The 57,671-nt window shown below is 69.6% G+C and carries 44 protein-coding genes, 1 tRNA gene, 3 rRNA genes and 1 pseudogene (2 of these 49 cut by a window edge); 16 read left to right on the top strand and 33 right to left on the bottom strand.

Annotated features, from left to right (window positions below; translation table 11 throughout):
* Together OOJ98_RS22730 and miaB are read right to left on the bottom strand one after the other, a co-directional pair.
* Positions 1–469: the 5' portion of a class III extradiol dioxygenase subunit B-like domain-containing protein gene (locus tag OOJ98_RS22730; protein ID WP_267056776.1), read on the bottom strand. It extends 239 nt beyond the left edge of the window; the window shows 469 of its 708 coding nt (coding positions 1–469); its start codon is at positions 467–469; its stop codon lies beyond the left edge, outside the window.
* A gap of 111 nt (positions 470–580) precedes the next feature.
* Entirely contained in the window at positions 581–2,068 is a 1,488-nt protein-coding gene (gene miaB / locus OOJ98_RS22725; RefSeq protein WP_267056775.1) for a tRNA (N6-isopentenyl adenosine(37)-C2)-methylthiotransferase MiaB, read from the bottom strand.
* Between the two features lie 69 nt (positions 2,069–2,137).
* Here miaB and OOJ98_RS22720 point away from each other — a divergent pair, with 69 nt between their 5' ends.
* Complete coding sequence (locus tag OOJ98_RS22720) at positions 2,138–3,133, top strand: TAXI family TRAP transporter solute-binding subunit (protein ID WP_267056774.1); 996 nt, start codon at positions 2,138–2,140, stop codon at positions 3,131–3,133.
* Between the two features lie 39 nt (positions 3,134–3,172).
* Here the strand turns inward: OOJ98_RS22720 and OOJ98_RS22715 are convergent, their stop codons facing one another.
* Positions 3,173–4,576 (bottom strand): HAMP domain-containing sensor histidine kinase, encoded by a 1,404-nt coding sequence (locus tag OOJ98_RS22715; RefSeq protein ID WP_267056773.1) that lies wholly within the window; start codon positions 4,574–4,576, stop codon positions 3,173–3,175.
* Between the two features lie 15 nt (positions 4,577–4,591).
* Entirely contained in the window at positions 4,592–5,293 is a 702-nt protein-coding gene (locus OOJ98_RS22710) for a response regulator transcription factor (protein WP_267056772.1), read from the bottom strand.
* 339 nt (positions 5,294–5,632) lie between these two features.
* On the opposite strand from OOJ98_RS22710, the gene OOJ98_RS22705 reads away from it, so the two are divergent.
* The 8 genes from OOJ98_RS22705 (at position 5,633) to OOJ98_RS22675 (ending at position 12,187) form a co-directional block, all read left to right on the top strand.
* Positions 5,633–6,418 (top strand): amino acid ABC transporter ATP-binding protein, encoded by a 786-nt coding sequence (locus OOJ98_RS22705; protein ID WP_267056771.1) that lies wholly within the window; start codon positions 5,633–5,635, stop codon positions 6,416–6,418.
* Positions 6,419–6,607: 189 nt separating this feature from the next.
* The gene (locus OOJ98_RS22700) at positions 6,608–7,528 is read left to right on the top strand and encodes a glutamate ABC transporter substrate-binding protein (protein WP_267056770.1); all 921 of its coding nucleotides are present in this window, start codon (positions 6,608–6,610) and stop codon (positions 7,526–7,528) included.
* A gap of 97 nt (positions 7,529–7,625) precedes the next feature.
* The gene (locus OOJ98_RS22695) at positions 7,626–8,273 is read left to right on the top strand and encodes an amino acid ABC transporter permease (RefSeq protein ID WP_267056769.1); all 648 of its coding nucleotides are present in this window, start codon (positions 7,626–7,628) and stop codon (positions 8,271–8,273) included.
* Positions 8,270–9,184, top strand: coding sequence for an amino acid ABC transporter permease (locus OOJ98_RS22690; RefSeq protein ID WP_267056768.1), 915 nt, complete (start codon positions 8,270–8,272; stop codon positions 9,182–9,184). Before OOJ98_RS22695 ends, OOJ98_RS22690 begins: the two co-directional genes overlap by 4 nt.
* Positions 9,185–9,327: 143 nt before the next feature.
* Positions 9,328–11,010, top strand: a complete 1,683-nt coding sequence (locus OOJ98_RS22685; RefSeq protein ID WP_267056767.1) for an FAD-dependent monooxygenase — start codon at positions 9,328–9,330, stop codon at positions 11,008–11,010.
* Between the two features lie 60 nt (positions 11,011–11,070).
* Positions 11,071–11,157: a putative leader peptide gene (locus tag OOJ98_RS34900; protein WP_311605579.1), complete on the top strand. Its 87-nt coding sequence runs from the start codon at positions 11,071–11,073 to the stop codon at positions 11,155–11,157.
* Positions 11,158–11,246: 89 nt separating this feature from the next.
* Complete coding sequence (locus OOJ98_RS22680) at positions 11,247–11,780, top strand: cysteine dioxygenase (RefSeq protein WP_267056766.1); 534 nt, start codon at positions 11,247–11,249, stop codon at positions 11,778–11,780.
* Complete coding sequence (locus OOJ98_RS22675) at positions 11,777–12,187, top strand: rhodanese-like domain-containing protein (protein ID WP_267056765.1); 411 nt, start codon at positions 11,777–11,779, stop codon at positions 12,185–12,187. The genes OOJ98_RS22680 and OOJ98_RS22675 overlap by 4 nt, the downstream gene beginning before the upstream one ends.
* 375 nt (positions 12,188–12,562) lie before the next feature.
* On the opposite strand, the pseudogene recX reads toward OOJ98_RS22675, so the two are convergent.
* The 5 genes and pseudogenes from recX to OOJ98_RS22650 all read right to left on the bottom strand — a co-directional run.
* Positions 12,563–13,264: pseudogene (gene recX, locus OOJ98_RS22670) on the bottom strand (recombination regulator RecX); the annotation flags it as partial.
* Positions 13,186–14,310: a recombinase RecA gene (gene recA, locus OOJ98_RS22665; protein WP_267056764.1), complete on the bottom strand. Its 1,125-nt coding sequence runs from the start codon at positions 14,308–14,310 to the stop codon at positions 13,186–13,188. The gene recA and the pseudogene recX, both read right to left, overlap by 79 nt.
* Positions 14,311–14,590: 280 nt before the next feature.
* Positions 14,591–15,025 carry a VOC family protein gene (locus OOJ98_RS22660; RefSeq protein WP_267056763.1) on the bottom strand — a complete coding sequence of 145 codons (435 nt, stop codon included), beginning with the start codon at positions 15,023–15,025 and terminating at the stop codon, positions 14,591–14,593.
* 41 nt (positions 15,026–15,066) lie between these two features.
* Entirely contained in the window at positions 15,067–16,170 is a 1,104-nt protein-coding gene (locus OOJ98_RS22655) for an AI-2E family transporter (protein WP_323177929.1), read from the bottom strand.
* A 296-nt stretch (positions 16,171–16,466) separates the two neighbouring features.
* Entirely contained in the window at positions 16,467–16,661 is a 195-nt protein-coding gene (locus OOJ98_RS22650) for a DUF3046 domain-containing protein (protein ID WP_267056761.1), read from the bottom strand.
* A gap of 79 nt (positions 16,662–16,740) precedes the next feature.
* Here OOJ98_RS22650 and OOJ98_RS22645 point away from each other — a divergent pair, with 79 nt between their 5' ends.
* The gene (locus OOJ98_RS22645) at positions 16,741–17,673 is read left to right on the top strand and encodes a hypothetical protein (protein ID WP_267056760.1); all 933 of its coding nucleotides are present in this window, start codon (positions 16,741–16,743) and stop codon (positions 17,671–17,673) included.
* A 16-nt stretch (positions 17,674–17,689) separates the two neighbouring features.
* Here OOJ98_RS22645 and OOJ98_RS22640 read toward each other — a convergent pair whose 3' ends face one another.
* From OOJ98_RS22640 to OOJ98_RS22630, 3 genes are read right to left on the bottom strand one after another with little or no spacing between them, the layout of a single operon-like run.
* Complete coding sequence (locus OOJ98_RS22640; protein WP_267056759.1) at positions 17,690–17,998, bottom strand: AzlD domain-containing protein; 309 nt, start codon at positions 17,996–17,998, stop codon at positions 17,690–17,692.
* Positions 17,995–18,819, bottom strand: a complete 825-nt coding sequence (locus OOJ98_RS22635) for an AzlC family ABC transporter permease (protein ID WP_267057060.1) — start codon at positions 18,817–18,819, stop codon at positions 17,995–17,997. Before OOJ98_RS22635 ends, OOJ98_RS22640 begins: the two co-directional genes overlap by 4 nt.
* 58 nt (positions 18,820–18,877) lie before the next feature.
* Positions 18,878–19,747, bottom strand: coding sequence for an AraC family transcriptional regulator (locus tag OOJ98_RS22630; RefSeq protein WP_267056758.1), 870 nt, complete (start codon positions 19,745–19,747; stop codon positions 18,878–18,880).
* A 56-nt stretch (positions 19,748–19,803) separates the two neighbouring features.
* Between OOJ98_RS22630 and OOJ98_RS22625 the strand changes: the two genes are divergently transcribed.
* The 3 genes from OOJ98_RS22625 (at position 19,804) to OOJ98_RS22615 (ending at position 26,261) form a co-directional block, all read left to right on the top strand.
* Positions 19,804–24,429, top strand: coding sequence for an ATP-dependent helicase (locus tag OOJ98_RS22625; RefSeq protein ID WP_267056757.1), 4,626 nt, complete (start codon positions 19,804–19,806; stop codon positions 24,427–24,429).
* A 220-nt stretch (positions 24,430–24,649) separates the two neighbouring features.
* Positions 24,650–25,417, top strand: a complete 768-nt coding sequence (locus OOJ98_RS22620) for an Fpg/Nei family DNA glycosylase (protein ID WP_267056756.1) — start codon at positions 24,650–24,652, stop codon at positions 25,415–25,417.
* A gap of 79 nt (positions 25,418–25,496) precedes the next feature.
* The gene (locus tag OOJ98_RS22615) at positions 25,497–26,261 is read left to right on the top strand and encodes an SDR family NAD(P)-dependent oxidoreductase (RefSeq protein ID WP_267056755.1); all 765 of its coding nucleotides are present in this window, start codon (positions 25,497–25,499) and stop codon (positions 26,259–26,261) included.
* On the opposite strand, the gene OOJ98_RS22610 is transcribed toward OOJ98_RS22615, so the two are convergent.
* From OOJ98_RS22610 to OOJ98_RS22565, 10 genes are all read right to left on the bottom strand, one after another.
* Positions 26,209–26,466 carry a hypothetical protein gene (locus OOJ98_RS22610; RefSeq protein WP_267057059.1) on the bottom strand — a complete coding sequence of 86 codons (258 nt, stop codon included), beginning with the start codon at positions 26,464–26,466 and terminating at the stop codon, positions 26,209–26,211. The genes OOJ98_RS22615 and OOJ98_RS22610 overlap by 53 nt on opposite strands.
* Before the next feature lie 207 nt (positions 26,467–26,673).
* Positions 26,674–27,144 (bottom strand): Dps family protein, encoded by a 471-nt coding sequence (locus tag OOJ98_RS22605; RefSeq protein WP_267056754.1) that lies wholly within the window; start codon positions 27,142–27,144, stop codon positions 26,674–26,676.
* Positions 27,145–27,370: 226 nt separating this feature from the next.
* Positions 27,371–27,760, bottom strand: a complete 390-nt coding sequence (locus OOJ98_RS22600) for a helix-turn-helix domain-containing protein (RefSeq protein ID WP_053726410.1) — start codon at positions 27,758–27,760, stop codon at positions 27,371–27,373.
* A 109-nt stretch (positions 27,761–27,869) separates the two neighbouring features.
* Positions 27,870–28,379 (bottom strand): CinA family protein, encoded by a 510-nt coding sequence (locus OOJ98_RS22595; protein ID WP_267056753.1) that lies wholly within the window; start codon positions 28,377–28,379, stop codon positions 27,870–27,872.
* On the bottom strand, positions 28,376–29,044 hold the full coding sequence (pgsA, locus tag OOJ98_RS22590; protein ID WP_267056752.1) for a CDP-diacylglycerol--glycerol-3-phosphate 3-phosphatidyltransferase: 669 nt from the start codon (positions 29,042–29,044) through the stop codon (positions 28,376–28,378). The genes OOJ98_RS22595 and pgsA overlap by 4 nt, the downstream gene beginning before the upstream one ends.
* Entirely contained in the window at positions 29,041–30,510 is a 1,470-nt protein-coding gene (gene rimO / locus OOJ98_RS22585; protein WP_267056751.1) for a 30S ribosomal protein S12 methylthiotransferase RimO, read from the bottom strand. The genes pgsA and rimO overlap by 4 nt, the downstream gene beginning before the upstream one ends.
* An 82-nt stretch (positions 30,511–30,592) precedes the next feature.
* Positions 30,593–31,408, bottom strand: coding sequence for a helix-turn-helix domain-containing protein (locus OOJ98_RS22580; protein ID WP_267057058.1), 816 nt, complete (start codon positions 31,406–31,408; stop codon positions 30,593–30,595).
* A gap of 348 nt (positions 31,409–31,756) precedes the next feature.
* Positions 31,757–34,522, bottom strand: coding sequence for a DNA translocase FtsK (locus OOJ98_RS22575; RefSeq protein ID WP_267056750.1), 2,766 nt, complete (start codon positions 34,520–34,522; stop codon positions 31,757–31,759).
* A 121-nt stretch (positions 34,523–34,643) separates the two neighbouring features.
* Positions 34,644–35,318, bottom strand: a complete 675-nt coding sequence (locus OOJ98_RS22570) for a two-component system response regulator (protein WP_267056749.1) — start codon at positions 35,316–35,318, stop codon at positions 34,644–34,646.
* Between the two features lie 246 nt (positions 35,319–35,564).
* The gene (locus OOJ98_RS22565) at positions 35,565–41,063 is read right to left on the bottom strand and encodes a HAMP domain-containing protein (RefSeq protein WP_267056748.1); all 5,499 of its coding nucleotides are present in this window, start codon (positions 41,061–41,063) and stop codon (positions 35,565–35,567) included.
* 384 nt (positions 41,064–41,447) lie between these two features.
* Here OOJ98_RS22565 and OOJ98_RS22560 point away from each other — a divergent pair, with 384 nt between their 5' ends.
* Positions 41,448–44,069, top strand: coding sequence for a SpoIIE family protein phosphatase (locus OOJ98_RS22560; protein ID WP_323177921.1), 2,622 nt, complete (start codon positions 41,448–41,450; stop codon positions 44,067–44,069).
* Positions 44,070–44,150: 81 nt separating this feature from the next.
* Here the strand turns inward: OOJ98_RS22560 and OOJ98_RS22555 are convergent.
* The 8 genes from OOJ98_RS22555 to thyX form a co-directional block, all read right to left on the bottom strand.
* Positions 44,151–44,223, bottom strand: a tRNA-Thr gene (locus OOJ98_RS22555).
* A gap of 89 nt (positions 44,224–44,312) precedes the next feature.
* A complete protein-coding gene (locus OOJ98_RS22550; protein ID WP_267056747.1) occupies positions 44,313–44,990 on the bottom strand; it encodes a DegT/DnrJ/EryC1/StrS family aminotransferase in 678 nt (225 codons plus the stop codon).
* Between the two features lie 98 nt (positions 44,991–45,088).
* A 5S ribosomal RNA gene (gene rrf, locus OOJ98_RS22545) occupies positions 45,089–45,205 on the bottom strand.
* 89 nt (positions 45,206–45,294) lie between these two features.
* A 23S ribosomal RNA gene (locus tag OOJ98_RS22540) occupies positions 45,295–48,418 on the bottom strand.
* A 284-nt stretch (positions 48,419–48,702) separates the two neighbouring features.
* A 16S ribosomal RNA gene (locus OOJ98_RS22535) occupies positions 48,703–50,228 on the bottom strand.
* Together the 16S, 23S and 5S rRNA genes form the textbook arrangement of a ribosomal RNA operon.
* Positions 50,229–50,759: 531 nt before the next feature.
* Complete coding sequence (locus OOJ98_RS22530) at positions 50,760–52,445, bottom strand: ribonuclease J (RefSeq protein ID WP_267056746.1); 1,686 nt, start codon at positions 52,443–52,445, stop codon at positions 50,760–50,762.
* Positions 52,446–52,569: 124 nt separating this feature from the next.
* Complete coding sequence (gene dapA / locus OOJ98_RS22525) at positions 52,570–53,469, bottom strand: 4-hydroxy-tetrahydrodipicolinate synthase (protein WP_267056745.1); 900 nt, start codon at positions 53,467–53,469, stop codon at positions 52,570–52,572.
* A 211-nt stretch (positions 53,470–53,680) separates the two neighbouring features.
* A complete protein-coding gene (gene thyX / locus OOJ98_RS22520) occupies positions 53,681–54,421 on the bottom strand; it encodes an FAD-dependent thymidylate synthase (RefSeq protein WP_267056744.1) in 741 nt (246 codons plus the stop codon).
* 199 nt (positions 54,422–54,620) lie between these two features.
* On the opposite strand from thyX, the gene OOJ98_RS22515 reads away from it, so the two are divergent.
* Together OOJ98_RS22515 and OOJ98_RS22510 are read left to right on the top strand one after the other, a co-directional pair.
* Positions 54,621–54,860, top strand: a complete 240-nt coding sequence (locus OOJ98_RS22515) for a hypothetical protein (protein WP_267056743.1) — start codon at positions 54,621–54,623, stop codon at positions 54,858–54,860.
* 147 nt (positions 54,861–55,007) lie between these two features.
* Positions 55,008–55,568 carry a hypothetical protein gene (locus OOJ98_RS22510; RefSeq protein WP_267056742.1) on the top strand — a complete coding sequence of 187 codons (561 nt, stop codon included), beginning with the start codon at positions 55,008–55,010 and terminating at the stop codon, positions 55,566–55,568.
* A gap of 61 nt (positions 55,569–55,629) precedes the next feature.
* Here OOJ98_RS22510 and OOJ98_RS22505 read toward each other — a convergent pair whose 3' ends face one another.
* The 3 genes in view from OOJ98_RS22505 to OOJ98_RS22495 are tightly spaced (at most 19 nt apart) and all read right to left on the bottom strand, a layout consistent with a single transcriptional unit that may run on beyond the window.
* Positions 55,630–56,082 carry a hypothetical protein gene (locus tag OOJ98_RS22505; protein WP_267056741.1) on the bottom strand — a complete coding sequence of 151 codons (453 nt, stop codon included), beginning with the start codon at positions 56,080–56,082 and terminating at the stop codon, positions 55,630–55,632.
* 17 nt (positions 56,083–56,099) lie between these two features.
* The gene (dapB, locus tag OOJ98_RS22500) at positions 56,100–56,852 is read right to left on the bottom strand and encodes a 4-hydroxy-tetrahydrodipicolinate reductase (protein ID WP_267056740.1); all 753 of its coding nucleotides are present in this window, start codon (positions 56,850–56,852) and stop codon (positions 56,100–56,102) included.
* A gap of 19 nt (positions 56,853–56,871) precedes the next feature.
* Positions 56,872–57,671 carry the 3' portion of a pitrilysin family protein gene (locus OOJ98_RS22495; protein WP_267056739.1) on the bottom strand. The gene runs 580 nt beyond the window's last position, so only the last 800 of its 1,380 coding nucleotides appear in the window; its start codon lies beyond the right edge, outside the window — the gene reads right to left on this strand; the stop codon is at positions 56,872–56,874.

The following is a 57,671-nucleotide window of genomic DNA, read 5'->3' as shown; positions in this document are numbered from 1 at the left end:
GCGCCTTGAGGGTGCGGCAGGCGCTGCCGTCGCCCATCACGAGCAGCGCGACCCGGTCCGCCCTGGCGGCGAGTTCCCCGCCGAGGCCGACGCACTGCCTGGGCTCCAGCCGTTCGGCGACGGCGAGCCCCTGGACGGGCGCGTCGGCCCAGCCGGACCGCTCCAGGAGCCAGGCGCCGACCGTGAGCGGGAGCGGAAGCCGCTGCGCCCCGGCCTCACCCGCACCCGCACCCAGGCGCACGGAGAGGTCCACACCGACCCCGGCGAACGTGCCCACCGTGCCCTGCCGGAACGTGCCGCCCTCCGGCGCGGGGCCCACCACGACGAGCAGGTCGGGCCGGGACGCGGCGAGCACGCCGAGCGCGTCGGCGCAGGCGTCGCGGGCCGCGTCGAGCTCCGGCGCGGCGCCGGCGGCGACCTCGGGCACGAGCAGGGGCGGGCAGGGGCAGACAGCGGCGGCTACGAGCATGATCCGCAGCCTAGCCCCGTCCGTGCGCGCCCCGGGCCGCTCCCCCTCGGGAAGCCGCCGGGCCCGCGGGCCGCTCCTCTGGCACGCCGCCGGGCCCGCGCCCGGCCGGCCTCACACGACCGAGCAGCCCCCCGTGGGCTCCGGCAGCGGGGCCGGGGCGCCGATCTGGGGCAGGCCCAGCATCACGCCGGCGGCCTTGGCGGCGGGGGCGGCCGTGCGCTTCTCCCAGGCGTCGCCCGCGCGGGTGCGGCGCACCGACTCCGTCGGGCCTTCGGCGAGGAGGTGGTGCGGGGCGGCGTAGGTGATCTCGACGGTCACCACGTCGCCGGGGCGCACGTCCTGGTCCGGCTTGGTGAAGTGGACCAGGCGGTTGTCGGCGGCGCGGCCCGACAGGCGCTGCGTGGAGCCGTCCTTGCGGCCCTCTCCCTCGGCGACCATGACGTCGAGGACGCGGCCGACCTGCTTCTTGTTCTCCTCCCAGGAGATCTCCTCCTGGAGCGCCGAGAGACGCATGTAGCGCTCCTGCACGACCTCCTTGGGGATCTGCCCCTCCATGGTCGCGGCCGGCGTGCCGGGACGCTTGGAGTACTGGAAGGTGAAGGCGTTGGCGAAGCGGGCCTCGCGGACCGTGTGCATGGTCTGCTCGAAGTCCTCCTCGGTCTCGCCGGGGAAGCCCACGATGATGTCGGTGGAGATCGCGGCGTGCGGAATGGCCGCGCGCACCTTCTCGATGATCCCGAGGAAACGCTCCTGCCGGTAGGAACGGCGCATCGCCTTGAGGACGGTGTCCGAACCGGACTGCAGCGGCATGTGCAGCTGCGGCATCACGTTGGGCGTCTCGGCCATCGCGGCGATCACGTCGTCCGTGAAGTCGCGCGGGTGGGGCGAGGTGAAGCGGACCCGCTCCAGGCCCTCGATGCTCCCGCAGGCGCGCAGCAGCTTGCTGAACGCCTCACGGTCGCCGATGTCCGAACCGTAGGCGTTGACGTTCTGCCCGAGCAGGGTGATCTCCGAGACGCCCTCACCGACCAGCGCCTCGATCTCGGCGAGGATGTCGCCGGGACGGCGGTCCTTCTCCTTGCCGCGCAGCGCCGGGACGATGCAGAACGTGCACGTGTTGTTGCAGCCCACCGAGATCGACACCCACGCCGCGTACGCCGACTCGCGCCGCGTCGGCAGCGTGGAGGGGAAGGCCTCCAGGGACTCGGCGATCTCGACCTGCGCCTCCTCCTGGATGCGGGCGCGCTCCAGGAGCACCGGCAGCTTGCCGATGTTGTGCGTGCCGAAGACGACATCGACCCAGGGGGCCCGCTCCACGATGGTGTCGCGGTCCTTCTGGGCGAGGCAGCCGCCGACGGCGATCTGCATGCCGGGCCGCTTCGTCTTCATCGGGGCGAGCCTACCGAGGTTGCCGTACAGCTTGTTGTCAGCGTTCTCCCGCACCGCGCAGGTGTTGAAGACGACGACGTCGGCATCCCCGTCGGCGCCCTCGGGCGCGCGGACGTAGCCGGCTCCCTCAAGGAGGCCCGACAGCCGCTCGGAGTCGTGGACGTTCATCTGGCACCCGTAGGTGCGCACCTCGTAGGTCTTCGCACTCATCTCGCACACCAGGGTACGGGGCCCGCCGACCCCTGGTCCTCGCGGGCGATCAACTGGCAGGATCCAGCCATGCTCCCCGTCCTGTCCCGGCTCTCCCGCAAGCGCGCCCTGCAAGGGGCGGCGGCCTCCGTCGTGGCGCTCGGGCTGCTCGTGTGGTGGCTCGTGCCGTTCGGCAGCCCGTCGCCGTCCGGCACGATCGACATCAGTACGGGCGTGCGCACCGGGGTGTACCAGCGGTACGGCGAGCTGCTGCGCCAGGCCCTCGCCACCGATCTGCCCGACGTCCAGGTGGAGCTGCGCACCAGCGAGGGCTCGCAGCAGAACCTCCAGCGGGTCGCCGACGGCGTCTCCGACTTCACCATCGCCACGGCGGACTCCGTCGACAAGTTCCGCAAGGACGGCAAGCCGGGCGCGGACGAGCTGCGCGGCTGCGCGCGGCTGTACGACGACTACGTACAGCTGGTGGTGCCGAGGGACTCCCCCGTGCGGTCGGTCGCGGATCTGCGCGGCAAGCGGGTCGCCGTCGGCCAGGACGGCTCGGGCGTGCGGCTGCTCGCCGACCGGCTGCTGCCGGCCGCCGGCCTGGATCCGCAGAAGGACATCACGCCCGTCCCGGCCGGCATCGACACCATGCCGGAGCTGCTGCGCGGCCACCGCATCGACGCGTTCTTCTGGTCCGGCGGCCTGCCGACGACGGCCGTCCTCAAACTGTCCCAGGCGTACCCGATCCGTCTGGTGCCGCTCGCCGACCTGGTGTCCGCGCTGCACAAGGCGGACGGCAGCACCGGCTACTACCGGGCGGCGACCATGCCGGCCGATGCCTATCCGCAGGCCCAGCGGGGTGTACCCGTGCCGACGATCGCCGTCGCGAACCTCCTGGTGACCACGGACCGCACCGGCGCCGCACTGACCGAGGGCTTCACCCGCACGGTGATAAACAGCCGTGACCGCATCGGCCGTGAGGTCCACGCGGCGCAGCTGGTGGACCTGCGGACCGCGATCTACACCAATCCGCTGCCGCTGCACGACGGGGCCCGCGACTACTACCGCTCGGTCAAGCCCTGAACACGGCCCCACGGCCCCCGGACACAGCCCCGGCCGCGCTCACGCGTCGGACTGCGTACGCGGCACGCTGACCGTGACGCGCAGGCCGTGCGGCTCGTGGTGGGCGTAGGCGAGGGTGCCGCCGCCCGCGGCCAGCAGGGCGCGGGAGATGGACAGGCCGAGGCCCGAGCCCTTGACGTTCTGGTGGCGGCCCGCGCGCCAGAACCGGTCGCCGATCCGGCCGAGTTCCTCGTCGGACAGGCCCGGACCCCGGTCGCTGACGGTGACGGTGGCCAGCGGGCCCTCGACCGCGACGGTGACGCGTACCTCCTCGCCGGCGGGGGTGAACTTCAGGGCGTTGTCGATGACGGCGTCCAGGGCGCTGGAGAGGGCCACCGAGTCGGCCCAGGCGGTGGCCGCGGCCGAGCCGTCCGCAGACAGCCGTACGCCCTTGTCCTCGGCGAGCGGACGCCAGGCGGCCACCCGCTCCCCCACGAGCGCCCCGACGTCGGTGAGCTGGAGGTCGGCCGCCGCGTGCTCGGCGAGCGCCAGGCCGAGCAGGTCGTCGAGGACCTGCGCGAGACGCTTGCCCTCGGTGCGCACCGAGGCGATCTCCTCGTTGCCGTCGGGGAGTTCGAGGGCGAGGAGCTCGATGCGCAGGAGCAGCGCGGAGAGCGGGTTGCGCAGCTGGTGCGAGGCGTCGGCGACGAACGCCCGCTGCTGTTCGAGGACTTCCTCGACGTTGTCGGCCATCTCGTTGAACGAGTGGGCGAGCCGTCTGAGTTCCGGGGGCCCGCCGGCGGCGGCGACCCGCGAGTTCATGCGTCCGGTGGCGATGTCGTGGGTGACGGCGTCCAGGACCCGTACGGGCCGCAGCACCCAGCCGGTCAGGCGGAACGCGGCGCCGACCGCGACGAGCATGGCCGCCAGCTCGCCCGCCGCGATGAGGAGCCAGCCGTGCAGCGTGCCGGAACGCATGCTTCCGGTGGGTGAGTCGGTGACGACGACCGCGATGACGTCGCCTTCGCGCACCACCGGCGAGGCCACCACGAGGCGGCCCTCCTGCCAGGGCCACACCTGCGCCGGGTCGTGGCTGCGGCGCCCCGCGAGGGCCTCGTGGAAGGCGACGTACCCCTGGCCCTTGGCGGGCACCTGCCAGCCGGTGGGGGCGCTCGCCATGGCGCTGCCGTTGCGGAAGAAGACGCCCGCCTTGATGCCGTACAGGGTCGAGTAGCGGGTCAGTTCCTCCTCCAGCGTGGTGAGGCGTTCCGCGCTGTTGGTGTCGTTGCCGTCGGGGGCGGTGACGAACTGCGCGAGCGCGGCGAAGCGCGCGGTGTCGTCGATCCGGTCGACGACCACCTTCTGCTGCGCCGCGTGCGCCACGCTCAGGGCGAGCGGGAAGCCGAACGCGACCAGGACGAGCGCGAGCAGGAAGATGAGGAGCGGAAGGAGGCGTGTGCGCACCGGGCTGCTCGGGTCTCAGAGCGCGGCCGGCGCGACGAGCCGGTAGCCCACGCCGCGCACCGTCTCGATCAGCGCCGGCATGCGCAGTTTGGAGCGCAGGGAGGCGACGTGCACTTCGAGGGTGCGGCCGGTCCCTTCCCAGCTGGTGCGCCACACCTCGCTGATGATCTGCTCCCGGCGGAAGACGACACCGGGGCGCTGGGCCAGCAGCGCCAGCAGGTCGAACTCCTTGCGGGTCAGCTGCACGCTCTCGCCGTCGACGCTGACGCGGCGGGTCGGCAGCTCGATCTGGACGCGGCCCAGGGACAGTTCGCCGTCGTCGGGCCCGGTGGGTGTGCCCGGCGGGGGGCGCCTGATGACCGCGTGGATACGGGCGATGAGCTCGCCGGTGTCGTACGGCTTGACCACGTAGTCGTCGGCGCCCAGGTTGAGGCCGTGGATGCGGGAGCGGACGTCGGCGCGGGCCGTCACCATGATCACCGGGATGGAGGTGCGCTTGCGGATCTTGCCGCAGACCTCGTAGCCGTCCTGGTCGGGCAGGCCCAGGTCGAGCAGGACCACGCCGAAGGGCGGCCGGGCGCTGCGCTCGTCCGGAAGGAGCGCCTGCAGCGCCTCCTCGCCGTTGCGCGCGTGCTTCACCTCGAAGCCGTGCTTGGCGAGCACCGCGGCCAGGGCGGCGGCGACGTGGTCGTCGTCCTCGACGAGCAGCAGTCTCATGGCCCCCCTCACCGGTCTCTCCGGGTCTCTCCGACCCCTGGACGCGCGCCGGACCCGCAGCTGCGCCGGCGCCGTTCTCCGCTTCGTCTGCGCGTGTTCACCGACCGCGCCTCGACATGTACTCCCGAATCCATGCTCATGGTCGCCGCTCCGGTCAAGGGGGCGCCCGCCCGTTCGCACCATCCGTTACGGAGCCGGTACTCCCCGGGGGTGTCCGCTCACCCTGAGTGCCGCCACGCGACCGGATCGTTATCCTCAAGTTCCGCTCAGATGTAATGACGCTGGTCACAACTCACCACTACGTTCCTCCCCAACCGAGGAGGACGGAGCAAGAAGCCGATGAGCGGAGTATCAGTGGCCAAGGGGACCGAGGACGCCGTACCCGCGTCGGGTGACCTGGTCGTGCTGAACAACGTCAACAAGCACTTCGGCGCGCTGCATGTGCTCCAGGACATCGACCTGACCATCGCCCGTGGCGAGGTCGTCGTCGTCATCGGGCCTTCGGGGTCCGGGAAGTCCACGCTGTGCCGCACGATCAACCGCCTGGAGACGATCGATTCCGGGGCGATCTCCATCGACGGCAAGCCGCTGCCCCAGGAGGGCAAGGAGCTGGCGCGGTTGCGTGCCGATGTCGGCATGGTCTTCCAGTCGTTCAACCTCTTCGCGCACAAGACGGTGCTGGAGAACGTGATGCTGGGCCAGGTCAAGGTCCGCAGGACCGACAAGGCGGCGGCCGAGAAGAAGGCGCGCGCCCTGCTCGACCGGGTCGGCGTCGGCACCCAGGCCGACAAGTACCCGGCGCAGCTCTCCGGTGGACAGCAGCAACGCGTCGCCATCGCGCGGGCGTTGGCGATGGACCCGAAGGTCATGCTCTTCGACGAGCCCACCTCGGCGCTGGACCCGGAGATGATCAACGAGGTCCTCGAAGTGATGCAGCAGCTGGCGCGGGACGGAATGACGATGGTCGTCGTCACCCACGAGATGGGCTTCGCCCGCTCCGCCGCCAACCGGGTCGTCTTCATGGCCGACGGGAAGATCGTCGAAGAGGCCGTTCCCGACCAGTTCTTCAGCAATCCGCGCAGCGACCGGGCCAAGGACTTCCTGTCGAAGATCCTGCACCACTGACGCACGCACCACTGACGCACGCGCCACCGGGCGCACGCACTACCGGTGGCTGTCGGCCGCAAGACCGGCCACAAGCAGGTGACGACAGATAACAGATGACAGAGATCCACTGTCAACTGTCCATCGTCGCGGCACACTTGACGGCTGCCCGATGACGATCAACGACCAACGACGCAAGGAATGTTCGCCATGATGCTCCGCAAGTACGCCGCCGTCGCGGCGATCGCCGCGCTCGCTCTGACCGCGACCGCCTGTGGTGGGAAGTCCGGCTCCGCCGGCGACAAGGAGTCCGCCCAGCCGGGCGCCAGCGACGCGCCGAAGCTTCCGACGTACACCGTGGCGTCCAACGTCACCCTCGACTCGCCGACGTTCAAGGCGGCCAAGGCCCGCGGCAAGCTCGTCATCGGCTCCAAGGCCGACCAGCCCTACCTCGGCTTCGAGGACCAGTCGACGCGTGTGCGGTCCGGCTTCGACGTCGAGATCGCCAAGATGATCGCCGCCGACCTGGGCTTCAAGGACGACCAGATCGAGTGGAAGACCGTCGACTCCGGTGTCCGCGAGACCGCGATCTCCAAGGGCCAGGTCGACTACTACGTCGGCACCTACACGATCAACGACAAGCGCAAGCAGCAGGTCGGCTTCGCCGGCCCGTACTACAAGGCCGGCGCCGACCTGCTCGTCCGCAAGGACGACACGTCCATCACCGGCAAGGACTCCGTCAAGGGCAAGAAGGTCTGCTCGATCGTCGGCTCCACGCCGCTGCAGGAGATCAAGAAGCCCCAGTACGGCGCGTCCGTCGTCGAGCTCTCCAAGTACTCGGACTGTGTGCAGCAGCTCCTGACCAAGCAGGTCGACGCGGTCACCACCGATGACGCGATCCTCAAGGGCTACGCCGCGAAGAACACGGGCAAGCTCCACGTGGTCGGCAAGCCGTTCACCGAGGAGCCGTACGGCATCGGCATGAACAAGGACGACAAGGCGCTGCGCGACTTCGTGAACTCCTCGATCGAGAAGCACGAGCAGGACGGCACGTACAAGAAGATCTACGACGCCACGCTCGGCCTGTCCGGCTCCACCTACCAGGCCCCGCCCGCCGTCGTCCGTTACTGACGGCCCCAGCTCAGCCGTGTGACGCGCCCCGTACCCAGTACGGGGCGCGTCGGCCCTGCCCGACGATCCAGCCGCTGCCCGCCGACGCGGAGACCTCATGAACGTACTGCTCGACCATTTCGCGGAATTCCGTGACGGCTTCATAGGCACGGTGGAGATCACCGTCGTCAGCTCGGTCATCGCGCTGGTGCTCGGACTGCTGCTCGCGGGTTTCCGGGTGTCGCCCGTGCCGCCGTTGCGGTTCTTCGGCACCGCCTGGGTGACGCTGTTGCGCAACACTCCGCTGACGCTGCTCTTCCTGGTCTCCTTCTTCGTCGTGCCGGAGATCTTCTTCCCCGGGATGAGCCCGTTCCTGCTGGGTTCGCTGGCGCTCGGTTTCTACACGGCGTCGTTCGTCTGCGAGGCCGTCAGGTCGGGCATCAGCACGGTGCCGCTGGGGCAGGCCGAGGCGGCCCGTTCGCTCGGTATGAGCTTTCCGCAGACGTTGAGTCTGATCGTGCTGCCGCAGGCGACGCGGACGGTGATCCCGCCGCTGAGTTCCATCTTCATCGCGCTGACCAAGAACTCGGCGATCGCCGGTGCCTTCAGCGTCGCGGAGCTGTTCGGCTGGCAGAAGCTGATGAGCGAGGACGGGTATGACATCGTGCCGGTCTTCCTCTGGGTCGCCCTCGGCTATCTGATCGTCACCTTCGCGATCAGTGGCCTCTTCCGTCTCCTTGAGCGCCGCATGGAGGTCGCCCGATGAGTGCCAGCGTTCTCTTCGACGCCCCCGGTCCCAGGGCCGTCGTCCGCAACCGGATCTATGCCGTGGTCGGTACGGTCGTGCTGGTCGGCCTGGCCGCCGTCGCGATCGTCCGGCTGTCGGACAAGGGCGACCTCGCCTACGGCATGTGGGACATCTTCAACTACGCGGGGATCCGGCAGAACATCGCCGACGCGATCCTGGCCACGCTGAAGGCGTTCGGCCTGGCGGCGGTGGGCTCTCTCGTGCTCGGTGTGGCGCTCGCGGTGGCGCGGATGTCGGAGCACAAGCCGGTCCGGTGGGTGGCGACGGCGTTCATCGAGCTGTTCCGTTCGATTCCGCTGCTCATCACGATCTACGGCGTGTGGGTGGGGTTCCTCACCGACTATTCGATGTGGGCGCTGGCGCTGGGTCTGTCGATCTACAACGGCTGTGTCCAGGCGGAGGTGCTGCGGGCCGGGGTGAACGCGGTGCCGAAGGGGCAGCGCGAGGCGGCGTACGCCCTGGGGATGAGCAAGACGCAGGTGATGGCGAGTGTCCTGCTGCCGCAGGCGGTGCGGTCGATGCTGCCGACGATCATCAGTCAGCTCGTCGTCACGCTGAAGGACACGTCGCTCGGCTTCATCATCCTGTACCCGGAGCTGCTGCAGACGGCCCGTCTGATCGCGAGCAACACGCAGGTCAACGGCCAGTACCCGTATGTGTCGACCATTGTGGTGATCGGCACGATCTATGTGGCGATGTGTCTGCTGCTCTCGGCGCTCGCGACGTGGATCGAGAAGCGCGGGAGGCGGGCGAAGACGGGGATCTCGGTGGGTGCGGCGGCTGCTCCGGTCACCGCGGCGGGTCCGGCTCCGGTCATGGCGGCCGAGGGGGCCATGGGGGCTGATGGGGCGCCTGACGCGACGAACTGACGGCATATGAGGCAGTGACGCTCGCGTCGCTGCCTCCGTCACTTGACGCAAGCACGCGCAGTGGGTTGCATACGTTCTGTGATCGTGCACCGGGTTCCCCGCGCCACCTGCAAGCCGTCCCGACGTTCTTCGGGGGCCACGCCGTGGACCCGGTGATCATCGTTGGCGCCGGTCCGGTGGGACTGGTGCTCGCGCTGTCCCTGGCCGCGCAGGGTGTGCCGTCCGTGGTGCTGGACGAGGGGGCGGGCCCGGAGGAGCCGCGTCCGGTCCGTACGGCCGTGCTGCGCCCCGACATCGCCGCGTTCGTGGCGGGGCTGGGGTGCGGGGCGGTGGCGGACGAGGGTGCCCGCTGGGTGGCGTGGCGGTCGATGCGCCGCGGTCAGCTGCTGCGGCGTGTCGAGTTCGGCGCGGGCCGGGACGGCGGGCCTTCGCCGGTGCATGTGCCGCAGCACGCTCTCGTACGGGGGCTGCGTGCGGCTCTTGCCGCGTCCGGGCTGGTGCGTCTGGTCACGCACAGCCGTCTCGACCGGCTGGAGCAGGACGCGCGGGGGGTGTCCGCGCATACGTCGGGGCCGGGTGCGACGTGGTGGCGCGGCAGCTATGTGGTGGGTTGTGACGGTGCCCGGTCGACGGTGCGCAAGCTGCTCGATGTGCGGTTCGCCGGGCGTACGGCGGTGGAGCGTCAGGCGGTGGTGGCGTTGCGGGCCGAACTGCCGTGGCCGGGTGAGGCGTTGCTGCACCGGTTGCCGCCGTGGCGGGCGGGTGGCGACGAGGTGACGGCGCGTCCGCTGGCGGGTGGGGTGTGGCGGTTGGACTGGTTGTTGCCGCCGCGTGCCGAGCTGGTCACTCCGGACGCTTTGGTGGGGCGGGTCCGGGACACGCTGGGTGGCTGGTGTGGCGGGACGCCGGAGTACGACCTCCTCGACACGGGTGTGCATACGGTGCATCACCGGCTGGCCCGGCGGTGGCGGGTGCGGCGGGCGTTCTTGGCCGGGGACGCGGCTCATCTGCTGGGGGCGTTGGGGACGCAGGTCCTGGACGAGGGTGTGAGGGACGCGCAGAACTTGGCGTGGAAGCTCGCTCGGGCGTGGCATGACGGCCCGAGTGAGGCGCTTCTGGACAGTTATCAGGCGGAGCGGCGGACGGCGGTGGCGGCGCGGCTGCGGGCGGCCGATCAGTCGTTGCCGGTGGTGCGGGGCGGGGCGGGGCTGCGCGGGTGGGTTCCGGGCACGGCGCGGGCCCATGATTCGCTGGTGGCGGAGGGGCAGGTGGGGCGTGGTCCGTTGGGGGCGCCTCCCGGCTATCCGGATTCGCCGCTCGCGCCGGAGCCGGCCGATGTGCACATCGTGGTGGGGACGCCGGTGGGTGCGCCGGTCGTGGATGTGCGGGTGACGGCGCCGGACGGTTCGGTGGTGGCGTTGCGGGAGCGGTTGGGCAGGGGGCGGCTCGTGGTGGTTCTGGTCGCGCCGGGTACGGCGGTGTGGGACCGGCGTCATTGGCTGACGGCGGGGGTGATGCCGCGTCTGACCGGGGCGGTGGCCGAACTGCCGCTGGATGCGGAGCTGTTGGTGGCGGAGGAGTATCCGGGCGCGCCGGCCCATGCCGTTCTTCTCGTTCGTCCCGACGGCCACTTGGCGGCGGCCTTCAACGGCGTGCACCCGGCGGAGCTGTTGGCCGCCGCGGAGGCGGTACGGGGTGGGGCGGGGCGGGGTGAGGCCGGGGGTGCCGGGGGTGGGCCTCGTGCGGGTGCGGGTGAGGGTGGGGGTGGGGCTGACGGTGCCGGGGGCGCGCAGGTGGGAGAGGTGGTGGGGCGTAGGGCGGAGTGATGGCATCCGTCATCTGAACGCCGATTGACCGATACCGCCGCTCATGGTCTACTCCGGAGCGTGACCGACACCGATGTGCGCCTGTGGCGGAGGGTCCATATGGACCTCGTCCGCTATGCGGGCTGCGTGTGTCGTCCGTCCTGCTGATTCGCCTTTCCTTCGCGCCGTGCCGCAGCGCCCTTGTGTCGCTGCCGGCCTCTCGCGCGCCTTCGCGAACTCCTTCAGGACGGTCTGCTGTGTCGCACCCCGTAACCACATCTGTCAGTTCACCTGTGTCCGCCCCCACCGAGGCGGATCTTCTCGAATTCGCCCAACGTACCGCCGCGGACGCCGCGTTGGTGGCGTCGTTGCCGCTCGACGACGAGGGGCGTACCTGGATCCGGCTCGATGGCCCCGGTGGCAGTGAGGCGTGGCTGATCGGCTGGCCGCCCGGTACCGGTACGGGCTGGCACGATCACGGTGGTTCGCACGGTGCGTTCGCCACGGCGGCGGGTGCGCTGCGTGAGGACTCGCTGGCGGCCCGGCTGCCCACGGAGGGCTGGAAGACGTTGGAGGTCGCCGAAGGGATCGACCGGTCGAGGGAGTTGGGGGCGGGGAGGGGCCGGGCGTTCGGGCCGCACCATGTGCACCAGGTGCGCAACGAGTCGGGGGCCGGGCATGCGATCTCGGTGCACGCCTACTATCCGCCGCTGCCGTTGATCCGGCGGTACAGCCGGACGGGCGCGGTGCTGAGGGTCGAGCAGGTCGAGCGTCCGGAGGACTGGCAGTGAGTGCTGAGCGTGTGCGACCGGTGGGGATCGATGAGCTTCTTGCCCGGGTGCGGTCGGGGCTCGACCGGCTGTCGCCGAGGGAGGCGTTCGCGGAGGCGGCGGGTGGGGCTTTGCTGGTGGACATCCGGTATGCGGCGCTGCGGGATCGGGACGGTCTGATTCCGGGGGCTCTGGTCGTGGAGCGCAATGAGCTGGAGTGGCGGCTCGATCCGCAGGGCAGCCATCGTGCTGCCGAGGCCACGGGTCATGGGGTGCGGGTGGTGGTGGTCTGCAATGAGGGGTACGCCTCGTCTCTCGCGGCGGTGTCGCTGCGGCAGTTGGGGTTGTACCGGGCGACGGATCTGATCGGCGGGTTCCAGGCGTGGCGCGCGGAGGGACTGCCCGTCACTGACCCGGCCACCGGCTGAGGGACGGCCGGTTGACGGACGGCCGGTTTGACGGACGGCCGGTTTGACGGACGGCCGGTTGACGGACGGCCGGTTGACGGGGTCGATGGCTCGGTGGCCCGGTGGTGATTCGGTGAGCGCGGCGCGGCGAGGGCTCCGTGCGGGCTCCGCGGTGGCGCAGTAGCTCGGCTGGGGCTCTGCGGCGGCCCCGCGGGCGGCTCTGCGGCGGCTCGGGGTGTGGTTCGGGGGCGGCTTCCGGTCGGGTGGCACCGCGTCGCGTCGGTGGTCCGCGGCGTCCCTGGCCGGGTGAGTGGCCAGGGACGGGACCGCCGGGTCTGCGGCGGTCGGGCTGCCGGTTCGGTGGCGGCGGGGCCGGGGGCCCGGCCGGTAGCCGGGTCAGGGTTCGTACAGGTCGTCCGCGGCGTCGCCTTCTTCCTGGAGCGCCTGTCTGACGACGCGCAGGGCCATGCCTTCCGGGTAGCCCTTGCGGGCGAGCATGCCGGCGAGGCGGCGCAGGCGGCGGTCGCGGTCGAGGCCGCGGGTGGAGCGGAGTTTGCGGGCGACGAGGGCGCGGGCCGTCTCTTCCTCGCGGTCGGCGTCGAGTTGGGCCACGGCTTCGTCGACGACTGTGGCGTCCACGCCCTTGGTGCGTAGTTCGCGGGCGAGGGCGCGGCGGGCGAGCCCGCGGCCGTGGTGGCGGGATTCCACCCAGGCGTCGGCGAAGGCGGCGTCGTTGATGAGGCCGACTTCTTCGAAGCGGGAGAGGACTTCTTCGGAGATCTCGTCGGGGATTTCCCGTTTCTTCAGGGCGTCGGCGAGTTGTTTGCGGGTGCGGGGGGTCCCGGTGAGCAGGCGCAGGCAGATGGCGCGCGCCCGCTCAGCGGGGTCCTGTGGCGGCGGTTCCCTGTCGGTTTTCGACGTGGTGCCGTCGCCGGTGCCGTCCGGGCCGCCCCGTCGGGAGCGGGCCCGCTGGGGGCCCGGTTCCTGGGGGTCGGCCCACTCGGTCCTGCGGGTCACCGCTAGCTCTTGGCAGCGGCGGCCTTGGCCGTCTTGGCCTTGGCGGCGGGGGCGGGCACGGCGGCCGTGTCCGTCGTGGGGGCGGTGTCGGCGGTGGTGTCCTTGGTGGTTTCGGCGGCCGGGGTTTCCGGTCGGACTCCGACGCCGAGCTTTTCGAGGATCTTCTTCTCGATCTCGTTGGCGAGGTCCGGGTTGTCCTTGAGGAAGTTGCGGGCGTTCTCCTTGCCCTGGCCGAGCTGGTCGCCTTCGTAGGTGTACCAGGCGCCGGCCTTGCGGACGAAGCCGTGTTCGACGCCCATGTCGATCAGGCCGCCTTCGCGGCTGATGCCCTGGCCGTAGAGGATGTCGAATTCGGCCTGCTTGAAGGGGGGTGCGACCTTGTTCTTGACGACCTTGACGCGGGTGCGGTTGCCGACCGCGTCGGTGCCGTCCTTGAGCGTCTCGATGCGGCGGATGTCGAGGCGGACGGAGGCGTAGAACTTCAGGGCCCGGCCACCGGTGGTGGTTTCCGGGGAGCCGAACATGACGCCGATCTTCTCGCGGAGCTGGTTGATGAAGATGGCGGTGGTCTTCGACTGGTTGAGGGCGCTGGTGATCTTGCGGAGCGCCTGGCTCATGAGGCGGGCCTGGAGGCCGACGTGGGAGTCGCCCATTTCGCCTTCGATTTCGGCGCGCGGCACCAGGGCGGCGACGGAGTCGATGACGATCAGGTCGAGGGCGCCGGAGCGGACCAGCATGTCGACGATTTCCAGGGCCTGCTCGCCGTTGTCGGGCTGCGAGAGGATGAGGTTGTCGATGTCGACGCCGAGCTTCTTGGCGTATTCGGGGTCGAGGGCGTGTTCGGCGTCGATGAAGGCCACCGAGCCGCCGAGCTTCTGTGCGTTGGCCACGGCGTGCAGGGTCAGGGTCGTCTTGCCGGAGGATTCCGGGCCGTAGACCTCGACGACGCGGCCGCGCGGCAGGCCGCCGACGCCGAGTGCCACGTCGAGCGCGGTCGATCCGGTGGGGATGACCTCGATGGGCTCGTTCGGCCGCTCGCCCAGGCGCATGACCGCGCCCTTGCCGAATTGCCGTTCAATCTGTGCGAGCGCGGCGTCGAGCGCCTTCTCGCGGTCGGTTCCTGCCATGGGTTCCACCCGATTTGCTTGAGTCGATCGCTTCACGTCAGAGACGCTAACCCCTGCCACTGACAATGGGCTCCGGCGTCCTTCCAGCCTGTGGATAACTCCACCGGAAACGCGGTGGAACCCGTGTGAACACAGGGCCGGAACCCCATGAGAATGGATGTTCGATTTCCATGTCAAGCGCACCACGCGGGACGGAGCGCCTCGCTCCGCCCCGCACGATGCCGCTCTCCCCATCATGACAAACCGGGCTTTTCAGACGGCGCCGGAGCTCCCGAGCGCGTCAGTCGATGCAGAACTCGTTGCCCTCGATGTCCCGCATCCCGATGCAGGACTCGTTCTCCTCGTCGGCGTACAGGGTCCGCTCGTGCACCGCGCCGAGCGCGACCAGCCGGTCGCATTCGGCCTGGAGGGCCGCCAGGCGCTCGTCGCCCACGAGCCCGGTGCCGACCCGCACGTCGAGATGGACCCGGTTCTTGGCGGTCTTGCCCTCGGGGACGCGCTGGAAGTACAGGCGCGGGCCGACGCCCGAGGGGTCGCTGCAGGCGAACCAGGCGTCCCGCTGTCCGGGAGCCAGCGAGAGGTTGTACGCGTCCCACGTCGCGAACCCCTCCGGCGCGGGAGGTGCCACGTACCCGAGCACCTCGCACCAGAAGCGGGCGACGCGCTCGGGCTGCGCGCAGTCGAAGGTCACCTGGAACTGCTTGATCACGCTCATCGCGTCACCCTAATGGCGTCTTCCGCACGCCGGGACGGCGGTCAGGACGATTCCGCGTCGGGCCGCGCCGTGGCGCCCCGGCCGCGCGGCTGGTGTCGGCCGTGGACCCGCGGGTCGTCCGTGACGTCGTACCGCCGCACGTAGGCGCCGAGGAACGCCTGGAGGGTCGCGACCGCGGGGATCGCGATGAGGGCGCCGACCGCCCCCATGAGCGCGGTGCCCGCGATCACCGAGCCGAAGGCGACGGCGGGGTGGATATCCACGGTCTTCGCGGTGAGTTTGGGCTGCAGCACGTAGTTCTCGAACTGCTGGTAGATCACGACGAATCCGAGCACCCACACCGCGTACCAGGGGTTCACGGTGAAGGCGAGCAGCATGGGCAGGGCGCCGGCCAGGTAGGTGCCGATGGTGGGGATGAACTGGGAGACCAGGCCCACCCAGACGGCGAGGGCGGGGGCGTAGGGGACGCCCAGGATCTGCAGCAGGATGTAGTGCGCGATGCCGGAGATGAGCGCCATGAGGCTTCGCGAGTAGAGGTAGCCGCCGGTCTTGTCGACCGCGATCTCCCAGGCGCGCAGTACCTCGGCCTGGCGGGCCGGGGGCAGGACGGAGCAGATCGTGCGGCGCAGCCGGGGTCCGTCGGCGGCGAAGTAGAACGAGAACAGGAAGATCGTCAGGAGCCGGAAGAGGCCGCCCAGGACGGTGGCGGAGACGTCGAGGACGCCGGTGGCGCTGTTCTGGACGTACTTCTGCAGCCAGTCGGAGTGCAGGAGGCTGTCCTGGACCTCGACGCGCGAGAGTTCGGTGTGGAAGGTGTGGTTGACCCAGTTGATCACCGAGTCGAGGTACTTGGGGAACTGCTCGACCATGTCGACGATCTGGCCCGCCAGCATCGAGCCGAGCAGCACGACGAAGCCGACGGTGGCGATCGTCAGGGCGAGGAAGACCAGGAAGGTCGCCAGGCCGCGGCGCATGCCGCGGGCGGCCATCCGGCCGACGGCGGGTTCCATGGCGAGGGCGAGGAAGAACGCGATCAGGATGTTGATCAGCAGGCCGATGAGCTGGTGGAAGGCCCAGCTGCCGAGTTGGAAGCAGGCGTAGAGGGCGAGGACGAGGACGACGGCGCGCGGCAGCCAGCGGGGCATGCGTGCGGCGCCGGCGGGTCCGAGGAGTCCGCGCGGGGGTTCGCCGGGGGCGGGGGTGTCGTGGTCGGGGCCCTGCGCGCGGTGCGTCCCGGGGTCGGCGCCGGCGTCGGCTTCGCGGTCGTCAGTGTTGATCTCGTCAGTCGGTGCCACGGGGCAAGTCTCGCGCATACGTCCGACAGCGGGTCACCACATCCGGCGCTGTCCGGGGCCGGGGGGCCGTGGCGGGGGCCGGTGGCGGGGGCCCGGGGGCGGGTTCGTCAGCCGGGGTGGCGTCCGTCACCCGAAGGCGTCCGGCTTCACCGGTTCTCCGCGGGCACGTCCATCGCGGCGCAGACCGCGCGCCACACGTCCTTGGCTTCCCAGCCGGCGTCGAGGGCCTCGTGCACGGTGCGTCCGCCCAGTTCCGTCATCACATGGTCGTGCGCGAAGGAGTCCGCGTATCCGGCGCCGAAGTGGTCGGCCATCCGCTCCCAGAAAATCGTCAACCGCATGACATCAGTATCCCGCCCCTGGGAGTGCGGCCCGGCGCTGGGGCTTGTCCGCCGCTCTGCGGGCCCTACCGTCTGAACCATGGCTGGTTCCGGAGCATCCCCCCACTCCCCCGACTCTGCGACGGCGCGCGCCGAGCACTTCATCTGGCTGACGGCCAGGGTGCTCGAACAGCGCCGGTTCGCCTTCCACTTCCTCGGCGGGGACGCCGACGCGGTGGAAAGGGCGCTGGGCGCCTATGAGGGCGACGACGGCGGCTATGGTCACGCCCTCGAACCCGATCTGCGCGGTCCCGTCAGCCAGCCCCTGCACACGGCGCACGCGCTGCGGGTCCTGGACTCGGTGGGACGGCTCGGCGGGCGGCGTGTGGAGCGGGTGTGCCGCTACCTGACGGACGTCTCCACCAGGGACGGCGCGCTGCCGGCGCTGCATCCGTCGCAGCGCGGCTATCCGGCGGCGCCGTTCGTGCCCGTCGTCGACGATACGCCGAGCGCGCTGCTGACCACGGGGCCCGTGGTGGGGCTGCTCCACCGCAATCAGGTGTGGCACGCGTGGCTGTTCCGGGCGACCGACTTCTGCTGGGCCGCGGTGGACGCCCTGGAGACGTCGCATCCGTACGAGGTGGAGGCCGCGGTCGCCTTCCTGGACGGCGCGCCGGACCGGGCGCGGGCCGAGGCGGCCGCGGACCGCCTCGGCCGGCTCGTCAGGGAGCAGAGGCTCGCGGTGCTCGATCCGGCACGGCTCGCCGAGTGGCCGCTGTCGCCGGGGTACGCGCCGGGCGAGCACCATTTTCCGCACGACTACGCGCGGGTGCCCGGGTCGCTGGCCCGGCGCTGGTTCACCGACGAGGAGATGGGGCGCTCCCTCGATCATCTGGAGGCGGAGCAGGAGGAGGACGGTGGCTGGCCGATCCGGTGGCGGGCGTGGGCGCCGGGCACGGCGCTGGAGTGCCGTCCTTTGGTGACGATCGAGGCGCTGCGTACGCTGCGCGCCTTCGGCCGCGGCTCCGGCTGAGGGCGCGGGGTGCCGGTCAGCCGCCCAGGGCCCGTGCGCCGGCGGTGACGAGGACGGCGGCGCCGACGATCACGAGGAACGGGGCGCGAACCATGAGGGCGACGGCGGCCGCGGCGAGTCCGGCGGCGCGGGCGTCGAGCTGGATGTGGTGGCCGGTGCTGAAGGTCTGCTGGGCGGTGAGCGCGGCGAGCAGTGCCACGGGCAGCAGCGCGGCGAGCTGTTTGACCAGCGGCCGTTCCAGGGCGCCGGCGGGGACGAGCAGGCCGAGGAGTTTGGCGAGGTAGCAGCCGGCGGCGGTGGCGATGATGGCGATCCAGATGGTCAACGTGGGTCTCCTTCGGCCGGGTTCCCGTGGGTGGGGTGGTGCGGGTGGTCGCCGGTGGTGTCCCGTGGCGTGGTGCGCGGGTCCTGCGCGCCGGTGCGTCCTTGGAGGAGGAGCCCGGTGCGTCCTTTGAGGAAGAGCACGGCCGGTGCGGCGAGTGCGGCGGCCAGGACGGGGACGCCGGCGGGCAGGACGGGCAGGAGGCCCAGGACGAGGGCGACGGCGAGGGCGGCCGTGGCGCGTTCGGTGGTGGTCTTGAGCATGGGGGCGAGCAGGGCGAGGAAGACGGCGGGGCTCGCGGCGTCGAGGCCCCAGGCGCTGGTGTCGCCGAGGGCCCGGGTGCCGAGGGCGCCGGCGAGGGTGGTGAGGTTCCACAGCGCGTAGAGGCTGAGGCCGGTGACCGTGAAGCCGATGCGTGCGGCTCGGCGGGTGGGCTGGGCGAGGGTGACCGCGGTGGTTTCGTCGATCACCCAGTGGGCGGCGAGGGGCCGCACCGTTTTGGGCAGGGCGAGCAGGTGTGACAGGCGCAGTCCGTAGAAGGCGTTGCGCAGGCCGAGGAAGAAGGCGCCTGCGGCGGCGGTGTACGGGTTTCCGCCGGCGGCGAGGGCGCCGACGAGTGCGAACTGGGATGCGCCGGTGAAGACGAGCAGGCTGAGGGCGCACGTCTGGAGGAGGCTGATGCCGGATCCGGCGGAGGTCACGCCGAAGGCGAAGCCGGAGAGCCCGACGGCGATGCCGACGCCGAGTGCGTCGCGCACGACGGCCGCGTCGGGCCGGCCGGGGGGTTCGGGGGCCTGGGCGGTCTCGCGCGCGGACCCCGGTATGCCCGGTGTGCCTGGTATGTCTGGGGGTGCTGTCTGTTCTGCTGCCACGGAATGGACGTTAGAAGAGGGCGGTGCCGTCGTTCTTGTACGTTCTTGCGCGCTCGCGGCGGTAGGCGCCCGGTGTGACGCCCACGATGCGGGTGAAGTGGCGGTTGAGGTGGGGCTGGTCGGAGAAGCCGACGGCGAGGGCGGTGTCGGCGGGCGTGGTCCCGTCGTCCAGGAGGAGGCGGGCGCGGCGTACGCGTTCCCCGGTCAGCCAGGTGTGCGGCGGGAGCCCGTATTCGGCTTTGAAGGCGCGCAGCAGCGCGAAGGGGCTGGTGCCGAGCTCTGTGGCGAGTTGTTCGAGGGAGGGCGGCGCGGTGAGGCGTTGTTCGAGGAGGAGGCGGGCGGTGGTGGCGGCGGTGGTGCCGGCCGAGCGGGGGGTGCGTGGGGGCAGGGCGTGGCCGTGGCGGCGCAGGAGCCGGGCGACGGCGGTGCGGAACACGGTGTCGGCGGCGAGCGCGTTGCCGTGTTCGGCGGCGCGGTGCACTTCCTGGATGAGCAGGGCGGTGTCGGGGTCCTCGACGATGGTTTCGGCGAATCCGGGGGTGCCGCGCAGGGTGGTGGTCTCCGCGGCGATGTCGGTGATGAGGCGGGTCGAGGGGTAGAGCGTGGCGTAGGTCCAGCCTTCGGGGGTGCCCGCGTGCGCGGCGTGCGGGACCTCGGGGTTGATCATGACGACGGTGCCGGGGAGTGCTCTGATCGTTCCGCCGGGCAGGACGACGTCTTCGATGCCGCCTCGTACGGCGCCGAACACGAACCCTTCGTGGGAGTGGCGGGGGAAGGCGTGGCGTACGTATCGGGCGCGGAGCAGGTCGAGGCCGGGCAGTTCGGCGTGCTGCCAGTGCCGTGCCCATTCCTCGGCTTCGTCCGCGGCGACTTTGTCCACACCGTCATTTTCGCAGCTCCGGGCGGTTGTCAGTGGCGGGGTGCACGATGGGGACCATGGCACGGACAGCGCTGGATTCGTTCTCGCCCGCGACGCGCGGCTGGTTCTCGGGGGCTTTCACCGCGCCCACCGCGGCGCAGGAGGGCGCCTGGAGGGCGATCGGGGAGGGTTCGGACGTCCTGGTGGTGGCGCCGACGGGTTCGGGCAAGACGCTCGCCGCTTTCCTCGCCGCGCTGGACCGGCTGGCGGCCGCTCCCGCGCCTGCCGAGGCGAAGAAGCGGTGCCGGGTGCTGTATGTGTCTCCGCTGAAGGCGCTCGCGGTCGATGTGGAGCGCAATCTGCGGTCGCCGTTGACGGGGATCCGGCAGGAGTCGGTGCGTCTGGGGCTGCCGGAGCCGGAGGTCCGGGTCGGCATCCGTTCGGGTGATACGCCGCAGGCGGAGCGGCGTGCGCTGGTCACGCGGCCGCCGGACATTCTGATCACGACGCCGGAGTCGTTGTTCTTGATGCTGACGTCCGCGGCGCGGGAGGCGCTGGCGGGTGTCGAGACGGTGATCCTGGACGAGGTGCACGCGGTGGCGGGCACCAAGCGGGGTGCTCATCTGGCGTTGTCGTTGGAGCGGTTGGACGCGCTGCTCGCGAGGCCGGCGCGGCGGATCGGCCTGTCGGCGACGGTGCGTCCGGTGGACGAGGTGGCGCGGTATCTGTCGCCGCAGCGCAAGGTGGAGATCGTGCAGCCGGCGTCGGCCAAGGAGTTCGACCTGTCGGTGGTGGTGCCGGTGGAGGATCTGGGTGAGCTGGCGGGCTCCCCGGCGGCCGACGCCGGGGAGGGGGCGGAGAAGCCGTCGATCTGGCCGCACGTGGAGGAGCGCATCGTCGACCTGGTGCAGGCGCACCGTTCGACGATCGTGTTCGCCAACTCGCGTCGTCTGGCGGAGCGTCTGTGCAACCGGCTCAATGAGATCGCCTACGAGCGGGCCGTGGGTGAGCCGTTGCCGGAGGCGCATTCCCCGGCGGATCTGATGGGCGGTTCGGGTGCGGCGACGGGCGCGCCGGCGCTGCTCGCCAAGGCGCACCACGGTTCGGTCTCCAAGGAGCAGCGGGCCGTCGTCGAGGAGGACTTGAAGGCGGGCCGGATTCCGGCGGTGGTCGCCACGTCCAGTCTTGAGCTGGGTATCGACATGGGTGCGGTGGATCTGGTGGTGCAGGTCGAGTCGCCGCCGTCGGTGGCGTCGGGGCTGCAAAGGGTGGGGCGTGCGGGCCATCAGGTGGGTGCGGTGTCCACGGGGGTGGTCTTCCCGAAGTACCGGGGCGATCTGGTGCAGTCGGCGGTGGTGACGGAGCGGATGCGGTCGGGGGAGATCGAGTCGCTGCGTGTTCCGTCCAATCCGCTGGATGTGCTGGCTCAGCAGCTGGTCGCGATGACGGCGCTCGACACGTGGCAGGTGGATGATCTGCTGGCGCTGGTGCGGCGGGCCGCGCCGTTCGCGGCGCTCCCGGAGTCGGCGTTCACGGCGGTCCTGGACATGCTGGCGGGCCGCTATCCCTCGGACGCGTTCGCGGAGCTGCGTCCGCGCGTGGTGTGGGACCGGGTGGGGGGCACGGTCACGGGCCGCCCCGGTGCGCAGCGCCTCGCGGTCACGTCGGGCGGCACCATTCCCGACCGGGGCCTGTTCGGGGTGTTCCTCGCGGGGGCGGATCCGAAGAAGGGCGGTGGCCGGGTCGGGGAGCTCGACGAGGAGATGGTGTACGAGTCGCGGGTGGGTGATGTCTTCACGCTGGGCACCACGTCGTGGCGGATCGAGGACATCACGCGTGACCGGGTGCTGGTGTCGCCGGCGCCCGGGGTGCCGGGCCGGCTGCCGTTCTGGAAGGGCGATCAGCTGGGCCGTCCTCTCGAACTGGGCCGTGCGCTGGGCGCGTTCCTGCGTGAGGTCGGCTCGATGGCGCCCGACGACGCGAGGGTGCGTCTTTCGGGTGCGGGGCTCGACGCGTGGGCGGCGGACAATGTGATCGGCTATCTCGACGAGCAGCGCCGTGCCTGCGGTCACATTCCCGACGACCGTACGATCCTGGTGGAGCGGTTCCGGGACGAGCTGGGTGACTGGCGGGTCGTCATCCACTCCCCGTTCGGTGCGCAGGTCCACGCGCCGTGGGCGCTGGCGCTGGGTGCCCGGCTGGCCGAGCGGTACGGCATGGACGCGCAGGTGATGCACGCGGACGACGGCATCGTGCTGCGGTTGCCGGACGCCGACATGATGGGCCTCGACCTCCTCGATCAGGATCCGGCCCGCCTGGATGCGACGTACGACAGTGAGCAGGCGCCGGTGGGGGCCGCGGACACCGTGTTCGACAAGGGGGAGATCGAGCAGATCGTCACCGAGCAGGTGGGGAGTTCGGCGCTGTTCGCGTCCCGGTTCCGTGAGTGTGCCGCGCGGGCCCTGCTGTTGCCGCGGCGCAGTCCCGGCAAGCGGACGCCGTTGTGGCAGCAGCGGCAGCGGGCGGCTCAACTGCTGCAGGTGGCGAGCGAGTTCGGGTCGTTCCCGATCGTCCTGGAGGCGGTCCGGGAGTGTCTTCAGGACGTGTTCGACGTGCCCGGTCTGACCGAGCTGATGGGTGATCTGGAAGCGCGCAGGGTGCGCCTGGTGGAGGTCACCACACCGGAGCCGTCGCCGTTCGCCCGTTCTCTTCTGTTCGGTTATGTGGCGCAGTTTCTGTATGAGGGTGATTCGCCGCTGGCGGAGCGGCGGGCCGCCGCGCTGTCTCTCGATTCGCGTCTGCTGTCCGAGCTGCTGGGCCAGGCGGAGCTGCGTGAGCTGCTCGACGCGGATGTCCTGGCCGAGTTGGAGCAGGAGCTGCAGTGGCTCACGGAGGACCGGCGGATCAAGGACGGTGAGGGTGTCGCCGATCTGCTGCGGGTCCTCGGGCCGCTCACGGACGCCGAGTTGGCGACCCGGGGTGCCGAGCCCGGCTGGGCGCCGGAGCTGGAGGCGGCGCGCCGCGCGGTGCGGGTGCGGATCGCGGGGACCGAGCACTGGGCGGCGATCGAGGACGCGGGGCGGCTGCGGGACGCGCTGGGCACGGCGCTGCCGGTGGGGGTGCCCGAGGCGTTCACCGAGCCGGTGAAGGACCCTCTGGGTGACCTGCTGTCGCGGTACGCGCGGACACACGGCCCGTTCACGTCGGCCCTCGCCGCGGCCCGGTTCGGGCTGGGAGCGGCGGTCACGGACGGCGCGTTGCAGCGGCTCGCGGCGTCGGGGCGGGTCGTGCAGGGCGAGTTCCATCCGGCGGGCATCGGGCAGGAGTGGTGCGATGCGACGATCCTGCGCAGGCTGCGGCGCCGTTCCCTGGCGGCGCTCCGTCAGGAGCTGGAGCCGGTGCCGCCCGCGGCCCTCGCCAGTTTCCTCCCGCCGTGGCAGCACCTGGGGGGCAGTGCCCTGCGGGGCATCGACGGGTTGGCTCGGGCGGTGGAGCAGTTGCAGGGGGCGGCGGTGCCGGCGTCCGCTCTGGAGAAGCTGATCCTGCCGTCGCGGGTGGCCGACTACAGTGCGGCCCTGCTGGACGAGCTGACGACCACGGGTGAGGTCGTGTGGGCGGGGTCGGGCGCGCTGCCCGGCAAGGACGGCTGGATCTCCCTGTATCTCGCCGACACGGCGCCCCTCCTGCTGCCGCCGGCCCATCCGCTGGAGCTGACGGCGCTCCACGAGTCGGTGCTGAGCGCGCTGGCGCCCGGCTACGGCCTGTTCTTCCGTCAGCTCGCCGACCAGGTCCGCGCCACGACGCACCCGGCGGCGAGCGATCCTCAACTCGCCGACGCGATCTGGGACTTGGCGTGGTCGGGGCGGCTCACCAACGACACCCTCGCGCCGTTGCGCTCGGTGCTGGGTTCGGGGCGTACCGCCGGATCGACCGCGCACCGCGCCAAGCGTCCGGTGCCGCGCGGCCGGTACGGCACGCTGGCCTCCGCCGCCCGCACGGCGTCGCGTACGGGACCGCCGACGGTGTCGGGCCGCTGGTCGCTGCTGCCGGCCCGCGAGCCGGACCCGACGCACCGCGCCCATGCGCTGGCCCGCGCCCTGCTGGACCGGCACGGCGTGGTCACCCGGGGCGCGGTGCAGGCCGAGGGGGTGGAGGGCGGCTTCTCGGCGACGTACCGGATCCTCGCCGCGTTCGAGGACAGCGGTCAGGCCCGGCGGGGGTACGTGGTCGAGGGGCTCGGCGCGGCCCAGTTCGCGATGGACGGCGCGGTGGACCGGCTGCGGGCGGCCGCCACCGCCCGGGACCGGGGCAGTGACGCGCAGAGCGCCCCGCAGGCGATCGTCCTGGCGGCGGCGGATCCGGCCAACGCGTACGGCGCGGCGCTGCCCTGGCCGGAGCCGCCGGGCGGCGCCGGGCACAAGCCGGGCCGCAAGGCGGGCTCCGTCGTCGTCCTGGTCGACGGGGAGCTGGTGCTGTATCTGGAGCGTGGCGGCAAGTCGCTGCTGGCGTGGGCCGGCGAGCCGGACGATCCGGCGCTGACCGCGGCGGCGGGATCCCTCGCGGGGGCGGCCCGCGCCGGGCGTCTGGGCACCATCACGGTGGAACGCGCGAACGGCGACCCGGCCCTGACCGCCCCGCTCGCCCGCACCCTGGAGGCAGCGGGCTTCGTCGCCACCCCGAAGGGCCTACGCCTGAGACCGTGACCCGCCCCGCCCCGCCCGGCCGCCCCGGGGCAGCGAGCCGCGCCCCCACCCGGGGCAGCGAGCCGCGCGCTCCCGCCCCTCGGCACACGGTGGACGCCCCGCCGCCGGGCAACCGGCACAGGACACCCCTCGCCGCACGGCAACCGCACACAGCACCCCTCGCCGCACGGCACCCCGCACAGTCGACGCATCGCCGAAGGCAACCCGGCACAATTGACCCATGCCCGAAGGTGACACCGTCTACCAGGCCGCGAAGCGGTTGCACGCCGCGCTGGCCGGTCAGGTCCTCACCCGTTCCGACCTGCGGGTTCCCCGGTTCGCCACGGCGGATCTGACCGGGCGGAGCGTGCTCGATGTCACGCCGCGCGGCAAGCATCTCCTGACGCGGATCGAGGGCGGCCTCACCCTGCACTCCCACTTGCGGATGGACGGGTCCTGGCGGATCTTCGCGCCGGGTGAGCGCTGGAACGGCGGCCCCGCGTTCCAGATCCGGGCGATCCTGGGGAACGCGGAGCACACGGCGGTCGGCTACCGGCTGCCCGTGCTCGAACTGCTCCGCACCGCGGACGAGGCAGCGGCGGTCGGTCATCTCGGGCCCGATCTGCTCGGCCCCGACTGGGACGCGGACGTGGCGCTGCGCAACCTCCTCAGGGATCCCGCGCGCCCCGTGGGTGAGGCCCTGCTCGACCAGCGCAATCTGGCCGGGGTGGGCAATGTGTTCAAGTCGGAGATCTGCTTCGCGCTGCGCGTGGTGCCGTGGCTGGCGGTCGGTGAGGTGCCCGCGCCCGAGCGTCTCGTGGCCGTCGCGAAGCAGCTCCTGGAGGCCAACAAGGACCGGCCGGTGCGCCAGAAGTACCTCTACGGCCGGGCCGGGAGGCCGTGTCCGCGCTGCCGCACCCCGATCCGTACCGCGGCGCAACGCGACCCGTCCGGCCGCGAGCGCCCCACCTACTGGTGCCCCAAGTGCCAGCCCGCCCCCGCCCTTTGACGCCTTCGCCGCGCGGCCCCTCCGCCCGTACCCCGCACGCTTATTGACGGGTCGTCAGATCCGGACGTACCGTCCCGGCATGGCTCTCACGGCGTACGACCTCGGTGATCGCGCGGCCTTCGTCACGGGGGCGGCCAGTGGGATCGGGCGGGCCGGCGCGCTGCTGCTCGCGGAGGCCGGTGCCGTGGTGCACTGTGCGGACCGCGACGAGGTGGGGCTCGACGAGACCCGGGCACTGATCACGAAGGCGGGCGGCACCGCGTACGTCCACCCGCTGGACGTCGCGGACCGGGCGCAGGTCAAGGCCGCCCTGGCCGCCGCCGGGCCGGTCCATGTCGTGGCCGCGATCGCCGGTGTCATGCACACGAGTTCGGTCCTGGACACCGACGACGTCGACCTGGACCGGGTGCTCGCCGTCAATTTCCGCGGTGTGCTGCACACCTGCCAGGAAGCGGCCCGGACGATGATCGCGCACGGCATCCGGGGGTCTCTCGTCACCATGGCGTCGGGGGCCGTGGACTCCGCGCGGCCGGGCCTGTTCTGCTACAGCGTCTCCAAGGCGGCGGTGGTACAGCTCACCAAGACGCTCGCCTCCGAGCTCGGCCCGTACGGGATCCGCGTCAACGCGGTGGCTCCCGGCTGGGTCCGCACCCCGATGACCGACCAGCACGCCTCCGCGCAGCAGGAGCAGATCGAGTCGATGATGATGCGGCTCTCCCCGCTCGGCACGCTCGGCCGCCCCGAGGACGTCGCGCACGCCGTGCTGCACCTCGCGGCGGACGCCTCGTCGTTCACGACGGGCCAGATCCTGCGTCCGAACGGTGGCGTCGCCATGCCCTGGTAGGGCGTGGTTCCTGGCCGGAGCGCGGCCGTGGCCCTGAGGTGGCGGGCAGGGCCGTCACATGCACCGGCAGCAGGCTCAGCCCCCAGCCGCCGGCGACCATCGCGCCCTCGACGAACCCGGTCTGCCCGGGTATCAGCAGCAGACGCAGCACGGCCCACCACCACAGCGCCGCGACCGCCAGCGCGGGCACCCAACGCACCATCACCGTCATGGGCCGCCTCCTCGGGCTCCTCGGGCCGACGCTAGACCGCCGGCCGGCCCGCCGGGAGGGCGCACCGGGTGCAGGCCCGGCGCGCTCCACGTCTCCCACGCTTCACTGCGGACATCCCCGCCCCCGCACGGTGCGCTCCCGCCCGTGCGTGCGGCGCCCGTGCCTCGGCGCGGTGCGCTCGATTCAGCCGGCTCAGACGGCTCAGACGGTCTCGGCCTGGAACATCCAGGCGTGCTTCTCCAGGTCGGCGGTGAGGCCGATGAGGATGTCCTGGGTGATCGGGTCGGGCTCGTCGGTCGCCGCGATGCGCTCGCGCATCCGGCCGATGACCACGCCGAGGGCGTCCACGAGGACCTTCACGGCGTCGGTGTCCTTGATCCAGCCTTCCGGCACGGTGGTGATCGCGCTGGACTTCGCCACCGTCACGGCCCGCCCGTCGGGGCTGACGCCGATGGCGGAGGCCCGTTCGGCGACGGTGTCGGAGTGGAGCCGCGCGGTGGTGACGACCTCGTCGAGCTGGAGGTGGACGGAGCGGAAGCGGGGGCCGACCACGTTCCAGTGGACCTGCTTGGCGACGAGCGACAGGTCGACGAGATCCACCAGCGCCCCCTGCAGAGCGTCCCCGACCACCTTGAGGTCGGTGTCGGACAGCGGGCTCTTGATGTAGGACATGCTTTTCCTCCACGTGGACGGGACGCACTCGGACAGAACGCCCGCGACACCACGCACAAGGGGGAACACTCGTACGGAACATCCGGACGTTTGCACGATCTCCTACCACCCTGCCACAGAAGCCCCGAAGGGGGCGCGGTGGGACAAGCGACCGGAAAGGGCTGAGCCCCGCCGGTCACCGTAGGACCTGCGGGGCTCAGTACAAGCCTGTGCGCGTACCTGGGGGTCAGGCCGCGACGACGTCCACCGCTTCCGCGGGCGCCTTGATCGTCACCCGCTCGGTCGGCACACCAGTCACCGACGTCACGGAGATCGAATTGAGCATCGGACGTACCGGCGCACGCACCGGCACCGGATCACTCGCTGCCGCAGAGGCAGCGAGCTCGGCGAGTGCCAGCTCGTCGCTCACTTCTCGCATGAGCTCGGACATCCGTACGTCAAGCGCGTCGCAGATGGCGGAGAGCAGCTCGGAGGATGCCTCCTTCTGCCCCCGCTCCACCTCGGAGAGATAGCCGAGTGAGACTCGGGCGGACGAGGAGACTTCGCGCAGAGTACGGCCCTGGCGCTGGCGCTGCCGACGCAGCACGTCACCCAGCAGGCGACGGAGCAGAATCATCGGTGGCTCCCTCCTCGGACCGCGTAGCCGCATCCTTCACGCCCCACCGTACCGCCTCGCGCCGCGGCCGTGCGGGGAGCGATGTCGTGTTCACTCAGGGCTGCAAACATCAAATCCCCCCGTTCTGTTCCGTATCCTGTGCCCGCCCAGCCTTGCGGAGTTCACTGGAGAGCAGTTCGAGCACGCTGCGTACACTCTCCCTACGGATTTCCGCCCGGTCGCCGTTCAACCGCAATGCGACAGTTTTTGTCGCGCCCGCCGGGCCAACGGCCGAAACGTATACGGTGCCGACCGGTTGGCCGTCCTGTGGTTCGGGTCCGGCGACCCCCGTCGTCGCGATGCCCCAGCTGGCGCCGAGCGCCTCGCGTACCCCCGCCGCCATCTGCAGCGCGACGTCGGGATCGACCGCTCCGCGCTCGTCCAGGAGGGTCCCGTCGACACCCAGGACGTGGCGCTTGAGCGCGGTGGCGTACGCCGTCACGGAGCCGCGGAAGGCGTGTGAGGCTCCCGGCACCGAGGTCAGCTCGGCCGCCACCAGACCGCCCGTCAGGGACTCCGCGACCGCGAGCGTCTGTTCACGCTCCGTGAGCAGACGGAGCACCTCGGCCGCTTCGCTCACGACACCGGCCCCGCGTCGGCGCGCTGCGCGGCGAGCCCCTGGCGCCTCAGCACGATCGCCTGGCGCACGTAGTCGAGGCCCGTGACCACCGTGAGCACCACGGCGAGCGCCATCACCCAGAACCGCAGGGTCGCCAGCGGGCCGGTGAGGGCGAGGACGTACATGCCGGTCGCGGTGCCCTGCGCGAGGGTCTTGAGCTTGCCGCCCCGGCTGGCCGGAATCACTCCGTGCCGGATGACCCAGAAACGCATGAGCGTGATGCCCAGTTCCCGGAAGAGGATGACGCCCGTGACCCACCAGGGCAGATCACCGAGGAGGGAGAGGCAGATCAGCGCCGCCCCCATGATCGCCTTGTCGGCGATCGGGTCGGCGATCTTCCCGAAGTCGGTGACGAGGTTGTACGTGCGCGCCAGATGGCCGTCGAAGATGTCCGTGATCATGGCGACGGCGAAGGCCGCCCACGCCCACGCCCGCATCCCCGGGTCGTATCCGCCGTCCGCGAGCAGCAGCATCACGAAGCCCGGCACGAGCACGAGCCGGATCATGGTGAGGATGTTGGCGATGTTCCAGAGGCTGGCCTGGTTGACGGCCGCAGCACCCAGCTTGCCGCCGGGCGCCGGCGCACGGCCGGTACCGCCCGCCGTCGACGCCGGGACTCCGGTCATCTGCCCGCCTCCTCAGCCCCGCCAACCAACTCGACCACGAGGTCGACACCTTCGGTAGCGACGACCTTGGCCTCGACGATACGGCCGGGCGCAAGTCCCGCGCTCTCAGTGAAGATCACTTGGCCGTCGGTCTCGGGTGCCTGGTGCTCGGCGCGGCCGACCGCGCCGTCCTCGTCGTCGATGCTCTCGACCAGGACGCGCACCGTGTCGCCGATGCGCTCCTCGGCGCGCTGCGCGGTGAGCTCCTCGGCGAGGCGCGACAGGTGGGCCAGGCGCGCGGCGATGGTGTCGTCGTCGAGCTTGTTCTCGTAGCCGAGCGCTTCGGTGCCCTCCTCGTCGGAGTAGCCGAAGACGCCGATGGCATCGAGGCGGGCCGCGGTGAGGAAGCGTTCCAGCTCCTTGAAGTCCTCCTCGGTCTCGCCGGGGAAGCCCACGATGAAGTTGGAGCGGACGCCGGCGGTGGGGGCCTTGGCGCGGATCGTGTCGAGCAGTTCGAGGAACCGGTCGGTGTCGCCGAAGCGGCGCATGGCGCGCAGCACGGCGGGCGCGGAGTGCTGGAAGGAGAGGTCGAAGTAGGGCACGACCTTGTCGGTCGAGGTGAGGACGTCGATGAGGCCGGGCCGCATCTCGGCGGGCTGGAGGTAGCTGACGCGGACCCGCTCGATGCCGTCGACCTCGGCGAGCTCGGGCAGCAGGGTCTCCAGGAGCCGGATGTCGCCGAGGTCCTTGCCGTAGGAGGTGTTGTTCTCGGAGACCAGCATGACCTCCTTGACGCCCTGCTCGGCCAGCCAGCGCGTCTCGCCGAGCACGTCGCTGGGGCGGCGCGAGATGAACGAGCCGCGGAAGGAGGGGATGGCGCAGAACGAGCAGCGCCGGTCGCAGCCGGAGGCCAGCTTCACGGAGGCGACGGGGCTGGTGTCGAGCCGGCGGCGCAGCGGGGCGCGCGGACCGGAGGCGGGGGCGAGGCCTTCGGGGAGGTCCTCGGGCGGGGTGTCCTGCGCGTGTCCGGGCAGCGCCACGTCGGGGGCGGCCTGGCGCTCGGCGGGGCTGATGGGGAGCAGCTTGCGCCGGTCACGGGGGGTGTGCGAGGCGTGGATGCCGCCGTTGAGGATGGTCTGGAGGCGGTCGGAGATGTCGGCGTAGTCGTCGAAGCCGAGGACGCCGTCGGCCTCGGGGAGCGCCTCGGCGAGGTCCTTGCCGTACCGCTCGGCCATGCAGCCGACCGCGACGACGGCCTGAGTGCGGCCGTGGTCCTTCAGATCGTTGGCTTCGAGGAGGGCGTCGACGGAGTCCTTCTTGGCGGCTTCGACGAATCCACAGGTGTTGACGACGGCGACGTCCGCGTCCGATGCGTCCTCGACGAGCTCCCAGCCGTCCGCTGCCAAGCGGCCTGCGAGCTCCTCCGAGTCCACCTCGTTACGGGCGCAGCCAAGAGTGACAAGGGCGACGGTGCGGCGTTCGGGCATGGTCTCAAGACTACTTTGTCCTGGCCCACGCCCCCGCCGCGAGGGTCGTGGGTCCCTCCGCGGGGGGTCGTGGGCCCCGGGATCAGCCGACCTGGGGGTCGCCCTTGGTGTAGCTGAGGCGCTCGACCTGGCCGTCGTCGAACTTGCTGTCGATCTTCTTGCCGTTGACGTAGAGCTCGATCGCTCCGGCGTTTCCGAGGATCAGGTCGACCTTCTCGGCGTCCTGGAACGTCTGGGCGTCGCCCTTCTGCAGCAGGCCGTCGAAGAGCAGCTTGCCGGTGTGGTCCTTGGCCGAGATCCAGCTCTTGTCGTTGATCGCGGTGACCTTGACGGTGACCTTGTCGGCGGGGACGGCCGCGATCGCGCTGTCGGAGGGCGTCGGGGTGGGCTTGGGGGCGGGCTTGGACGGGGTGGGGTTCGCCGCCGGCTTGCTGGGCTTCTGCTGGGCGGGGCCCTCGGCGACGGAGGAGTGGCTCTTTCCCTTGTCGTTGCCGCTGAACATGGTGAAGCCGACGAAGCCGACGACCACGACGATCGCGGCGACCATGGCGGCGGTCCAGTTGGGGCGCCGGGGCTCGGGGCGGATGCGTTCCGCGTCGAACAGGGGCGCGGCGGGCGTGGGCGCGGGGCGGCCGCCGTGATCGTCGTCGTACTGGGCGACCAGCGGGCCGGGGTCGAGGCCGACGGCCTGGGCGAACGTGCGGATGTGGCCGCGGGCGTACACATCGCCGCCGCAGCGCGAGAAGTCGTCCTGTTCGATCGCGTGCACGATGGGGATGCGCACCCGGGTGGAGGAGCTGACCTCGTCGACGGTCAGTCCCGCGGCGATGCGGGCCTGCTGGAGGGCGCGACCGATCGAGGGCCCGTCGTTCTTGATCGCCGGCTCGTCGTCTTCGATCGAAGGCCGGTCGTCTTCGGGAGAGTTGCCGATGGACACGGGGGCGCCTTTCGAGCGTGAGCCACCTGCTGGATGTTCAGTCTAGGGGGGGTACGAAAGCGTGGGGCAACCGGGAGCGCGGACTTTGTACGCCATCGGTATGGCCGGTGCCCCCTGACAGCGGGGCGCCGACCACGTGTGCTTCCACGTCTCCCTCAACTTGACGTACGGCCAGGGGAAACGGTTGCCCGGTCATCCCGTACGAGTGCTGTTTGGGCCGGCCGACCGGGTCGCCGCGGTCCGGCCCGGCCGGTACGCGGTGCCCTGGGTCTTCGCCCGGGTCGTCGCCCGGGTCTTCGCCGCGCACACTCAGGGAGCCTCCCCCCGGATCACGGCGAGCACTCCATCGAGTTCGTCCGGCTTGACCAGGACGTCGCGGGCCTTGGAGCCCTCGCTGGGTCCGACGATGCTCCGCGACTCCATCAGGTCCATGAGCCGGCCGGCCTTGGCGAAGCCGACGCGGAGCTTGCGCTGGAGCATCGACGTGGAGCCGAACTGCGTGGAGACCACCAGCTCGGCGGCCTGACACAGCAGGTCCAGGTCGTCGCCGATCTCCTCGTCGATCTCCTTCTTCTGCTTGGTGCCGACGGTGACGTCGTCCCGGAAGACGGGCGCCATCTGGTCCTTGCAGTGCTGGACGACGGCCTGGATCTCGTCCTCGGTGACGAAGGCGCCCTGGAGCCGGGTCGGCTTGTTCGCGCCCATCGGCAGGAACAGGCCGTCGCCCTTGCCGATGAGCTTCTCGGCGCCGGGCTGGTCGAGGATGACGCGGCTGTCGGCGAGCGACGACGTCGCGAAGGCGAGCCGTGAGGGCACGTTGGCCTTGATCAGGCCGGTGACGACGTCGACGGAGGGCCGCTGGGTGGCGAGCACCAGATGGATGCCGGCGGCGCGGGCCAACTGGGTGATGCGGACGATCGCGTCCTCCACGTCGCGGGGCGCGACCATCATCAGGTCGGCGAGCTCGTCGACGATCACCAGGAGGTACGGGTACGGCGTCAGCTCGCGCTCGCTGCCCTCGGGCAGTTTCACCTTGCCGTTGCGGATGGCCTCGTTGAAGTCGTCGATGTGCCGGAAGCCGAACGCCGCGAGGTCGTCGTAGCGCAGGTCCATCTCGCGCACGACCCACTGGAGCGCCTCGGCGGCCCGCTTCGGGTTGGTGATGATCGGCGTGATGAGGTGCGGAATGCCCTCGTACGCCGTCAGCTCCACCCGCTTGGGGTCGACGAGCACCATGCGGACGTCCTCGGGGGTGGCCCGCACCATCACGGAGGTGATGAGGCAGTTGATGCAGGACGACTTTCCGGAACCGGTGGCTCCGGCGACCAGGACGTGGGGCATCTTGGCGAGGTTGGCCATGACGTAGCCGCCCTCGACGTCCTTGCCGAGCGCCACCAGCATGGGGTGGTCGTCCTCGGCGGCGTCCGCGAGGCGCAGCACGTCGCCCAGGTTGACCATTTCGCGGTCGGTGTTGGGGATCTCGATGCCGACGGCGGACTTGCCGGGGATGGGCGAGATGATCCGCACGTCGGGGCTGGCGACCGCGTACGCGATGTTCTTGGCGAGGGCGGTGATGCGCTCGACCTTGACGGCCGGGCCGAGTTCGACCTCGTACCGGGTGACCGTCGGGCCGCGGGTGAAGCCGGTGACGCTGGCGTCGACCTTGAACTCCATGAAGACGTTCTGCAGCGAGGCGACGACGGCGTCGTTGGCGGCGCTGCGGGTCTTGCCGGGGCCGCCCTTCTCCAGGAGGTCGAGCGAGGGCAGCGCGTAGGTGATGTCGCCGGCGAGCTGGAGCTGTTCGGCGCGCGACGGCAGCGGCGCGGTGCTCTCGCGGGGTGCCTTCGTCAGGTCGGGCACGACGGGGGGCGCGCCCGGTGTGGCCTTCGGCGCCGGGCCGGGGGTCCTGGTCCCGGGCTGTGCGGCGCGTGCGGTCGGCAGTGGGGTCGCGGGGGTGGCTTCGGGGTCGCGGTCGGTGGAGACGCCCTGGGTGAGGTCGGCGACGACGGGCGAGGGCGGCAGCCCGTTCATGACGGCGCCGTCGAGGGCGGCGGCCGCGGCGGCGGCCACGTCGACCGGGTCGAGCCCGTTCTCGAAGGCCGGCTGTACGGAGCCGCGGCGCGGCTTGCGGCGCCGCGAGAGGGCCTCGTGTTCGGCGTGCTCGGGGTCGTGCTCGAAGGCGGTGGCGGGGCGGCGCCGGGCGCGCGGGGCGGGTTCGGCCTCGCGCCACTCGTCGTCGTACGCCTCCTCGTCGGCGAGTTCGCCGGGGAGGGGTTCGAGGACGCCGAGCTTGACGCCGAGCAGCCGCAGCCGCTGCGGGATGGCGTTGACCGGGGTCGCGGTGACCACGAGGAGGCCGAACACGGTGAGCAGCACGAGCATGGGGACGGCGAGGACGTCGCCGAGGGTGAATTCGAGGGGCTTGGAGGAGGCCCAGCCGATGAGGCCGCCCGCGTCCTGCATGGCGTCGGTACCGGCGTCGCGGCCGGGTGAGCCGCACGCGATGTGGACCTGGCCGAGCACGCCGAGGACGAGCGCGGACAGGCCGATGACGATCCGCCCGTTGGCCTCGGGCTTCTCGGGATAGAGGATGAGCCGGATCGCGATGGCGCCGAGCAGCAACGGCACCACCACGTCGAGGCGGCCGAACGCGCCGGTGACGAGCATCTGCACGAGGTCGCCGACGGGGCCGCGCAGGTTGGACCAGGTACCGGCGGCGACGATCAGGGCGATGCCGAGCAGGAGCAGGGCCACGCCGTCCTTGCGGTGGGCGGGGTCGAGTCCCTTGGCGCCGCGTCCTATGCCGCGGAACACCGCGCCCACGCCGTGGGCCGCGCCGAGCCAGACCGCGCGCACGAGCCGGTAGAGGCCACCGGTCGGGGACGGGGCCGCCTTGGGTGCGGGCCTGGGGGCCGCCGCCTTCTTGGCGGGCGCCCTCTTGGCGGCGGTCTTCTTCGCGGGCGCCTTGGGGGCCGCGGCTTTCTTCGCGGGCGCGGCCTTCGCCGGGGTACGGCCGGTGCGCTTCGCGGTGCCCGCCGTGCCCTGGGAACCCTTGCCGGACGTACGTGAGGCCATGGTGCTGAGGTTACCTGGGTCGGCGGCGGTGGACACGTGTGCCTACGCCTTCACCCGTCCGTGTCGTACGCCGTAACGGTGCTGACGCCGCGTCAACCGGACGCGGCGTCAGGCGGGGCCTTCAGTTCTGCGACGGCAGGGTGGGCGCGCCGCCGGTGCCGGGCTCCAGGGCGTCCAACGCGCGCCGCAGGCCGGTGAGCTTGCGCTCCAGGTGGGCGGCGGTGGCGACCGCCGCGGCGTCGGCGGATTCGTCGTCGAGCTGCTTGGAGAGCGCCTCGGCCTGTTCCTCAACTGCCGCGAGCCGTGCGGACAGTTCGGCGAGCAGGCCCGCGGACTCCTTGGCGGCGCCGCCCTGCGAGCCGCCCTCCAGCTGGAGCCGCAGCAGTGCCGCCTGCTCCCGCAGCTGGCAGTTCTTCATGTACAGCTCGACGAAGACCGACACCTTGGCGCGCAGCACCCAGGGGTCGAACGGCTTCGAGATGTAGTCCACGGCGCCCGCCGCGTACCCCCGGAAGGTGTGGTGGGGGCCGTGGTTGATGGCCGTGAGGAAGATGATCGGGATGTCCCGCGTCCGCTCACGCCGCTTGATGTGTGCCGCGGTCTCGAACCCGTCCATTCCGGGCATCTGGACGTCCAGCAGAATGACCGCGAAATCGTCCGTAAGCAGCGCTTTGAGCGCTTCCTCCCCTGACGATGCCCGCACCAGTGTCTGATCGAGCGCAGAGAGGATGGCCTCCAGCGCCAGCAGATTCTCCGGCCGGTCATCGACCAGGAGGATCTTGGCCTTCTGCACCATGGCCCGTCCTCCTCGCCCCGGCAGTGCACCGGGCGCCGCCCCAGGGGACGACTCCCTTGCGTCGCCCGTCCTTGTGCCGGTCATGGTAGCCGCACCCCGCCTGTCGCCACACCCTGTCACCGCGATGTCACTGTGCACGTAGCAGAAACGTAGTGGGAGACCAGAAGGTTCCCCGAATACCGCCCCCTCACACGCCTTCGGCCACGGTCAGTCAGCACGGGCCCGGAATCCGGGCCCGTGCGACGGTCACTTCCCCCGCATCCACTGCTCCATCACGGAGAGCAGATGGTCGGGGTCGACCGGCTTGGTGACGTAGTCGGACGCGCCCGATTCGATGGCCTTCTCGCGGTCCCCCTTCATCGCCTTCGCGGTGAGCGCGACGATCGGCAGACCGGCGAACTGCGGCATCCTGCGGATCGCCGTCGTCGTCGCGTAGCCGTCCATCTCCGGCATCATGATGTCCATCAGGACGACCGCGGTGTCCTCGTGCTGTTCGAGGACCTCGATGCCCTCCCGCCCGTTCTCCGCGTAGAGCACCGAAAGCCCGTGCTGTTCGAGGACGCTGGTGAGCGCGAAGACGTTGCGTACGTCGTCGTCGACGATGAGCACCTTCTCGCCCGTGAAGTGGAAGCTCCGCGCGGGCGCCCGCTCCGGTTCGGCCGAAGCCCAGTCCTCGTCGGCGTCGGCCTGCCGGCCCTGCGGGGCGGCCTCCTGCCTGCTCGCCGCTTCGAGTGCCTTGCGGCGCCGCCGGAACAGCCCCGCCGTGCCGGGCTGGGAGGCCTCGGCCGTGCCGCGCTGCCCGCTGTGGTGCTGCGTCACGTCGGAGTGCCCGGCGTCGAGGGCGAACCCGGCGGCGCCCTCCATGGAGCCGGGGGCCAGCTGCGGGTAGCCCTGCGGCGGCAACTCGCTGAGGTGCAGCGGGAGGTAGAGCGTGAAGGTGGAGCCGCGGCCCGGCTCGCTCGCCGCGTGGATCTCGCCGCCGAGCAGCCGGGCGATCTCGCGGCTGATGGACAGGCCGAGGCCCGTTCCGCCGTACTTGCGGCTCGTGGTGCCGTCCGCCTGCTTGAACGCCTCGAAGATGACCCGCATCTTGCCGGCGGCGATGCCGATGCCGGTGTCGGTGACCGAGAACGCGATCAGGCCGGCGTCCGCGTCGCGCAGCGAGCCCGCCTCCAGGAGCTGCTCGCGGATGGCGTGCGGGACGTCGGTGCCGGCCGGGCGGATCACCAGCTCCACGGCGCCGCTGTCGGTGAACTTCACCGCGTTGGACAGCAGGTTGCGCAGCACCTGGAGCAGGCGCTGCTCGTCGGTGTGGAGCGTGGCGGGCAGCTCGGGCGAGACCCGTACCGAGAAGTCGAGGCCCTTCTCCGCGGTCAGCGGGCGGAAGGTGGCCTCCACGTAGTCGACGAGCTGGACCAGGGCGATCCGGGTCGGCGACACGTCCATCTTGCCGGCCTCGACCTTGGACAGGTCGAGGATGTCGTTGATCAGCTGGAGCAGGTCGGATCCGGCCCCGTGGATCGTTTCGGCGAACTCGACCTGCTTGGGCGAGAGGTTGCCCTCCGCGTTGTCGGCGAGCAACTTGGCGAGGATCAGCAGGGAGTTGAGCGGGGTGCGCAGCTCGTGCGACATGTTCGCGAGGAACTCGGACTTGTAGCGCATGGAGACGGCGAGCTGTTCGGCGCGCTCCTCCAGGACCTGCCGGGCCTCCTCGATCTCGGTGTTCTTCACCTCGATGTCGCGGTTCTGCTGGGCGAGCAGCTCGGCCTTCTCCTCCAGTTCGGCGTTGGAGGCCTGGAGCGCGCTCTGCCGGTTCTCCAACTCCGCGGAGCGCTCGCGCAGTTGCTCGGTGAGCTCCTGCGACTGCTTGAGCAGCACCTCGGTCTTGGAGTTGACGGAGATGGTGTTGACGCTGGTCGCGATCATCTCGGCGATCTGGTTGAGGAAGTCCTTCTGGATGTGCGTGAACGGCTGGAACGAGGCCAGTTCGATCACTCCGAGCACCTTGCCCTCGAAGAGCACCGGCAGCACGATCACATGGGCGGGCGGTGCCTCGCCGAGGCCCGAGGAGATCCGCAGGTAGCCCGGCGGCACGTTCTCCACGAGGATGGTGCGTTTCTCCTCGGCGGCCGTGCCGATGAGGGTCTCGCCGGGCCGGAAGGAGGTCGGCATCGAGCCGGCCGAGTAGCCGTAACTCCCGCGCATCCGCAGCTCGTACGAGGTGTCACGGTCGGCGCCGACCTCGGTGGCGCCGCCCGTGTGCATCGCCAGGAAGAACGCGCCGTGCTGGGCGGAGACGACCGGCGTCAGCTCGGTCATGATCAGCGACGCCACGTCGTCGAGGTCGCGGCGGCCCTGCATCAGACCGGAGATGCGGGCCAGGTTGCCCTTGAGCCAGTCCTGCTCCTTGTTGGCGACGGTCGTGTCCCGCAGGTTGGCGATCATCGTGTTGATGTTGTCCTGGAGGGCCTGGATCTCGCCCGCGGCGTCCACGTCGATCTTCAGGTTGAGGTCGCCGCGAGTCACCGCGGTCGCGACGGCGGCGATCGCGCGGACCTGCCGGGTCAGGTTCCCGGCCATCTCGTTCACCGATTCGGTGAGGTCGCGCCAGGTGCCGTCCACGTCACGCACCCGGGCGTGGCCGCCCAACTGGCCCTCGGTGCCCACCTCGCGGGCGACCCGGGTGACTTCCTGGCCGAACGAGGAGAGCTGGTCGACCATCGTGTTGATGGTGTTCTTCAGCTCCTGGATCTCGCCCCGCGCATCGATGTCGATCTTCTTGGTGAGGTCGCCCTGCGCGATGGCGGTGGTGACGGTGGCGATCTGGCGCACCTGGCCGGTGAGGTTGTCGGCCATCGAGTTCACCGACTCGGTGAGGTCCTTCCAGGTGCCCGAGACGCCGGGCACGCGGGCCTGGCCGCCCAGGATGCCGTCGGTGCCCACCTCGCGGGCCACCTTGGTGACCTGTTCGGCGAAGGAGGACAGCGTCGTCACCATGGTGTTGACGGTGTCGGCGAGTTCGGCGACCTCGCCGCGCGCCTCGACCGTCACCTTCTTGGTGAGGTCTCCGTTGGCGACCGCCGCGGAGACCCGGGAGATGTTGCGGACCTGGGTCGTCAGGTTCGCGGCCATCAGATTGACGTTGTCGCTGAGGTCCTTCCAGATGCCGGTGACACCGCGCACCCGGGCCTGACCGCCGAGGATGCCCTCCGTGCCCACCTCACGGGCGACGCGGGTGACCTCGTCGGCGAAGTTCGACAGCTGGTCGACCATGGTGTTGACCGTCGTGACCAGCTCAAGGATCTCGCCCTTGGAGTCGACGGTGATCTTCTTGGAGAGGTCGCCCTCGGCGACCGCCGTCGTCACCTCGGCGATGTTGCGCACCTGGGACGTCAGGTTGTTCGCCATGAAGTTGACGGACTGGGTGAGGTCCTTCCAGGTGCCGGAGACGCCCTGCACCTCGGCCTGGCCGCCCAGGATGCCCTCGGTGCCCACCTCGCGGGCGACCCGGGTGACCTGCTCGGCGAAGTTGGAGAGCTGGTCGACCATCGTGTTGAGCGTGTTCTTGAGCTCCAGGATCTCGCCGCGGGCGTCCACGTCGATCTTCTGCGAGAGATCACCGCGGGCGACCGCCGTGGCGACCTGCGCGATGTTGCGGACCTGGGCGGTGAGGTTGCCGGCCATGCCGTTCACGGAGTCCGTCAGGTCGCGCCACACACCGGCGACGCCGGGCACCTGGGCCTGCCCGCCGAGCCGTCCGTCGGTGCCGACCTCGCGGGCGACGCGGGTGACCTGCTCGGCGAAGGCGGAGAGCTGGTCGACCATCGTGTTGATGGTGTTCTTCAGTTCCAGCATCTCGCCGCGGGCGTCCACGTCGATCTTCTGCGACAGGTCGCCGCGGGCCACCGCCGTCGTCACCTGCGCGATCTGACGCACCTGCGACGTCAGGTTGCCGGCCATGAAGTTGACGGAGTCGGTGAGTTCCTTCCAGGTGCCGGAGACGCCGTCGACCCGGGCCTGACCGCCGAGGCGGCCCTCGGTGCCCACGTCCCGCGCCATCCGCGTGACCTGGTCGGCGAAGGACGACAGCTGCGCCACCATCGTGTTGACGGTGTTCTTCAGCTCCAGCATCTCGCCGGCCACGTCCACGGTGACCTTCTGGGAGAGGTCGCCGTTGGCGACCGCCGTCGTCACCTGCGCGATGTCGCGTACCTGACCGGTCAGGTTGCGGAAGGCGGTGTTGACGGAGTCGGTGAGGTCCTTCCACGTGCCGGCGGCGCCGGGCACCTCGGCCTGCCCGCCGAGCCGTCCCTCGATGCCGACCTCACGCGCGACGCGGGTGACCTCGGAACCGAACGACTGGAGCTGGTCGACCATCGTGTTGACGGTGTTCTTCAGCTCCAGCATCTCGCCGGCCACATCGACGGTGACCTTCTGCGTCATGTCACCGCTGGCGACCGCGGTCGTCACCTGCGCGATGTCGCGCACCTGGGTCGTCAGATTGCGGAAGACGGTGTTGACGGAGTCGGTGAGGTCCTTCCACGTGCCGGCCGCGCCGGGCACCTGCGCCTGCCCGCCGAGCAGCCCCTCCGCGCCGACCTCGTTGGCGACTCGGGTGACCTCGTCCGCGAAGGTGCGCAGCGTCTCGGTCATCTGGTTGATGGTCTCGGCGAGCTGCGCGACCTCGCCGCGCGCGTTGACCGTGACCTTCTGCGAGAGGTCGCCGCTGGCCACCGCCGTGGTCACCTGGGCGATGCCGCGGACCTGGGCGGTCAGGTTGGTCGCCATCACGTTGACGGAGTCGGTGAGGTCCTTCCACACCCCGGCCACGCCCGGCACCTGCGCCTGGCCGCCGAGCTCGCCCTCGGTGCCGACCTCGCGGGCGACGCGGGTCACCTCCGAGGAGAAGGAGGACAGCTGGTCGACCATCGTGTTGACGGTGTTCTTCAGCTGGAGCATCTCGCCGGCCACGTGCACCGTGACCTTGCGCGAGAGATCACCCTTGGCGACGGCGGTGGTGACGAGAGCAATATCACGTACCTGGGCCGTCAGCCGGTACGCCATCGTGTTGACGGAATCCGTCAGATCCTTCCAGGAACCTGACATTCCGCGCACCTGGGCCTGACCGCCGAGCTTGCCCTCGGTGCCGACTTCGAGGGCGACCCGGGTCACCTCGTCGGTGAAGGCGGAGAGCTGGTCGACCAGGTTGTTCACGGTCCGGCCGACCTTGAGGAACTCCCCGCGCAGCGGCCGCTCGGTGCCGTCGCTGCCGTGGGACCGCAGGTCCATCCGCTGCTCCAGGTCGCCCTCGGCCACCGCCGAGAGGACCCGGCCGACCTCGGAGACCGGGCGCGCGAGGTCGTCCACCAGTGCGTTGGAGGCGTCGATGGCGGCTGCCCAGGAGCCCTCGCAGGCGCCGTTCTCCAGGCGCTCGGTCAGCTTGCCCTCGCGCCCCACCATCCTGCGCACCCGGGCGATCTCGCCGGTCAGGTGCAGGTTGCGGTCCGCGACCTCGTTGAAGACGGCCGCGATCTCCGCCATCACCCCGTCGCCGGAGACCGTCAGGCGTTTGCGGAAGTTTCCGTCCCGCATCGACGCGAGCGCGGCCAGGAGCCGCTGCAACGCCGCCGTGTCCACCTCGGTCGTGCCGCCACTCCCCCGGTGCTTGTTCCGGGCCTGTTGAGTCCGGGGCTGATCGTCTTTCGCGCGCGTGCTTACGCCCCGCGCCGCTGCGCCAGACTCCACCGTGTCCCTCCCGCAAGGGTTGACCGCACTACCCGGGCTGTCTCCGGAAGCATGCCCAGTGTTTCACCATGGCCGAACCAGGCCATAACAGTTCGGCAGCTTCGCATATCCGTCCCCGCCCACGGAGGGCGGAAACACTGGTGACCGGCATCCGCTCGGACCGCGAAGGTAAGTAACCTGGCTCCCGGCTGTCCAGCCGCCCCGGTCCGCCCGGCAAGAGGGCGGTTCGTTCCCTTTGCCCGAAATGGCAGGGGAAAGGCGGCGCAAAGGACGACCACGGGAGACCGGAGGGGGCGGGCCGACGTGGGACTGTTGATTCCCGGAGGGCACGTTCCGGAGCCCCGGCAAGGAAATCCGGGCGTCGAGACGCGTACGAGGAGTTCTGTGATCACCGCGCGGGCGGCAGCCAGCTTCGACCCTGTCGGGCGGTCCGTCGCGACCGCCCGCGCCTTCGTCCGGGACACGCTCCAGGGCTGGGGGTACGCGGACGTCGTGGACGACGCCGTGGTCCTCACCAGTGAGCTCGTCACCAACGCGGTGGTCCACGCCGGCACCAAGGCCGACGTCCTGTGTCTGCGCTCCGAGGACGGCGTACGCGTGGAGGTGGCCGACCGCTACCCCGAACGTGAGGTTCCGCTCATCGGCTCGCCCACCGACATCGCGAGCCCCGATCGCGAGAACGGCCGCGGCCTGCTGCTCTGCGCCGCCCTCGCCTCCCGCTGGGGCGTCGAGTACACGCCGACCAGAAAGAACGTCTGGTTCCAACTCGACCTGCCCAACCGGCCGGTGGGCACCCGCTCCGCGGGTCCGGCCCTGCCCACCGCGCTCCTTCCCGTGACCGACGGGCGGGTCCGCGTCGCGGTCGTCCAGATCGACCGCGCGGGCGCCGTCCGCGCCTGGAACGAGGACGCCGAGGAACTCTTCGGCTACCCCGCCGAGCAGGTCACCGGCAAGGCGCTCACCGACTTCGCCGCCTGGCCGCACACCCCCGGCACCTCCACCGGCATCGTCGAGGCGCTCCAACTCTCGCGCTGGGAAGGCACGTACGGGATAAGGGGTGCCGACGGCCGCGTAGTGCCCGTGTACGCCTCGCACTTGAGGGTCCGTGACACCGAGGGCGAACCCTCCACGGTCTGTCTCCTCGTACGCGACGACGAGCGCGCGGTGCTCCAGACCCCCGCCCGCCAGCCCGTCACCGAATCCACCGTGCTGGGCGAGAACCGCAGTGTGGACCCCTTCGAGGTGTTCATCGGCTCCCCCGCCCCCGACGACCTCGACGGCCTGCTCCAGCGCACCGTCGAGCGCGCCCGCGACATGCTCGACGGCGACTCCGCGTTCCTGCTCCTCGCCACCGACGACGAGACCGAACTCGAAGTCCGCGCCACCACCGGCCTGCCCTCCGCACGCCAGCGCTTCGCCCGCGTCCCCGTCGAGGCCGGCACCGGCCGGTACGGATCGGCGCGGATGCCCGCCGTCCACGAGGACCTCGCGGCCGTGCCCGGCGCGGTCCCGCTCCTCGAAAGCACCGGCATGCGCTCGGTCGTCACCGTCCCCCTCAAGGTCGAGGGACGCCTGACGGGATCGCTCGGCGTCGCCGCGGAATCCCCCGGCCGCTACTCCAACGAGGAGGCCCTGCGCCTCCAGTTCGCCGCCGACCGCATCGCGCTCGCCGTCGAATCGGCCCGTCTGGGAGAGCTGGAGCGCCTGCGCAGAGGCTCGCTGAGCTTCCTCGTCGAGGCCTCCGACCTCCTGGCCGGCACCCTGGACCGCGACCAGACGCTCGCCCTCATGGCGCAGATGACCGTGCCCACCCTCGCCACCTGGTGCGCCGTCTACACGATCGCCGACCAGTCCTCGGACCCGTACCTCTCCTACGTCCTGCACGAGGACGAGGAGCGCATCGACGGCCTCAAGGCGCTCCTGTCCAAGATCAGCCCACCGGAGCCGGTCCCCACCCCGGGCGCCCGTGTCTGGGCCGCCCCCGGCGAGGCCGCACACCAGGCGGCCCTCCGCGTCTCGATGCGCGACTTCGGCCGCTCCGGCTCCCCGCACACCGGCGGCGGCCTCGGCTCCACCTTGTCGACCGCGGCCGCGGTCGGCGGCGAGACCGTCGTCCTGCCCCTGGTCGCCCGCAACCGCGTCATCGGCATGCTGACCCTGGGCAAGCCGTCCGACGACCACTTCCGCCAGGAAATCCTCGAACTCGCCGAGGACCTCTCCCGCCGGGCCGCCCTCGCCCTGGACAACGCCCGCCTCTACTCCGAGCGCATGGCCATCAGCCGCTCGCTCCAGCGCTCCCTGCTGCCGCCGGGCCTGCCGCAGATCCCCGGCGTCGAGGTCGAGGTCATCTACCGCGCGGCCGGCGAGGGCAACGAGGTCGGCGGCGACTTCTACGACCTCTTCCCCATTCGCGACGGCGCGTACGGCTTCGCCATCGGCGACGTCTGCGGCACCGGCCCGGAGGCCGCCGCGGTCACCGGCCTCGCCCGGCACGCGCTGCGCCTGCTCGCCCGCGAGGGCTTCGGCGGCCCCGCGGTCCTGGAACGTCTGAACGCGGCGATCCTCGACGAGGGCGCCCGCAGCCGCTTCCTGACGCTCCTGTACGGGGAGTTGTGGCCTCAGGAGGACGGCAGCGCCATCCTCAAGGTCGTCTGCGCCGGCCATCCCCTTCCGCTGCGCCTGCGCCAGGACGGCACGGTCGAGCCGGCCGCCGACCCGCAGCCCCTGCTCGGCGTCATGGAGGACCTGGAGCTGTACGAGCAGACCATCACCCTCGACCCGGGCGATGTCCTGCTGTGCGTGACGGACGGCATCACCGAACGCCGCGAGGGCACGCGCATGCTGGGTGACGACGGCCTCACCGACGTCCTCGCCTCGTGTACGGGCCTGACGGCGGGCGCGGTGGCGGCGCGTGTGCTGCGCGCGGTCGAGCGGTTCGCCGCCGAACCGGCTTCGGACGACATGGCGATCCTGACGATGCGTATCCCGGAGGAAGCCAAGCGATAGGCCCCGGTAGGGGCCCTGCGGGTATACGAAAGCGGGTACGCGAAAGGCCCCGCCCATTGGGCGGGGCCTTTCGAAGTTCTGAGCCCCCATGCGGAATCGAACCGCAGACCTTCTCCTTACCATGGAGACGCTCTACCGACTGAGCTATAGGGGCCGGTTGGTGTTTCGGGGTTTCCCCCTCGCCAACGAGATAAAGCATACCCCGAATCAGACGGTGTTCCGAACCACGGTCACCGGTTCCGGCTATGCGGGTTGCAGCAGCCCGCCCAACGCGTTGCAGACGGATACCAACCGCCGCAATTCCGCCGGGGAGAGCGCGTCGAGGGAGGGCAGCGCGAGGGTTTCGTCCGCCGCCCGTTCGGTCGCGTGGAGCACCCACTCGTCCCGCCGGAACTCCCGCATCCGGTGTACGGGAGTGGGGACGGGCACCTCGCAGGCGACCCCGCGCCGCTTCAACAGCCGCGCGAACGCGTCCCGGTCGGGCCGGCCGTTCCCGGGCACCCGCACGACGTACCGCTGGTAGCGGTGGCCGTCGGCCGGCGCGGGCGTCGCCACTCCGACAAGCCGACGGTCCAAGTACCGGGCGCGCTCACGCCGTTGAGCCACATCACCGCCGAGACCCTCGCCGTCCTCCTCTTCGACGAGCAACACCCCCTGAGCCGTGGTGAGTTCGGCGAACGAGGCGGTGTCGGCCGGATACCCGAAGCGGCGTACGAGCACGACGGCCGCGGTCCTGGGCGTGAGCGCCCGGCCCACGGTGTCGGGGGAAAGGCAGTAGGTCCGCGGGTCTATGTCGGCGAACACCGGGGCCGCTCCGGCAGCCACGACGGCCCGCGCCAACTCGCCCGTGTCGTAGGCCGGCACGATCACTTCGTCGCCGCTCGCGACCCCGGCCGCTGTGAGCGCTCCCGTCATCCTCATGACAGGAGATCGTTCTCCTGCCACATGAACACCAGGTGAGCAGGCATAAAAAAACGCTGGCCCCCGAACCGAAGTTCAGGGACCAGCGTTGAAGATTTGTTCGGCGGCGTCCTACTCTCCCACAGGGTCCCCCCTGCAGTACCATCGGCGCTGAAAGGCTTAGCTTCCGGGTTCGGAATGTAACCGGGCGTTTCCCTAACGCTATGACCACCGAAACACTATGAAGTTGAACTCGACCAGCACACACCCAAAGGGCATGCGGGAGTTCATTGCTTCAGAACAAACACAGTGGACGCGAGCAACTGAGGACAAGCCCTCGGCCTATTAGTACCAGTCAGCTCCACCCGTTACCGGGCTTCCACATCTGGCCTATCAACCCAGTCGTCTACTGGGAGCCTTACCCTCTCAAGGAGGTGGGAACACTCATCTCGAAGCAGGCTTCCCGCTTAGATGCTTTCAGCGGTTATCCTTTCCGAACGTAGCCAACCAGCCATGCCCTTGGCAGGACAACTGGCACACCAGAGGTTCGTCCGTCCCGGTCCTCTCGTACTAGGGACAGCCCTTCTCAATGTTCCTGCGCGCGCAGCGGATAGGGACCGAACTGTCTCACGACGTTCTAAACCCAGCTCGCGTACCGCTTTAATGGGCGAACAGCCCAACCCTTGGGACCGACTCCAGCCCCAGGATGCGACGAGCCGACATCGAGGTGCCAAACCATCCCGTCGATATGGACTCTTGGGGAAGATCAGCCTGTTATCCCCGGGGTACCTTTTATCCGTTGAGCGACGGCGCTTCCACAAGCCACCGCCGGATCACTAGTCCCGACTTTCGTCCCTGCTCGACCCGTCGGTCTCACAGTCAAGCTCCCTTGTGCACTTACACTCAACACCTGATTGCCAACCAGGCTGAGGGAACCTTTGGGCGCCTCCGTTACTCTTTAGGAGGCAACCGCCCCAGTTAAACTACCCATCAGACACTGTCCCTGATCCGGATCACGGACCGAGGTTAGACATCCAGCACGACCAGAGTGGTATTTCAACGACGACTCCACAACCACTGGCGTGGCCGCTTCAAAGTCTCCCACCTATCCTACACAAGCCGAACCGAACACCAATATCAAACTGTAGTAAAGGTCCCGGGGTCTTTCCGTCCTGCTGCGCGAAACGAGCATCTTTACTCGTAGTGCAATTTCACCGGGCCTATGGTTGAGACAGTCGAGAAGTCGTTACGCCATTCGTGCAGGTCGGAACTTACCCGACAAGGAATTTCGCTACCTTAGGATGGTTATAGTTACCACCGCCGTTTACTGGCGCTTAAGTTCTCAGCTTCGCAACCCCGAAAGGTCACTAACCGGTCCCCTTAACGTTCCAGCACCGGGCAGGCGTCAGTCCGTATACATCGCCTTACGGCTTCGCACGGACCTGTGTTTTTAGTAAACAGTCGCTTCTCGCTGGTCTCTGCGGCCACCCCCAGCTCAGAGAGTAAATCTCATCACCGGTGATGGCCCCCTTCTCCCGAAGTTACGGGGGCATTTTGCCGAGTTCCTTAACCATAGTTCACCCGAACGCCTCGGTATTCTCTACCTGACCACCTGAGTCGGTTTAGGGTACGGGCCGCCATGAAACTCGCTAGAGGCTTTTCTCGACAGCATAGGATCATCCACTTCACCACAATCGGCTCGGCATCAGGTCTCAGCCTTAATGTGCGACGGATTTGCCTACCGCACGGCCTACACCCTTACCCCGGGACAACCACCGCCCGGGTTGGACTACCTTCCTGCGTCACCCCATCGCTTACCTACTACCACCTTGGGTCGGCGGCTCCACCACTTTCCTTTACCCCGAAGGGTCCGGAACGGCTTCACGGGCTTAGCATCGCCTGATTCAGTATTGGGCGTTTCAAAGCGGGTACCGGAATATCAACCGGTTGTCCATCGACTACGCCTGTCGGCCTCGCCTTAGGTCCCGACTTACCCTGGGCAGATCAGCTTGACCCAGGAACCCTTAGTCAATCGGCGCACACGTTTCTCACGTGTGTATCGCTACTCATGCCTGCATTCTCACTCGTGAACCGTCCACCACTAGCTTCCGCTGCAGCTTCACCCGGCACACGACGCTCCCCTACCCATCCCAGCAGGCGTTGGCCCTATATGCTGGAATGACACGACTTCGGCGGTACGCTTGAGCCCCGCTACATTGTCGGCGCGGAATCACTTGACCAGTGAGCTATTACGCACTCTTTCAAGGGTGGCTGCTTCTAAGCCAACCTCCTGGTTGTCTCTGCGACTCCACATCCTTTCCCACTTAGCGTACGCTTAGGGGCCTTAGTCGATGCTCTGGGCTGTTTCCCTCTCGACCATGGAGCTTATCCCCCACAGTCTCACTGCCGTGCTCTCACTTACCGGCATTCGGAGTTTGGCTAAGGTCAGTAACCCGGTAGGGCCCATCGCCTATCCAGTGCTCTACCTCCGGCAAGAAACACACGACGCTGCACCTAAATGCATTTCGGGGAGAACCAGCTATCACGGAGTTTGATTGGCCTTTCACCCCTAACCACAGGTCATCCCCCAGGTTTTCAACCCTGGTGGGTTCGGTCCTCCACGACCTCTTACAGCCGCTTCAACCTGCCCATGGCTAGATCACTCCGCTTCGGGTCTAGAGCGTGCAACTCAATCGCCCTATTCGGACTCGCTTTCGCTACGGCTTCCCCACACGGGTTAACCTCGCTACACACCGCTAACTCGCAGGCTCATTCTTCAAAAGGCACGCAGTCACGACGCACTGAGTAAACTCAATGCGCGACGCTCCCACGGCTTGTAGGCACACGGTTTCAGGTACTATTTCACTCCGCTCCCGCGGTACTTTTCACCATTCCCTCACGGTACTATCCGCTATCGGTCACCAGGGAATATTTAGGCTTAGCGGGTGGTCCCGCCAGATTCACACGGGATTTCTCGGGCCCCGTGCTACTTGGGTGTCTCTCAAACGAGCCGTTGATGTTTCAGCTACGGGGGTCTTACCCTCTACGCCGGACCTTTCGCATGTCCTTCGCCTACATCAACGGTTTCTGACTCGTCCTGTCGCCGGCAGACGACAGAAGAGAGATCCCACAACCCCGCATGCGCAACCCCTGCCGGGTATCACACGCATACGGTTTGGCCTCATCCGGTTTCGCTCGCCACTACTCCCGGAATCACGGTTGTTTTCTCTTCCTGAGGGTACTGAGATGTTTCACTTCCCCTCGTTCCCTCCACATACCCTATGTGTTCAGGTATGGGTGACAGCCCATGACGACTGCCGGGTTTCCCCATTCGGAAACCCCCGGATCAAAGCCTGGTTGACGGCTCCCCGGGGACTATCGTGGCCTCCCACGTCCTTCATCGGTTCCTGGTGCCAAGGCATCCACCGTGCGCCCTTAAAAACTTGGCCACAGATGCTCGCGTCCACTGTGCAGTTCTCAAACAACGACCAACCACCCATCACCCCCACCATTCAGTGGAGTTCACTGGGGCCGGCACTAGAAGGCAGCCTCTCGGCCGTACCTTCAGATACCCAACAGCGTGCCCGGCCCTCTCCATCGCCCCGATCCGTTTTCCACGCTCCGAAGAGCAGTACTGGCGGCCCGAGTTGACCAAGAGTGCCGAATAGTCAACGTTCCACCCATGAGCTGACCGTGCAGAACATTTGTCTGCAGACGGTGCTGTGCTCCTTAGAAAGGAGGTGATCCAGCCGCACCTTCCGGTACGGCTACCTTGTTACGACTTCGTCCCAATCGCCAGTCCCACCTTCGACAGCTCCCTCCCACAAGGGGTTGGGCCACCGGCTTCGGGTGTTACCGACTTTCGTGACGTGACGGGCGGTGTGTACAAGGCCCGGGAACGTATTCACCGCAGCAATGCTGATCTGCGATTACTAGCAACTCCGACTTCATGGGGTCGAGTTGCAGACCCCAATCCGAACTGAGACCGGCTTTTTGAGATTCGCTCCGCCTCGCGGCATCGCAGCTCTTTGTACCGGCCATTGTAGCACGTGTGCAGCCCAAGACATAAGGGGCATGATGACTTGACGTCGTCCCCACCTTCCTCCGAGTTGACCCCGGCAGTCTCCTGTGAGTCCCCATCACCCCGAAGGGCATGCTGGCAACACAGAACAAGGGTTGCGCTCGTTGCGGGACTTAACCCAACATCTCACGACACGAGCTGACGACAGCCATGCACCACCTGTATACCGACCACAAGGGGGCGACTATCTCTAGCCGTTTCCGGTATATGTCAAGCCTTGGTAAGGTTCTTCGCGTTGCGTCGAATTAAGCCACATGCTCCGCTGCTTGTGCGGGCCCCCGTCAATTCCTTTGAGTTTTAGCCTTGCGGCCGTACTCCCCAGGCGGGGAACTTAATGCGTTAGCTGCGGCACCGACGACGTGGAATGTCGCCAACACCTAGTTCCCAACGTTTACGGCGTGGACTACCAGGGTATCTAATCCTGTTCGCTCCCCACGCTTTCGCTCCTCAGCGTCAGTAATGGCCCAGAGATCCGCCTTCGCCACCGGTGTTCCTCCTGATATCTGCGCATTTCACCGCTACACCAGGAATTCCGATCTCCCCTACCACACTCTAGCTAGCCCGTATCGAATGCAGACCCGGGGTTAAGCCCCGGGCTTTCACATCCGACGTGACAAGCCGCCTACGAGCTCTTTACGCCCAATAATTCCGGACAACGCTTGCGCCCTACGTATTACCGCGGCTGCTGGCACGTAGTTAGCCGGCGCTTCTTCTGCAGGTACCGTCACTTTCGCTTCTTCCCTGCTGAAAGAGGTTTACAACCCGAAGGCCGTCATCCCTCACGCGGCGTCGCTGCATCAGGCTTTCGCCCATTGTGCAATATTCCCCACTGCTGCCTCCCGTAGGAGTCTGGGCCGTGTCTCAGTCCCAGTGTGGCCGGTCGCCCTCTCAGGCCGGCTACCCGTCGTCGCCTTGGTAGGCCATTACCCCACCAACAAGCTGATAGGCCGCGGGCTCATCCTTCACCGCCGGAGCTTTTAACCCCTCAAGATGCCCTGAGGAGTGTTATCCGGTATTAGACCCCGTTTCCAGGGCTTGTCCCAGAGTGAAGGGCAGATTGCCCACGTGTTACTCACCCGTTCGCCACTAATCCACCCCGAAGGGCTTCATCGTTCGACTTGCATGTGTTAAGCACGCCGCCAGCGTTCGTCCTGAGCCAGGATCAAACTCTCCATGAATGTTTACCCGTAATCGGGTGCACACATCACGTAAGAGCGGGACGGAACCACCGGAATAAGGCGGCCCGTCCACAGCGTCCTCGCTGTGTAATTGCCTGCCCACCACAAGGGCGTGCAGGACTTTTCAAAGGAACCTCGTCCCACCGAAGTGGAGACGGGGTTGTCAATCTGGCGTTGACTTTTGGCACGCTGTTGAGTTCTCAAGGAACGGACGCTTCCTTTGTACTCACCCTCTCGGGCTTTCCTCCGGGCGCTTCCCTTCGGTATTTCGTGTTCCGACTCTATCAGACTCTTTCGTGTCCGATTCCCCGTCGAATTGGGGTTCGCCTTGAGTTCTTCGCTTTCGCGTTTTCCCTTTCGGCGGGCCCGACTTTATCAGAGATTCTGAAGCCGGATTTCCCGCCCCCTCTGGAAGTCCCTCTGCGGTGCGTGACCGAAGCGGGTTCCCCGTGGGCGGAGACATAAACCTACTGGAGCGGGGCGCCCCGATGCAAATCGAGGCGCCCCGCTCCGGACCTGCTGTCGCGACCGTCAGACCTCGACGACCACGGGGAGGATCATCGGACGCCTGCGGTAGGTGTCCGAGACCCACTTGCCGACCGAGCGGCGGATCAGCTGCTGGAGCTGGTGGGGCTCCACAACGCCGTCCTGGGCGGACCGGTTGAGCGCTTCCTCGATCTTCGCGACCACCGGTCCGAACGCCGAGTCCTCGATGCCGGAACCGCGGGCCTGGATGTGCGGGCCGCTGGTGATCTTGCCGCTGCTGGAGTCCACCACCACGTACACCGAGATGATGCCCTCGTCGCCGAGGATGCGGCGGTCCTTGAGGGAGGACTCCGTCACGTCGCCGACCGAGAGGCCGTCGACATAGACGTAACCCGCCTGGACCTTGCCGACGATCCGCGCGGTGCCGTCGACGAGGTCGACGACCACGCCGTCCTCGGCGATGACGATGTGGTTCTTCGGCACGCCCGTGAGGGCACCGAGCTCCGCGTTCGCCCGCAGGTGACGCCATTCGCCGTGGACCGGCATCAGGTTCTTCGGCTTGCAGATGTTGTAGAAGTACAGCAGCTCGCCGGCCGAGGCGTGGCCCGAGACGTGCACCTTGGCGTTGCCCTTGTGGACGACGTTGGCGCCCCAGCGGGTCAGGCCGTTGATGACGCGGTAGACCGCGTTCTCGTTGCCCGGGATGAGCGACGAGGCCAGGATCACGGTGTCGCCCTGGACGATCCGGATCTGGTGGTCGCGGTTGGCCATGCGGGACAGCGCGGCCATCGGCTCGCCCTGCGAGCCCGTGCAGACCAGCACGACCTCGTCGTCCGGCAGGTCGTCGAGGGTCTTGACGTCGACGACGAGGCCGGCCGGGACCTTCAGGTAGCCGAGGTCGCGGGCGATGCCCATGTTGCGGACCATCGAGCGGCCGACGAAGGCGACTCTTCGGCCGTACTCGTGCGCGGCGTCCAGGATCTGCTGGATGCGGTGGACGTGGCTGGCGAAGCTGGCCACGATGATGCGCTTGTCGGCGTTGGCGAAGACGGTGCGCAGGACGTTGGAGATGTCCCGCTCCGGCGGCACGAACCCGGGGACCTCCGCGTTGGTGGAGTCCGAGAGGAGGAGGTCGATGCCCTCCTCGCTCAGCCGCGCGAAGGCGTGCAGGTCGGTGAGCCGGCCGTCGAGCGGCAGCTGGTCCATCTTGAAGTCGCCGGTCGCGACGGCCATGCCCGCGGGGGTGCGGATGGCGACGGCGAGGGCGTCCGGGATGGAGTGGTTGACGGCGATGAATTCGCAGTCGAAGGGGCCGAGGCGCTCGCGGTCGCCCTCGGCGACCTCCAGCGTGTAGGGCCGGATGCGGTGCTCCTGGAGCTTGGCCTCGATGAGCGCGAGGGTCAGCTTGGAGCCGATCAGCGGGATGTCCGGCTTCTCGCGGAGCAGGTAGGGGACGCCGCCGATGTGGTCCTCGTGGCCGTGCGTCAGGACGATGCCCTCGATGTCGTCGAGGCGGTCCCTGATCGAGCTGAAGTCCGGCAGGATCAGGTCGATGCCGGGCTGCTCCTCCTCGGGGAAGAGGACGCCGCAGTCGACGATGAGCAGGCGGCCGTCGAACTCGAAGACGGTCATGTTCCGGCCGATTTCGCCGAGACCGCCGAGCGGGGTGACGCGCAGGCCGTTCTTGGGAAGCTTCGGCGGGGTGCCGAGCTCGGGATGCGGATGACTCAAAAGACTCTCCTCACCACACGCGCCACGTACCTGAGGGCACGTGGCGCGTATGTCATTCGTGCACTTGCTGTTGTGTGGTTTTTCGCGCGTTTGTCCGGCGCGTATTCAGTTGTGAAGTCTGTGGTTAGAGCTGTACCCCGCCGGCTGCAAGATCGAGCGCCAGCTGGCTTGATTCTTCCGCCGTGAGCTCGACCATCGGGAGCCGGAGCGGCCCGGCGGGCAGGCCCTTGAGCGCCAGCGCCGCCTTGGTGGTCATGACGCCCTGGGTGCGGAACATCCCCGTGTAGACGGGGAGCAGTCGCTGGTGGATCTCGGTGGCCTTGGCGACGTCGCCGGCGAGGTACGCCTCCAGGAGGGCGCGCAGCTCGGGGGTGACCAGGTGGCCGACGACGGAGACGAAGCCGCAGGCGCCGACGGAGAGCAGCGGCAGGTTGAGCATGTCGTCGCCGGAGTACCAGGCGAGGCCGGAGCGGGCGATGGCCCAGCTCGCGCGCCCGAGGTCGCCCTTGGCGTCCTTGTTGGCGACGATCCTGGGGTGCTCGGCGAGCCGGACGAGGGTCTCGGTGTCGATCGGGACGCCGCTGCGGCCGGGGATGTCGTAGAGCATCACGGGCAGCTCGGTGGCGTCGGCGATGGCCGAGAAGTGCTGGAGCAGGCCCTCCTGGGAGGGCTTGTTGTAGTACGGGGTCACCGCGAGCAGGCCGTGCGCGCCGGAGCGTTCGGCCGTACGGGCGAGGTCGAGGGTGTGGCGGGTGTCGTTGGTTCCGATGCCGGCCACGACGTGGGCCCGGTCGCCGACGGCTTCCAGTACGGCCCGTACGAGCTGGTCTTTCTCCGCGTCGCTGGTGGTCGGGGACTCGCCGGTGGTGCCGTTGACGATGAGTCCGTCGTTGCCTGCGTCGACCAGGTGGGCCGCCAGTCGCTGGGCGCCGTCGAGGTCGAGTGCGCCGTCCGCCGTGAAGGGCGTGATCATGGCGGTGAGGACCCGCCCGAAGGGGGTCTGCGGAGTGGAGATCGGAGCCATGGGTAACACGCTACTCGCTGCTCAACGCCGGGTCCCCCCTCGGGGGCAGGTGGCTGAGGGAGCCCGGCACTGCCTGCTCGGGGGTTCAAGCAGTGCCGGGTCCGTTTGATCAGCCTAGATGAACTTCACGAAACGCCGCAATACGGACACTTTGCGCGGCGTATCCGCACATCTGTGCCGGTATGAGCCCTTCGGCCGTGCGCCGGGGTGGTTACGGGGCGACCCGGCCGTTGGTGTTGAAGGCCGCATGGGTGAGCGGCATGAGCGCGGCCCACTCCCGCTCCATCTTCTCGCCGACCATCTCGATCTCCCGCTGCGGGAAGGACGGCACCTTCGCCATCTCGTGCTGGGTACGCAGGCCGAGGAAATGCATCAGCGAGCGCGCGTTGCACGTCGCGTACATCGAGGAGAAGAGGCCGACCGGGAGCGTGGCGCGGGCGACCTCGCGGGCGACGCCGGCCGCCAGCATCTCCTGGTACGCCTCGTAGGAGCGGCGGTAGGACTCCTCCATGACGCGAGCGGTCAGCTCCTGCTGCTCCGTCGTGCCGTCGACGAACTCGTACTTGCCGGGGCGGCCCTGCTGGACCAGCTTGCGGTCCGCGCCCGGGACGTAGAAGACCGGCTGGAGCTCCCTGTACCGGCCCGACTCCTCGTTGTAGGACCAGCCCACGCGGTGCCGCATGAACTCGCGGAAGACGAAGATCGGGGCGCTGATGAAGAAGGTCATCGAGTTGTGCTCGAAGGGGCTGCCGTGCCGGTCCCGCATCAGGTAGTTGATGAGGCCCTTGGAGCGCTCGGGGTCCTTCTGGAGCTCTTCCAGGGACTGCTCGCCGGCCGTGGAGACCCGGGCTGCCCACAGCACGTCCGAGTCGGACGCCGCGTGCTTGACCAGCTCGACCGTGACGTCGGTGCGGAAGCTGGGCTTGAGGTCTGGGGCGGGGGTGTCGGTCACCGGCGGGTCCTTCCAATTGCGTCGCTCGGGCGGCGCCCACTCTACGGGCCGGCACTGACAACTCCGTCCCTGACGGTTCGTCACCACATTCTTCGGCCAATTCGGGGAATTCGGGCACCAATCGGCACTGCCGTGCGTCTGTACCAGTAGGCAGCAACCAGTTCGACAGCCCCTCGAGTTTCCCAGGAGATGTGCCCCCATGTTCCGCCGGCGTGAGCCCGTTCCGTTCGCATTCGTCGCCCAGGCCGACCGCTACCGCAGCAACGTCGAGCCGCCGCCGCGCCAGCGCGCGAGCGCAGGTCAGCTCCTTGGCAGGACGCTCGTCGGGCTGACCGTGATAGCCGGGCTCACCGGTGGGCTGCTCTTCGGGCTGCCGGCGATGGAGAGCCCGCAGTCCCCCGGGCACAGCCAGCAGTCCGAGGCCTCCCAGGGGCGTTGAGCACCCCCTGACCGGCCTCCGACCGCCCCGACCGGCCCCTGACGCGCCGACGCGCGCCCGGACCCCCGGAGGTGGCCGCGCGGTGACCTGCTGGGTAGCCTCACCCCGCACAGCCCAATCGAGCGTGCTTGTGAGTGAGGATCAGTCGTGCCCCTGCCCTTCCTGACGGCCGACCGCGCAGTCGACGCACTTGGTGAGTACTCCGACGAGGTCGCGCTGCCCTTCGACGACCGCGATCGCTGGCGGCGGCCCTACCGGCCGGGCCCGTGGCGGGTCGCCGCCGGAGCCATGCTGCTGCTGCTCGCCTCGTTCGTCCTGCTCGCCGCCGTGATCATCGCCGCCGCCGGGGAACCGGCGGGGGCGCTCGCCGTCCTCGGTGTCGCCGTCCTCGTGATCGCCTCGTCGCTGCGGCTGCTGCGGGTCGGAGTGTGGGTCAGCGAGGCCGGGCTGCGCCGGGTCGGCTTCCTGTCCACCACCACGGTGGCGTGGTCGCGGATCGGCGCGGTGCACACCGTTCAGCAGCCGGTGCGCTGGCTCGGGCTTCCGCGGACCGTCCAGGGCCAGGCCCTGATCGCCGAGCGGCCGGGCGCCGAGGCGCTCGCGCCCCTGCTCACCGACCACAACGCCGACTTCCTGGGCCGCGCCGAGGCCTTCGACCGGGCCGCTGACCTGGTGGAGGCATGGGGCGACGAGTACCGGCGCGGCTGATCGCGCGCGCGGTCTCCCCAACCTCGGCCTCCCCTGGCCCCGGCCGGGTCGGCCCCTCCGCCTAGACCTCGGCCGGCTTCCGGTCGTGCAGCGCGATCGCGCGCTGCATCGCCTTGCGGGCCCGGGGGGTGTCACGGGCGTCCTGGTAGGCGACGGCGAGACGGAACCAGCAGCGCCAGTCGTCGGGCGCGTCCTCCGTCTCGGCCTTGCGCCGGGCGAAGACGGCGTCGGCCGAGTCGCGGTCGATGCGGCCGCTCTCGGTGCGGACCAACTCGTCGACGGGCAGGCCGCCTTCGGCCTCCAGGACGACGGCCAGCTTGTTGGCCTTCGTCACGAAGCGGGTGTTGGCCCACAGGAACCAGATGCCGATCAACGGCAGGATCAGCACCGCCACGCCCAGCGTGACGGTGATCCACGTGCCCTGCTCGAGGAGCAGCACGCCACGGCTGCCGGCCAGGACGAAGTAGAAGACCAGGACGGCGGCCGTGATGAGGTAGGTGATTTTCGCGCGCATGAGGCCGGTGGTGCCGCTCAGTTGAGGTCGAGGAAGTGTTCCAGGCCGAAGGTGAGGCCCGGAGTGGTCACCACGCGGCGCGCGCCGAGCAGGATGCCCGGCATGAAGCTGCTGTGGTGGAGGGAGTCGTGGCGCACGGTCAGGGTCTCGCCCTCCGCACCGAGCAGCACTTCCTGGTGGGCCAGGAGGCCGCGCAGCCGTACCGCGTGCACGGGGATGCCGTCCACGTCGGCGCCGCGGGCGCCGTCGAGCGCCGTGGTGGTGGCGTCCGGCGCGGGGCCGACGCCTGCTTCGGCGCGGGCCGCGGCGATGAGCTGGGCGGTGCGCGTGGCGGTGCCGGAGGGGGCGTCCACCTTGTTGGGGTGGTGCAGCTCGACGACCTCGACGGATTCGAAGTACGGGGCCGCGAGCTGGGCGAACTTCATGGTCAGGACGGCGCCGATGGAGAAGTTCGGCGCGATGAGCACACCGGTCGCCGGGGATGCGGCGAGCCAGGTGTTCAGCTGTGCGAGGCGGTCCTCGGTCCAGCCCGTGGTGCCGACGACGGCGTGGATTCCGTGGCGTACACAGAACTCCAGGTTGTCCATCACCGAGGCGGGGGTGGTCAGTTCGACGGCCACCTGGGCGCCGCTCTCGGCGAGCGTCTCCAGGGAGTCGCCGCGGCCGAGGGCCGCGACCAGTTCCATGTCCTCGGCGGCCTCGACGGCTCGGACCGCTTCGGACCCGATCCGGCCCTTGGCACCGAGGACCGCCACGCGCAGCTTGCTCATTCGCTTGCTTCCTTAGGGGTTACGCGACCGCTTCGTGGAGGCGGTCGGCCTGCTTGTCCTTCAGCGGGCCGATGACGGACAGCGAGGGACGCTGCCCCAGGACATCACGGGCCACCTCACGGACGTCGTCCGGGGTGACTTCCGCTATCCGGGCCAGCATGTCGTCGACCGACATCTGGGTCCCCCAGCACAGCTCGCTCTTGCCGATGCGGTTCATCAGCGCGCCGGTGTCCTCCAGGCCGAGGACGGTGGAGCCGGAGAGCTGGCCGACGGCGCGGCCGATCTCGTCGTCCGAGAGTCCCTCGTTGGCGACGCGGTCCAGTTCGTCGCGGCAGATCTTCAGGACGTCGTGGACCTGGCTGGGGCGGCAGCCCGCGTACACGCCGAACAGACCGCAGTCGGCGAAGCCCGAGGTGTACGAGTACACGCTGTAGGCCAGGCCGCGCTTCTCGCGGACTTCCTGGAAGAGCCGGGACGACATGCCGCCGCCCAGTGCCGTGTTCAGGACGCCGAGCGCCCAGCGGCGCTCGTCGGTGCGGGCGAGGCCCGGCATGCCGAGGACGACGTGGGCCTGTTCCGTGCGGCGGTTCAGGTGCTCCAGCCGGCCGGCGGCCTTCAGGGTGCGGGTGCCGCTGCGCGGTTCGAGGGGGACGGCGTCGGTGCGCGACAGCGCGCCGGCCTTCTCGAAGGCCTTGCGGACCTGGCGTACGACGGTGGCGTGGTCGACGTTTCCGGCGGCGGCCACGACCAGGTGGCGCGGATCGTAGTGCTTCTTGTAGAAGCGGGAGATCTGCCCCTGGGTGAGCGCGTTGATGGTGT

Origin of the sequence: Streptomyces sp. NBC_00083, from assembly GCF_026343295.1 — a bacterium.
Lineage (GTDB): Bacteria > Actinomycetota > Actinomycetes > Streptomycetales > Streptomycetaceae > Streptomyces.
This window is presented reverse-complemented; position numbering and strand designations above follow the sequence as displayed.

Excerpts from the sequence above, each read along its gene's own strand:
- OOJ98_RS22515 (WP_267056743.1), top strand. The coding sequence starts at position 54,621 with ATGTTCCGCCGGCGTGAGCCCGTTCCGTTCGCATTCGTCGCCCAGGCC.
- OOJ98_RS22550 (WP_267056747.1), bottom strand. The coding sequence starts at position 44,990 with ATGAGGATGACGGGAGCGCTCACAGCGGCCGGGGTCGCGAGCGGCGAC.
- OOJ98_RS22615 (WP_267056755.1), top strand. The coding sequence starts at position 25,497 with ATGGCTCTCACGGCGTACGACCTCGGTGATCGCGCGGCCTTCGTCACG.
- OOJ98_RS22650 (WP_267056761.1), bottom strand. The coding sequence starts at position 16,661 with ATGCGGTTGACGATTTTCTGGGAGCGGATGGCCGACCACTTCGGCGCC.
- OOJ98_RS22690 (WP_267056768.1), top strand. The coding sequence starts at position 8,270 with ATGAGTGCCAGCGTTCTCTTCGACGCCCCCGGTCCCAGGGCCGTCGTC.
- OOJ98_RS22705 (WP_267056771.1), top strand. The coding sequence starts at position 5,633 with ATGAGCGGAGTATCAGTGGCCAAGGGGACCGAGGACGCCGTACCCGCG.
- dapA (WP_267056745.1), bottom strand. The coding sequence starts at position 53,469 with ATGGCTCCGATCTCCACTCCGCAGACCCCCTTCGGGCGGGTCCTCACC.
- pgsA (WP_267056752.1), bottom strand. The coding sequence starts at position 29,044 with ATGACCGGAGTCCCGGCGTCGACGGCGGGCGGTACCGGCCGTGCGCCG.
- recA (WP_267056764.1), bottom strand. The coding sequence starts at position 14,310 with ATGGCAGGAACCGACCGCGAGAAGGCGCTCGACGCCGCGCTCGCACAG.
- OOJ98_RS22575 (WP_267056750.1), bottom strand. The coding sequence starts at position 34,522 with ATGGCCTCACGTACGTCCGGCAAGGGTTCCCAGGGCACGGCGGGCACC.
- OOJ98_RS22645 (WP_267056760.1), top strand. The coding sequence starts at position 16,741 with ATGGCTGGTTCCGGAGCATCCCCCCACTCCCCCGACTCTGCGACGGCG.
- dapB (WP_267056740.1), bottom strand. The coding sequence starts at position 56,852 with ATGAGCAAGCTGCGCGTGGCGGTCCTCGGTGCCAAGGGCCGGATCGGG.
- OOJ98_RS22700 (WP_267056770.1), top strand. The coding sequence starts at position 6,608 with ATGATGCTCCGCAAGTACGCCGCCGTCGCGGCGATCGCCGCGCTCGCT.
- OOJ98_RS22660 (WP_267056763.1), bottom strand. The coding sequence starts at position 15,025 with ATGAGCGTGATCAAGCAGTTCCAGGTGACCTTCGACTGCGCGCAGCCC.
- OOJ98_RS22620 (WP_267056756.1), top strand. The coding sequence starts at position 24,650 with ATGCCCGAAGGTGACACCGTCTACCAGGCCGCGAAGCGGTTGCACGCC.
- OOJ98_RS22600 (WP_053726410.1), bottom strand. The coding sequence starts at position 27,760 with ATGATTCTGCTCCGTCGCCTGCTGGGTGACGTGCTGCGTCGGCAGCGC.
- OOJ98_RS22625 (WP_267056757.1), top strand. The coding sequence starts at position 19,804 with ATGGCACGGACAGCGCTGGATTCGTTCTCGCCCGCGACGCGCGGCTGG.
- OOJ98_RS22505 (WP_267056741.1), bottom strand. The coding sequence starts at position 56,082 with ATGCGCGCGAAAATCACCTACCTCATCACGGCCGCCGTCCTGGTCTTC.
- rimO (WP_267056751.1), bottom strand. The coding sequence starts at position 30,510 with ATGCCCGAACGCCGCACCGTCGCCCTTGTCACTCTTGGCTGCGCCCGT.
- OOJ98_RS22570 (WP_267056749.1), bottom strand. The coding sequence starts at position 35,318 with ATGGTGCAGAAGGCCAAGATCCTCCTGGTCGATGACCGGCCGGAGAAT.
- OOJ98_RS22695 (WP_267056769.1), top strand. The coding sequence starts at position 7,626 with ATGAACGTACTGCTCGACCATTTCGCGGAATTCCGTGACGGCTTCATA.
- OOJ98_RS22720 (WP_267056774.1), top strand. The coding sequence starts at position 2,138 with ATGCTCCCCGTCCTGTCCCGGCTCTCCCGCAAGCGCGCCCTGCAAGGG.
- miaB (WP_267056775.1), bottom strand. The coding sequence starts at position 2,068 with ATGAGTGCGAAGACCTACGAGGTGCGCACCTACGGGTGCCAGATGAAC.
- OOJ98_RS22655 (WP_323177929.1), bottom strand. The coding sequence starts at position 16,170 with ATGCCCCGCTGGCTGCCGCGCGCCGTCGTCCTCGTCCTCGCCCTCTAC.
- OOJ98_RS22710 (WP_267056772.1), bottom strand. The coding sequence starts at position 5,293 with ATGAGACTGCTGCTCGTCGAGGACGACGACCACGTCGCCGCCGCCCTG.
- OOJ98_RS22605 (WP_267056754.1), bottom strand. The coding sequence starts at position 27,144 with ATGTCCTACATCAAGAGCCCGCTGTCCGACACCGACCTCAAGGTGGTC.